This window comes from Brevibacillus schisleri (assembly GCF_055685845.1).
This window is the reverse complement of record NZ_JBVNDM010000001.1, coordinates 620001-677671: the sequence shown is the minus strand read 5'-3', so window position 1 is coordinate 677671 and position 57671 is coordinate 620001. Positions and strand designations below refer to the sequence as shown.

The window sequence follows — 57671 nt, the reverse complement described above, 5'->3', positions numbered from 1 at the left end:
TAGGATTTTTCAGCCTTGTGATCGACGTATCATATGCCTTAATAGCCACGATCATCTCATCATAAATATCCTTCACCGCCGCAATACTCGCCTGCTGCGCACTGTTCGACGCCTGCTCCTTGTCTACAAAGACGGTCGAAAAGTTAAAAAGTGCCACAAACACCAGCATGAACATAAACCAGTAAATCGTCAGGGTGAAGATCGTCATATTTCCACGTTCATTTTGCAAGTGACGCAGTATACGTACCATCTAGTTCATCACCCTGCTCTTCATTTCTCGATCAAAGGAGATATATCGGTCTTCCTTCTCGATATATAGCCAGTCAGGGAGAAACGCCAGTTCCATCTGTACGCCGACCTTGGCGGTAAAATATCCGCTACCATTCCCCGTGATATCACAATCATTAAAGGAAATGTAGCCTCCTGCCGCATTCACCACGTTTTTGGCAGCTTGCATGGCTTCTCCCGAATTACCCGTTATGGCGTACACCTTCGCCGCCTCATTTGCCGCCGACTGAGAGATAATTACACCGTAGACGCCCACAAGAAACTGCCAGCAAATCAGCATGATCAGAAAGACGAACGGCAGTATGGCGATAAACTCTATGGTGACCGAGCCCTTTTCATTGGAAACGATCCTCTTTAGGCGCATTCTTCGCTCATCTCCTCTCGAACTTATTTGCAAGCTACCTTTCATCGAGCAGCAATCCCGCTGCTACAGCTGCTTCCGCTCTTGCCGCCTCGTCCTTCCATTTATTGACGTACATCATGAACATGACCGCAAAAAACGGAAGAACAATCACATTGAGCAACAACTCAATAAACATAACCGCCCCGAAGGTCGCCGTAATCGACGTGACGAGGAACAAGCCCGCCATACTGATTAGCCATTCCACCACGCTCACCAGTAGCAACAGGCCAAAGATTTGGAAGAAATGCTTTTTACCCATTTCCATGGCTGCTCGCCAAGAGCGCCAAGCCGATTGTTTTTTCAGCACCACAAAAAACGGCGTCAAATAGAACAAGACCATCAGAATCAACCCAGGTATCATGAACAGCATCATTCCTATAGAGACAAGAAAACTAAACACGATCCCAAATACGAATACGGAAAAGCTGTGTTCAAAAAAAGTCCGAAATGCCTTACGAATCGGACGCTCATCGCCGTCCAGATCACTTTGAACATACTGGGCAAAAGGGATCTGGAGGATCAGCAAAAACAGAAGCAGTAAAAACAGATTGAAAAAACTTGCGACGAATTTGGCGCCCGTGATCGCCGCAATCAAATTCAGGTAGTTCAGCGTAAAATTGTGGATGATAAAAAATGGAACCACGAGCACGGCGGACAAGAGCAGCAAAGATTCGATGTTCCGTGCATAAAAACGAATGCTTTCTTTGAAGGGGTGCATATGGGTTTCTCTCACCTTTCCTGTTATGGGTTTCGCAGTTTATCCATCAGCCCGTTTTCCAGGATGGTCATATTAAGCTTCTCGTGGGCCTCCCGCAACTGTTCAACCGAATGGAAAGACTCATGTTTCCCTGTCGTATGCGTCTCAAAGCCTTTCACGGATTCATCGGCAATATTTCGTAGTGTTTTGTCTTTGTAAACGGAGAGCAAGTCGCTCAGCTTTTTTCGTTTCTGCTCCTGTACCCGATCCAGTTCTATTCGATTGGACTGGAAAAGCTGGTAAAGCCGATCCACCGAGTCTTTGATCAGCACCTGCTTGCGAATGCGATCATACAAAATGTAGTCGGATTCAAACAAAACATCCCGCAATGCGGTTTCTTCTCCCGCGATGACGTAGTTGCGCGCGAAAAATTGATTGAGCAGATCCATCCCTCGAGTATAAATGGCACGCAGCTGGTCCCGGCTTTCCATCATGGTTTTGCAAACGTCGATCAGCTTCTCTGCATCTTGCCGAAGCACCGTGTCCATCTTATCCTGGTAGCTGGGCAAAAGCGCCCTCAGATACTCGTATTTTTGCTCATACATCTCGATCGGCTTCTCTTTATCCATGGCCAGATTGTTCTTAATCTTGCGTCCCGCATGTGCATGCACCAAAAACAGCTTCACGACAGGCTCAGCTTCATGGCGGCGAACTACTTCACCATCCGGTCGCAGCACCAGGTACCCGACAGCGTCTTTTTTCCCCCATTTCCAGTACGCTACATGGTAGTAATATTGTCCGTTTACGTAGGCCGGGTAGTTATACAGCTCTGTCCTCTCTAAAAAACGCTTATTCCGCTCGATTTGAGCCTGAACCTGTGGTGTATTCACGACTTTCATAAGCAAGGACCTCCGTTACGCAAATAAGGATTTCACCCAGCCAACAGCTTTGCCGACCCCATCCCGGATTCCACGTGTAATCGCTCCTCCGGCTAGCTTGTCAGCGTACTTCACGAGTTTGCTCAATCCCCACAAAACCGCACCGGTGACAACAAGCACTCCACCTACGGCCTGCCCACCTGGTATGACGGAAGCAATGACACCTGCATCCATCAGCACACTGCCGAAATTACCGACGCCATCCACAAATTTCTCATTTTGCGTGGTTTCATTCTGGCTCGGATCAAACGCCATGCCAAAGGTGCCGACCGTATCCATGATGTCAAACGGAAGGCTGATCGCTGCTACACCCACATTTAAACCTTTCACGATTCCCGGCATTCTGACGCCGGACGGATTTGCCGAATTCGTCAGCTGACCACCTTGGAAAATATCGCGAAAACTGTTATTCGGCAATTGTGCCAACACAAATTGATAGTTGCCCCATGCGCTCATCCCGTCGAGTGAATCGACACCCAAGCCAGTTACCGTGTTTACATAGGGCGTATTCTTGAAGGCAAGATCAAGGCCTTTTATCGCCAGATCTCCCAAGAACATGCCTTTGCCACGAAGTCCCGCTGCCATGTCTACTTCGCCATTCATAAGCAAATCGGCGCTATACGCCAGCGTACCGCCCATGACGTCCTTGAACGTCCATTTGACTGCACCGTATTCAAGCGTCTCCGTCATCGGTTTCGAACCGTCAGAGTTTGCGCTGGGTGGCTGCATTTCTATATTCGTTGTCGGGGCGTTTGCGTTTGGCGCTTGCGGGTTCGGTTGATTGACATTTGGCGCTTGCAGGTCCGGTTGATTGACGTTTGGAGCCTGAAGATTTGGCTGCTGCCAGTTCGGCGCCTGCATGTTCGGTGCCTGCAGATTCGGCTGCTCCCAGTTTGGTGCCTGCACATTCGGCTGTTCCCAGTTTGGCGCCTGCATGTTCGGTTGCTGCCAATTTGGCGCATTGTAATTCGGCGCTTGCAGGTTAACAGATGATGCCAGAGCCGCAAGCGGAAGCAAATTCATCAAAAGAATCAGAAAAGCAAAGGTAGCCGCTGCAATTGGGCCTCTAATCCATTTCCTCACTTCACAAACCTCCTTTTGGAGATTTCGACTTTAGTTCGTTTTCGTATTCTGAGCAAACTTCTTGTTTATCGCATTCACGGTTTCCTTAAAGGACTTATCGTTCAAGGAATCCAGAAAGTCCTCCAATTCGTCCGCCTTTTTCTTGGCTATATCCTTCTGTTCGTCCTTCATGGTTCGGAGACGATTGGCAAGTTCATCCGGAATCATGTCATCCGCACCCATGGTCGTAATGGCAGAATTCATATTGTAGCTTTCATCGCCAGCAATGATTCTCCAGTCTGCTGCAAACGAACTGATGTCTGTCTTACGTGATATGCGCGTGTCAAAAGCCTGATAGGACGCATCTGCTTTCCACTTTTTCCATTTGTCTGCAATCTCTTTCCCACGATTGAATTCTTCCTGTAATTCTTTTTGATCCTGAATCAGTACGTAGCGTCCTCCTGCTGCCTTGGCCACTTCTTTTAGCTGTTGCTGCCCTGGGCCGTCCACGCCAAAACCAATTACGTTAATAATCGGAGTAATCGCTGATTGGGAAAGTTGTTTTGCTACTTCGGCGGGGTCTCCGCCGCATGTTTCGATTCCGTCGCTAACCAGGTAAATCATATTGGTGTTTTTGTCCCCTGAAAATTTGCTCAAATCCTTCATGGCTTCCTGCAAGGAGTAGGCAATCGGGGTATATCCCGCAGGCTGAAACTGATTCAAGGAGCTCTGTAGTTTTTCTTTGTTGTAAGACTGCATTCCGTATACCAACTCACTGCTGCCGCAGGAGAGCGCTTTATCCGACTCTTTCCCGCTGCCCTTATGTCCGTATACGCGCAGAGCCACATTGGCCTGTGGCGGCAATGATTCAGCAAAGGCTTTGATGGCATCTTTGGCAGCCTCCATCCTCGTCTTGCCGTTCGCCATTGCACCCATGCTGCCACTTGCGTCAAGAATAATCTCCACATTGTAGTTTTCCTTGTACTGGTAGCGAGGATCTTCGATTTCCGGACTTCCGAAATAATCTATCTTCATATCATCAATAATTTGTTGCGGATCGGGATAGCTCTCCGCGAACAAACCTAAGAGGGCAAGGTAATACAGATTCGTGATTTCTTCGTCTGGATTTTCAATATAAGGGAATTTCTTCAGTTCCGTTTCTATCTCTTCCTTGTTGTCGTCATACGACTTCCCCGCAAAAAGCCCAGGAGGAGTGTTCAAAAAATCCTCTGTTGTTTCCCGTTTTAGCACGAGGCCAGCCTTTACCATTGCCTCCAACGCTTTTATTTTTTCTTCTCTGCTCAACTCAGTGTTCGTTTCACCAGTCTTGTCTGGAGGCTGTTGTGTTTCTGTGCCTGATGGAACAGAGGGTGGCCGCCCATCCGTGGTCTGTGGAGTTTCCGGTTGATTTCCTGCCTCTTGTGAACATGCCGTTAGCAGGCTAAATAGGAGGATGGCCGCAATAATTCCCTTCACAAATCTCATCGACTGCTACCTCCTGTTTCCTACAGATTTACTATGTATGTGTGGCGGTGAAGGAAAGCCCTTCACCGCCAACTTTTCCAACGTTTGTAATCAAACAACATTCACTCAGATTACTTCCCATCCAAGTCTCCGATGATATTGCCAAGCGTTTCACCAATTGATTTTCCCACACCATCAGGATTACCTTTGAAGTAAGTGATTACTGCTCCAAATACGGCTATCACCACACCTGCCAGCGCGATCCATTCAATGGCTTGAGCACCTTTCTGATTTTGCAGAGCCCCTTGGACTTTTACATACAGTTTTTGCATCATGGTTTTCATAAAAAATCTTCTCCCCTCATGGTTAAAATGAATTTGATAAGACATATTGTTTACATTACTCATCCCATCTTTGTGACGGGCATCACCTCCCATAAAGTCAAAACATACATTATGGCATGATGCCAGAGAACAAATCGAGGTTCTCTAAAATATTCAATACCATCAAACCGCCAATCAGAATAATCGCTGTAGGAGTCACGACAAACGTGGTGATCAAGGTTACTTTTGGCGACGCCTTTGCCGCCTTTTCCTTGATCAGCTCTTTACGGATTCTTCGCATGTTTTCGGCCTGTGCCTTGAACGTGACGGCAATCGGTACTCCCAGGCGCATCCCCTGAATGAGCGCTTTGATCAGCATTTGAAACTCCGGATTATCGTTGCGTCGAAGCAGTTGTTCATACGCTTTTTCCCTCTGTACACCCAGATCCAGCTCTTGATTGAAACGGGAAAACTCTTCCCGAATCGGTCCGTCAAAAAACTTGATGACTTCGCGCAATGCCTGATCGAGACTTACCCCCGCTTGCAGGGTGACGCTTACGGTGTCGAGAAATTCCGGCAGGTCATAACGAAGCTGATTTTGACGATCCCGGGCTTTGTTCTTCAGCAAAAGGATGGGCAGAAAGTATCCAATCAACGGCCATGCGATCAGGCCCAGATGCGACAAGGGAAAGCCAAGAATGAAAAACAGCACGCCGGCAATGATGCCGAGCAAAGCCATGAATATTTTGACTCCTTGAAATTGGGCAACTGTCAAATCTAGCGGGCGTCCAGCCTTCAGGAGCCAGTCCTCAACCTCATGTGACTCACTAAAAAAGTTGATGCGCTGACCCATGACCGCATAGTCGTCTCCATACCGAAGCATGCGTTTGACCAGACGTTCGGATGAGGTTTCCTTCTTGCGCACTCCGTAGTTTTTGTGTCCGGTCACCTCATGGACATGTGTGAGCAGTTTTTGCTTCTCGATGGAGTAGCGATACCACTCCTTCAGACAGATGGCGAACAGCAAGAGAAACAAGAACACGCATGTAATTATGAGAGCATCCATGTTTTCACACCTTTATGTTGGTCACTTTCTTTACGAGGATATAGGACAAAAGAGTTCCGATTACGAACAACCCCAGAAGAAAAAGACCAAATCCGGAAAACAACGGATCAATAAAGCCTTCGTTCATCATGTTCATCATCAGTACCAGGGCAATAGGCATAATCGGCACCAAGATGGAGACGTATCGCTGCTCGGCGGTCATCGTCTTAATCTCCTGATTCACAATGCGGCGATCCTCCAATGTCTCTGCCATTTCCTGCAGCACTTGGCTCAAATTCCCCCCTGCGCGCCGTTGAATCAACAGCGTAGCAGTAAAGATACGGAAATCCCGCGTCGGTATCCGTTTTTCCATGTCAGAGAGCGCGCGGTCAAAGCTAACGCCAAGCTGCAGCTCGCGCGCCATACGGCTGAACTCTTCGCCAGCAGGGTAATTCATCTCTTTCGCAACAAGCGTGATCCCCTGCGAGAGCGTAAGGCCTGCCCGCAATGAGTTTGCCAAAAGGCGGCACACCTCGGACAGCTGTTCATTCAACCGCTCCTGGTACTTATTTCGTCTGACGAAGAACAACACGTTCTGTATGAGATACATCACCGCTGCACCAATAATGAGGTTGTAAGGAAAGGGAATATTCACCACGTTACTGAGTAAGAAAGCGAGTCCCATAGTCCCTACAATCAAAATTCCGTAAAATTCCGAGGGCGCAAGCGGGAAGTTCGCTTTGATCAGCTTTTTTTGGATTTCCTTGGCATAGGGCGTTTGGTCAAATTTATCTCCCCAAACGATGACGACGCTTTTTCGTTTTCCCTTTACCTCGAACCATTCTTCCGCTTTCTTTTTCCATTCGGTCTTCTTGGCCCGATAACCGAGATACTCGTACATGCCCCAGATGCCAAACAACACCGCGAAACTAAACAGAATAGGCATGGTCACGCTGCTTCCCTCCTTCCGCCCTGAACATGGATTCATCCAGATTGATTCCAAAAACTTGAAGCCTCTCCAAGCACCGTGGAATTACCCCCGTTGCCGTAAAGTAACCAAGCACTTCCCCTTTTGCGCCGATTCCCTTTCGCTGGAAACGAAAAATCTCGTTGACCTCTACTCGTTTGTCTTCCGTTTTCGCTACTTCCGAAATCGAAACGATTTTACGTGTTCCGTCTGACAGGCGTGTGACCTGGACGATGATATCCAGCGCACTGACGATATATTCGCGGACAATCGAGGAGGGCAAATCCATCCCAGCCATAACGACCATCCCTTCCAAACGGTTAAAGGCATCCTGTGGTGAGTTGGCGTGAACAGTTGTAAGTGATCCTTCATGCCCGGTATTCATGGCCTGCAGCATGTCGAATGCCTCTGGACCCCGTACCTCCCCGACGATGATTCGGTCTGGCCTCATCCGCAGGGAGTTTCGCACGAGCTGACGGATGGTAACTTCCCCTGTTCCCTCCATATTGGGCGGGCGTGCCTCCATCCCAATACAGTTGGGGTGAGTCAGCTTCAACTCGGCCGAATCCTCAATAGTTATGACACGTTCGTAGTGCGGAATCGCTTTTGCTGTCGCATTCAGTAGCGTTGTCTTACCACTACCGGTCCCGCCAGAGATCAGCACGTTCATTTTGGCTTCCACCACGGCTTGAATGAACTGAGACATCGCTTCACTGAAAGAACCAAATTGCATCAGATCATCCATCAAGAAAGGCTCTTTGCGAAATTTACGGATCGAAACGAGTGTGCCATTGAGACTGATCGGAGGGATGACGGCATTCACACGGCTTCCATCCTTCAGACGGGCGTCGACCATCGGCGAGCTTTCATCGATTCGACGGCCAAGCGGTGCCACAATCCGGTCCACGATATGCCGCAAGTGTTCCTCGTCTCGAAATTTTAAATCGGTTAATTCCAGCCTTCCCCGTTTCTCGACGTATACCAGGTTATGTCCGTTAATCGAGATCTCCGTGATTTCTGGATCGGCAAGCAGCGGTTCAAGTGGGCCAAGCCCCACCGATTCATTGATCAAACGAGTAAGCAGAATGTCCTTTTCATTTCGTGGAATGACTACTTTCTCTTCCGACATGTATTGGGAGACGAGACGCTCGATTGCGAGACGCATCTCATCTGAACGTAGACTAGTCAACCTCTCCAGGTTGGTTTCACGCAAGAGTCGGGTCTTGTAATGCTCAGCCAGCTCGTCAATATACGGATTGAAGGAAGGAGCTGCTAGTGTGGCAGCGAGTGTAGTCTGCTTTGCCTCATCCCCTGGCTCTGTCTGCTCTTGCTTGCGTCGGAATAAAGCCATCTAACTCCCACCTTTATGACAGTTTCTTGAGTACCCATTTTCTGATGTCTTTCGCAGCCGGAGAGAGCTTCTTCTCATTCGGTTCTTTTTGCAATGGTCGGCCTTGATTAACGGCAGCTTGAACTCCTTGATGATCCCTGCTGATTTCAGCAGTAATCGGAGCGTTGAATAATCCTTTCAAATCCGATACGTTCAGTTCGTTATCCCGTCCCACCTGGTTGACGATCACTTCGAGCCTGCCTGCCGTATCAATCCGAAGCCGTTTGAACAGGTCTTCCACGAGTCGGTAAATTTGTACGGACGGTGTATCCAGATTCATCACGTAGTAAATCATGTCCGACTCTGACAAAGCGGCAAAGGTTAGCTCGTTCATATGCGTTGGCAGGTCGAGAATGACAAAGTCATAACTGCGGCGACTGGCACGGATCAGCCTGGTGACGAAGGCTTCGGACATATTCTCGGCTGTCTCGGCATCCCGCGGGCTGACCAGCACCTCCAGCTTGGAATAGTTCTCCCTCTGCGCCACGTTGCGAATATGAAATTCGTTGATTTCATCCATAACCGGCATCAGATCGCCCAATGTACGGTTGTTTTCAAACGACAAGAAGGTTTCTACACCACCGTATTGGAGATTGAGGTCGATGAGCAGCACACTTGCCGTAGATTCCAGCTTCAATGCTTGCGCAAAGCCAGTTGCCAGCTGCGTTCGCCCGCTTCCCCCTTTTCCGCTGTAAAAGGAGTACACCTTCCCCCGTCCTCTCACAAAAGCCTTGCCGGATACATCCGCGCCCTTTTTTCTCTGTTTGATTAGGGATAGATCGGATATTTTGTCGAGACGATCAGACAAAAGGTTGAGCTCATCAGGCATGACAATGTATTCAACCGCACCCGCACGGACGACATCTCGCAGCAAGACAAAATCCTGTCTTTCCGTCAGATAAATGACAATGCCCTCCGGCAGCTCCCCTTGTATATACTGCACCAGTTCTACTCCTGCTCCGTCTTCCGGCTGCACGAGCAAAACGACATCGGGTCCAATGCGGTCAATTTCTTTTTTCACTTCGCTGGAAGTCGTGTATCGTACTTGCTCGTAAACGGACAGAATTTCCCTCAGCATGTCTTTTACAGAGTCGTAATCCGCAACGACGAGAATTTTCATATCTTTGTTCATGACTTATCCTCCGGTTTTCGGTGGTTGATTAGTTGGCTGCGGTGGTACCGAAGTTGGTTTGCTTTGTGGCTGAACCGGAGCCGTTGGTGGTGTCTGGACGGCGGGCTGTCCGGCAGGCTGTGCCGCAGGTGGCGTTACTGCTGGTGTCCCAGGTTTGGCGTCGGCTGGTTTGCCAGGCGGTTTCGTCTGTTCCGGGGTAGGCTCCACAAACGGATCAGGAATGCCCAAATCTCCTTTGCCCACATTCGCTTTCAAAATGCGAACCATCTGGGCGTAATGCTGCTGGTGAATGAATTTCGGTGCTTCCTCAAACGGCAGTTCCAAAGCCACGCCCTTGAAGCTGTTCTCCGATTTTGCTACCATGGCGACCGGTACGTCTTTCATGAACACTTCCGTTACGGGCTTTCCACTCACCTCATGCGAGATAATGATGTCGACCCGGTCTAGCGCTTCCAGCTCTTGGTCGAAGACGATATTATTCGATGAAAATACCGTCACGAGCCTGTTGTTCTCGTCCCGAACAACATTTGCTGGCTTCATGATGTTTTTCGTAATGATATCCCCCTTCGACAAAGGGACAATCGTGACTTGATTTTTCAAACTGGCTTTATCGATCACATACGAATCATCCGCGTACTTTTTGGGGATTTCCCTTACGGTCAATTGGTCGGGTTGAATCAGTGCCCGAGATGGAATGTCTGCATTCGCCTCGTAAATTTCCACCATCTCGCCAAGCTGCGCGTTCAAATCCTTGATTTTTTGCAAAAACAGAAAGCCCGCCAGAGCAGCAAGTAGGAACGATAATACAAGGAAGATGATTGCTCTACGTTTTGATTCCAACATCTGAAGATTCCCTCTCTTTTTTGAAAAATCCATTCAAGTGTCATGTTTTGTCGTTTTATTACCAAGATTCCGAATCAGCAACCTTATGAGAAAAAGACTAGTAATACGTAACCATGACCAGCATTAGACTGGTTCCTCCAGCGATAAATGGCGCCAGTGGTATCTCTCGGTTAAACTTCATTCTGCCCGTCATCTTGGATATGACCCATATGGGAAGTACACTGACTCCCGCGAGCAAATACGTAAGCATGAGTACGACCAATCCCGCTTGCCATCCAACCGCCGCTCCCACCAAAGCCAGCAGCTTGATATCGCCTCCGCCCATCTGCCCTTTACTGATCACCGCCATGAGCAGTGAGATTCCGCCCAGCACGATAGCGCCCATCGCATAGGTTAGCCATTTTTCCGGATGAAGGTACGCATGCACGAGGAGAAAATAAACGATTCCCGGAAGCGTCAGCCAGTCGTAAATGAGACGACTGCGTAGGTCGGTATACATAGCGACTACCATTACGAAAAGAATGGGAATGATGACATACATGGATAACAACATATGTCCTCCTTCCTGCTATTTAGGAAAAATTCACCATTACAGACGGAGGATTTTAGAAGATTGTTGCAAAAATACCCAATTTTTTTGGGTATTTTACTGGAAATTGCTTTCATTCTCTTTTTTCCTGAGATTGGGCGGGACGTTTTTCCTTTTCAATCTGTCGAATCGTAGGGTAAGCTGATGATAATGTGTGAGGACAACGAAACAAGAGGTGGAGAACTGTGCAGGAATATGTAGAACTGACTGAACTGTTTACAGACATCGAGGGCCATCCCCTCAGCCTGCTGTTCATTAAAACGGCAAACTGCGGTGTTTGCGATGTCACCTACGCAAGAACGGTAGAACTGCTGAAACAATACCCACAAGTGAAAAGTATGGTTGCATCCATGGAAAAAATGCCTAATCTTTCCGGTGAGTTTCTCGTATTTACAGCTCCGGCGATCCTTCTGTTTATGGACGGAAAAGAAGTGTTCCGACAAGCCCGGTTTGTCTCGTTTGATAAGTTGGAGCATGTTCTGAAGTTGACAGTGGATGCGACCTAGGCGAAGAATACCCTAAATCGCTAAAAAATTCACATTTCCCTCCACCGTAAAGATTTGGATAACCCCTCTTTTGATGATAGAGTAGAAAGTATGAACAAATCAGATTCGTAAGACAATCTGTTGCATTTTATCGTTTTTTGAAGGAGAGACAGTGGATGAGAGCCTTATTGGTAGACGACGAGCAGCTACCCTTGATGCATCTGCAACGATTGCTAGAAAAAGATGTTGGCGGCGTTAAGGTAGTCGGAGCCTACACCAATCCTCTCGAAGCGATCGACCAAGCAATATCTCTTCAACCAGATGTCGTATTTTTAGATATTAATATGCCGCGCATCAGTGGACTGGAGATCGGAGAACGTCTGCAAGGAATCGATAACTCCCCGGAGATCGTATTTGTCACAGGGTACGATAAGTACGCCGTTGATGCTTTTGAGCTATGCGCGCTGGATTACATCATGAAGCCCGTACAGCTTCAACGCTTGCAAAAGACAATGGACCGTCTTCGTGAGAGAATCAAGTCCGCGAAAGAAGCCGCGCCTGTTAAAGAAGAGTCAGTCGTCTCCATCCAATGCTTCAATAGTATTTTGTTTCACCAGCCAAATCAGGAGCCGCAAGAGATCAAGTGGCGCACGAATAAAGCCCGCGAGCTGTTTGCGTATTTGTTGCATCACCGCAACAAAATGATCGACAAAGATTCGCTTATCGAGCTTTTGTGGCCGGACTATGATGGTAGCAAAGGCGTAACCCAGCTATATACGACGATTTACCTCATCCGGCAAACCTTGAAACGCTATGGTCTCCAAACGATATCGATCAACAAAGGCAATTTAGAAGGCGGCTATAAGCTGACGATTGATTCGGCTACGATCGATGTGGAGGAATGGGAGAATCGTCTCAAACAAATCCCTCCCCTCTCTCTTGCCAATATGAAGGAGTATGAGCAATTGCTCGCAGCGTATACAGGCGATTATTTCGGAGACTACGACTATTTGTGGGCAGAGTACGAGCGGGAAAGACTCCGCAGAATGTGGCTTTCGCTCGCCAAAACAATGAGCAGCTTTTATTTGGGACACGGCAGAATACGAGAGGCGATCAACGTCAACCAACGCATTCAGAATTTGCACCCGCTTGAAGAAGACAGCTACATGATCTTGATGCAGCTATACGCTTCCTTGGACGATCATGCGGCTGTAGAAGAACAGTATCAACTCTTGACCTCTCGATGGGAGAATGAACTCGGCTCAGCAGCAAACGAACATATCACCAAGTGGTATCACATATGGAAACAAGAGACAGAACAAAAGTAATGCTACTCTCTCACTAAATCTAGGGGGCACTCATGAAGCTCAGAAGTGTTCTATACAGCGTACTTCTCGCTGCTTTTTGCATTCTACCTTCCTCTGCCGCCGCCTCCAGTTATGGAACGGCGACCTATTCACCAAAACAAACCCAAGACGTGCTCCGAAACCCGTATATGGGACTGGTTCCCGACTCACGGACGAGCAATCTTGAGCAAGAACACACGCTTGTCTATGCCAATCTTACCTGGAGGATGCTCGAGCCTACTAAAGGGGATTATGCATTTGATGAGGTCGAAGATGCGATCCGGTTTGATGAATGGACAGAAAAAGATGTCAAGTTCATCCTCCGTATCGTAATGGATATTCCTCACACCAAATCGGACATGGAGATACCGGATTGGCTATACAACGAGATCGGTGGGGACAATGACAACTTTGAAGACGGCGAGTGGTATCGAAACGACTATGGCAAAGGCTATAGTCCTAACTACAGCAACCCATTGATCATCAAATACCACAAACAGTTGATTGACGCCCTGGGAGAACGTTACAAGGACGATCCCCGCATTGCTTTCATTCAACTGGGAAGCGTCGGTCACTGGGGAGAATGGCACACCGATACGTCTATTCCTTTCCCTGCGACAGAAGTCACGGATCAGTACGTCCAACCGTACCTGGATAACTTCCCTGATTCCATGCTACTGATGCGAAGACCACATCCAGTCGCCAAAGAGTACAAGCTGGGCCTGTTTAACGACATGTTCGGCAACAAAGAAGATACAGACAGCTACCTGTCCTGGATACAGAAGGGCTATGTATCCTGGCTGACCAAAGAGACAATGCCTGCCATGCCTGACTTTTGGAAGTACGCACCAAGCGGCGGAGAGTTCTCCCCATCGGACTCGTTAAACAGCTACTTTGATCGCTCCTCCATTAACCAGGTAATCTATCAAGCCAAAGCTTCGCATATTAGCTGGCTTGGCCCCAATACACCTGCACAGATCGAAAAAGATAGCGAACAACAACAATACTTGGACCGCTTTTTAAACACGATTGGCTACCGCTTCTCCATCACCAAAGAGACACATGCCAAAGCAGTCCGGCCCGGAGAAAGCCTCGCTGTAACGATGGATTGGCAAAACCGCGGTGTCGCTCCTTTTTATTTCCCGTGGATTCTCGAGCTGTCACTCACGGATGAAAATGGCGAGATCGTAACCAAGACCAAAACGGACGAGGACATCCGCAAATGGCTTCCTGGCACGAAAACCGTCAAGCAAAGCTTGAAAATCCCAGATGATTTACCAGAAGGAACATACACCCTCTGTGTGGCTATCCTCGATCCGCATACGGAAGAACCGGGCATTCAATTTGCCATGGAAGGAAAAAGAGCGGACGGAAGATACACACTTGGCAAGGTTCAAGTACGAGACTGATCATCAAAGGAAAAAGCCCTTCCTGACAACCTGTAAAGGAGTCGTCAGAAAGGGATTTTTTTGTAGAACATTTATGGTGCATAATCGCCATCGTAGCTGACCAACGATACGTTTTTCACACCTTCTACCTCTGAAATATCTTGTACAAATGCCGTATTATCTCCTTTAATTTTTACTTCTACAATCAATTCCACCATCTCTTTGTTGACTGTCTTTGATTTCAGCGTGTACTTTAGCTTGTTCAGCTGGTATTTGACTCCGTCATTGGCTTGATCCTGATAGGTAATAATGAGCAGATAAGCAACATCGCTCATTTGCCGCTTGGATAATACGACAATGACACCCGCCACTACCAGAGATCCTAGAACGGAAACCGGGTACACACCTGCTCCCGTCGCAATACCTACCGAGATCGACCAAAACATGAAGACAATATCCAACGGGTCTTTGATGGCGGTACGGAACCGCACAATGCTCAACGCGCCGACCATCCCGAGAGAGAGCACGATATTCGTGCTAATCGTCATGATAATCAGGCAAGTAAGCATGGCCATGGCCACCAGCGTGATGTTAAAGGTGTGCGTATAGACGACACCGCGAAACGTTTTCCTGTAAATATAGTAGATGAACAACCCAAGCACTCCCGACAGCACAAGACCTATGACGGTATCGATGATCGAGATGCTGGCGAATTGATCCATTTTTAAGACGCTTTTTTTGATGATATCTTGAAAAGTAATCGTATTGGTCGTGTCCATAATTTCTCGACTTCTCCTCACACTAAAGATTATAGTACTTTTTGGTTTCCTCTCTGCAAATGACATATTTGGAGATAGCCGACCGCTGATTACTCAGGTTTTGTAGCAAAAGTCTCATATTGAATGGCAGGAATTGATCGTACTTCACTTCCATGATCATCATCGGCTGATGAATCGCTCTGACCATCATGATGTGTTCGTCAAAAATATCAAGCGAATTGACGTTTGCCTTCAAGTACTTATCAAATGTAATTCGGACATTCCCTTCTCTCACCAAATACGCCTCTCGAACATAATCCGTGATGACGCGAGGCCGAAACAGATGATTCTTGCACGACAAATAAAAATCACGCAGCACAGCACTTTCCGTCTCACGTAAAAACTCAACCTCGCCTGCCAAAATCTGTTCATACCCATCCCGCGTAATCGACGCTGATTCTTTGCAAATGTATCCGCCAAACTTGCTCTTTCGCTCCATCTTGATGACCGCATCACTTTTGTTGTAAATGCGAATGCGATACTTTTTTCTTTGAAAAACCCCGTAGTTTTTTTCATAGAGAGCTGTATCGTGATAGTCATCAAAATACAGGCTGCGAATATGATACCCTTCCTCACTTACAGAATGAGGGTCAGGAGTCGCGATCAGACGTAATTTCTGCCGGAGCGGCTCATAATGACTCAGCCGAAGATAATACTTCAACTCATGCCGCAATCGCTTGTTTCCGAGCTGGATGCCCGTGCTCTGGATTCCCTTCATTTCAACACGAACTCCTTCACCCCATGATAAATCGCATCCTCCGGCTCTACTCTGTCAAATGCCGTCTGTACGTTCCCTTTGCTATCCCGTACAATCACCCGCCAGAAAAAGCGACCTTTTCCCGGATCGTTTATCATGTATTGGACTCCTGTCAGCCCCTTTGCCTGCGCGTGTATCTTCGTAAACGCAGGATCGTAACTAACAGCAAAATCGTAGGTCAGATCGTCTCCTTGGAGATCATAGGAATGGTCCCAAGCGAAAATGAGCTTATCTCCTTCTTTTCTTGGCTCTCCCATAAAAAAGGGCATCGGATTCTCTTGGCGTTCATAGTACCTCTTTTTGTTGCGTTCTGGTTCACCAGAGAGAAGTGCTTGCTCCTTGTGAAAATAGGAGACATCTAACGGCAAATTATATAAATCAGGTAGTTGTAGCACGTATTTGCTCACAATCGGATAATAGCTCTGCAAGTATTTTTCCGTCTGCTCTTTCGTAATGATCTTGCTGACTTCCTCAACCTTTTCGTTTAGCTCCTTGATGTTTTCCGGGTCTTTGAAGACGCGGCGATGCAGGTTCGACACCCAGTATTCGGAGAGGCCAAACTGCCATGGACCGAGTCCTTTTTCTGGACTGCGCTTGAGCTCTTCTTCGAAAAATCCCCATGTTGAGTCATAGTCCCACGGGAGGAAATACCATTTGTTCGAGTTGCTTGGGCTGTATAAATAAAAATTGTGTACAGCCGTGTCGTGATTCCCCATCAACAGGTTGGATGCCATCCATGTATAGTAGTTCTCCCGATCAAAATGCTTGTCCAAAAAGTCCTGCGTATTCATTGCAGGATTATGGAGATCCTCCAGCATGGCAATGAGCTTTTCATGGTTTTCGCTGCCTTTGATCTCCAAAATTTTCTCAAATGCTTTCTTGTCGTAGGTAGGATCGGTCGCCAGCTTGATCTGATCCTCGTAGCGATGGAACTCGAAATCAATTGCCTTGTACAAGTTTCCGTTCCGGTCCAATCCGTGCGCCTGCAAAAATGTTTTGTTTGGCTGTTCAATTTGAGTGAACAAACCATAATCAACAAAGTCCCGGTCCGGATTTTTTTTGGTCAAATCCTTGATTTTTACTTGAACGAACTGCGTCCGCAAGCTGGTCATATTCGGCATCTGCTCGAAATAATCAAAGCTAAGCTTTTGTCGAACACGCGTCATATCAGACTTGTGCTTGCTTAAGTTGATGTTGCGCTGATCCCGCCAGTATCCGGCACTTTCGAACAAACGGATTTTGTACGATTTTTGTTCCGCTCTCCTGCTCGATTCCCCTCGCAGCTCAATCGTTCCGTTCGCTCTCGTCTCGCCAAAACCAAAGTGGCCTTGAGTAGGCCCCTCCGCCGTCCCTTCCTGCATAATGACTTTGGCCTGGAGATCTTCTCCCTTTTCATTCCGTCCACTAGGAGCTAGATTGAGTTCCGTAAAGGTAGTCGTCTTCAGTTTTGAATTTTCTTCGTTGACTACCGTCACATATAAATGGACGATGCTCCCATCCACATCCTGATCGTATACGCTTCTATTCTCAATCAGCCCCTCGTTCAGCTGCTGAGTTGGTGCCACCTGGCTCGTTGCTGACGGGTTGTCTGACACCGGTTGTTCAGGTACATCCTGTGTACAGCCAGTCGTTACAACTCCGAATGCTACGAGCAGGCTCAGTATGAATCGTTTTTTCTTCAACCTAAGTCCTCCCCAATCCATCAGTCCCCATCTATTCCATTCGCTTTCCTTTGACAAAGAGCGGTTGTAGGCAATAGGTGTAATAATCAATATTTTTCAGGTAATAGATCAGCCTGCCAAGACCGGCTACCAGTGCAAGAAACGAAGCAATAAAAAATGAAAAGCCGTAGTTATGAAGGGGCAGCATCGCTATGGTGATGACAACCGTACTGATGAAAAATAAGGTCGTCACCGCAAGCGCTCCCTTTCGATCGTCAAAATAGAGCAGCATTAGTACGACCACAAACATCACAGCGTACAAGTATCCCGCTATCACCAGGATGTTGTATCGCTCGATCTGCTCGGACGTAAACCCGATGTGCGGAAGCAATGTAATTCCCAGAGCCAATGCAACGAAGGAAAAGAACAGCTGCACTTCCATCATGAAGCTGAGCTCTTGCATCAATGTTTGGACCATATCTGTTTTTGCCCGCTTGATATCCTGCACCGAGCCTGTGCCCAATATTGTTCCGTAATACGCTCGATACTTCTCGTAAAAAGCGGTCTCTACAGATACAACAAACATGACCATCGTGGGCAATATGCTCAAGGAGGCGTAGAAAGCAGGCACGTCATAAAAAGGCGCAATCACGTAAGTATCCGCCACAACTTCTTGAAGCGGACTCCCCAGCCAGTAAATAAAATGGTGCACATAAAAGCCGAGAGAGCAAAAGAGACCCACGCCCAGCAGACTTGGGTATTTCTTCACGTACTTCACGAAATCGAAGTAGTTCCTCTCCCGCTTCGGGAAATAGCTCTCCAGATGAACCATAGACAGAACGATCATGATAAAAAAGCCAAGATCCAAAGAAATCAGCATGGCGATTCCTTTTTCCAATTCAGTCAAATAAGACAGTAAAAACGCAGCCAGAAGCGTCACGGCAACAGCCGCCAAATACCCGCGAATAATGCGCATATAATCCTTTAATGCGGACAAATAGGCGGATTGAAGCCATACGACGATCAGTTCCACAAAAAGAAGGTAAGCGACAAGCTTAAAGCCAAACGGCAAAGGAGCGAGCCAGTAAAAAGCACCGCCGAGAATACCCCCCAAGCCCAGGCAAACAGCGATAACTCCATACAAAGAAGCAATGATGTCGTTATACTCGCGTAAGTAAATTTTGTCTGCTATATAGCGGGAAATGACCATGGAAAAACCACAGGTAACCAATAGTGAAAACACGAACGCATAAACAACAGCTGCTAAAAAAGACATCCTCTCCAAATAACTGACATTCAATTGAAGAAGAATTTGCTGTAGCACCGTGATCATGACCATACAAATCAGCATCGGTCCGACTGTGACCAGCGAAGAAAATGCATACGCCTTCACACTGGACAAATACCCTTTATTCCGAAACATTTTCTTCAGTTCAAAGCCAATCCCCGCCATGTTTCTTACACCTCATATTTCCGGTACATTTTGCGGTATCCCGCCAAGAAGTTCTCATGTGTGTAAATTTCCGATACTCTTTGGAAACCGCATTTGCCCATCCGCCGTCTCAATGGCTCGTTTTGGCACAATGTAATGATCGCTTGGGCAATTTGAGTAAAATGCATGACGGGGACCGTTATCCCTGCGTTGCCATAGTTGTCACCATTGCCGTACAACAATTCCCGACAGCTTCCCACGTCCGTTGTGACGAAAGGCTTTCTGCATGCCATTCCTTCCAAAATAACAAGCGGTTGGCCTTCGCTGATGCTGGTTAAAACAAGCATGTCCATTTTTCCGAGATACTCTTTCACATTAACCGCACCCGTAAACGTAACATCCTCAAGCTGAAGGCTGTCGACCAATTGCAAGCATTCTGTATAGTACTCCTCATCTTCATCCGTCGGGCCCATGATAACAAAGCGTGCGTGTGGAACTTGTTCTTTAACGAGTCCAAAGCTATGAAGCATTGTTTTAATATCTTTGATAGGTACCACGCGGACAACAGCACCAATGGTGATTGTGTCGTCCTTTTTTTCCTCCACGATGTCAGCATAATGACTCACTTTTACACCGTTCGGGATCACGGACACTTTGGAGGGATCACAGCCTAGCTCGATCTGAATTTCCTTGTTCCGCTCAAACAACGTGATTACCTCATCCGCGTAGGAATAGGCACATGCAGAAAGATTATGAAAATAATCGATCCAAATATCCTTAAAGTGACCCTTGATCCAGCTTGCCTTGATAATTTCTTCTTCCCGCTCGCGGGTATAAATTCCATGCTCCGTCAGCAAAAATGGCTTTGCATGCAGATACTTCCCGAGACTCCCTGCTACACCGCCATATCCCGTACAAACACTGTGATACAAATCCGCTTGCGGCATGCCGTTTTGAATGATCTGACATAGCGGCAACACCATCGAGCGAATCATCCAGATCATTTCGGTAAAAGGAATTTGCGGATATTTTTGCTCGCAAAGACGTTGAATGACCTCGAAAAAGTCCTTGCTCGTAAGCAACTCGGCTACGGATGGCACCTTACTCCCCGACAACACAGAAAACAGAGCATGCCAGTCACCTTTGCTGCCATCGAGCAACGAAAGCAACGCCTGCTGCTCATCCTCAGTCAGACCCAATCGCTTGCCCGGTGCAGCCTCTTCTTTCAGATAGGCATCCAGAAATACCTCTTTGATTTCCACTACATTCGCGGAGAGCTGGTAGACGTACTTCCCCCTGTTTTTCTCCTCTGCACCAATTGCATAAATGATAAACTCATGCTCCGGCATGCTATCGATTAAGGAATGAATCCAGCTCGAGACTCCCCCTGTAATATACGGGTAAGATCCTTCGGCAATCAGACAAATTTTCATCGCTTACTCTTCCAGTCCTATTTCAAATTTTGCACCCGTTGCATGCACGAGATAGACGCCTTCTTCTATTTTTTCTACCGTGCAATTGACCAAGCTCGTCATTTTTTTGTTTGTCCGCAAGATGTAATACATGTCTTCGGAGAAATTGTTCATGTAGCCTGTCATTTTTTTATCCGTATGCGAGATATATACATCCGTCTGTAAATAGCTTTCAAGGCTTGTTGCAGCTTCGGAAGCAGTCTGGCTACGCAGCCATGGATACTGCTCGTAAAGCTCTTCCAGCATGAGTTGAAAGTCTTTCACCAATTCCGACCACGACTTGTTATTGCTTCGCTCCTTGTCCAACACATCGTCAGGATGAACAAAATGAGAAAAAACACCGATGGATGTGATCGCATTCGTTATGTACCAATCATGAATGTCTGTGCGACTGTATCCGGAGGTAATACGCGGCAGCTCTACAATGCCATCTTCGGCCACGGAAAACTCCTGGATGTATTCGTGTGTACTATCTGATTCCGCATACAAGGAGGCAATGATTCTCAGATCAGGAAAAGACTTTTTCAGTGCTCGACGCCCTTCCTCTCCCAACACGTTGGAAGGCGGGACATACGTCTGTATGTCATATGCCGAGAAGACCTTCTTGATATAATTGTCCAGATACGCAAGTGACTCGGCCATACTTGCTTCATCCGGCCAAGCCTTATACTCGTAAAGGCTCGCCGTCGCTTGATCGGTAACCAGTGATTGATGATTGTATCCGTGGATGCCCAATTCGCCACCCATTTTCAACAAATCCCTGCCGTACGTAATCAGATTGTTCGAATCCGTTCCTTCCTCATCAGTGAAGGGCGGAGCAACCCGGTTATTGTAGGTATTGATAATAGCTCCCGTGTAGGTCACATCGTAATCGGCAGCAAGCTTGATCATGTCCGGCCACCACACATCCCGAAAGAAGCTGGGAATATCTTTGCGGTACTCGCGGTAAATACTCGGCTCGATCCCCTGACGAAATGGGGCCGGAAAATCGTCAATATACATGACTTTCATATTGAAAATGGGGTACATGAAATCTGGATTCAGTAAACTGATGCCACCAGCAATCAGTCCTCTGTTCATGGCAGATTGCATATTCGTCCCGTTATAGACCATGAGCTTTCCCTGTCCATATCGGGTCTCCCATAGCAGTGGCATATTGTCGGCGGAAACAGCGTGAACCTTCGCTTGCCTATCCAGCTCTACGGGAATCGAGGAATTCACAATGGCATCTGAGCCGATTTTTGCATCTTCTCCTTTGATCAAGAGATTGGATGTCATCTGAATGCCGTTTGTCACGATAGGGAGATTGATCGAATTGATCCCTAGTTTTCGGTATATGCGGTACAAGCTGTCATTGTATTCAGGCGTACGTGAAAAGAACACATTTCCACCATTGTGCGCATATTCCATCATCGCATCCAGATTGGCTAGCATGTCCAGATTTTCTATGGTGACAATGACCGTCATGTATTGGGGGTCGGGCTTCGAGAACTGCTTAACGTCAGCAAGCTCGTACTCCTTTTTCATATACCGCAGCACTTGCTCCACATTCCTCGCAATTGCCATGCTGCTCTCATCCTTGGAATCATGCAGAATGAGGAATCTCTCCTTTACCAGCTTGGCGATTTCCTCCTGGCTGATCGCGTTTTGCTTCGGCTCGTCAGCCTCTTTTCCCGCGCCTCCTGACTTATTACTGCTCACCTGAAGGATGAACTGGGATCGGGTAGCTTCAATAGTGATCCCCAGAATCGCCACAAAGATCAGAATGATGTAGATGTTTTTTTTCACGGGAATATCGTTGGACCTCGACCTGCTCCATTCTCTGCCCTTTTCCCTGTCTCTTTTCCTTCTCCTGAACCTAGTCATTCTCATTTTGTATCGCTCATCTCTTTCAGTTTCGTACCTATTTCCTGTGCAACAGCGACTTCCGCCCAATTGCTGTCTTGCTCATCGTTCCAGTAGCGAATCATCATCAGCGTGGCGTGGGATATTTTAACCGACGAACTTTTTAACCGATTCATTTCAGCCACAAACCCTGCGTAGTCTCTGATCGTAAAGAAGCGCTTGAGCGACATGACATATGGCTGCTCGCTTTCCGGATGATACTTATGAAACAATTCACAGTACTGTTCCGCTTTTTCATAGGACTGGTTCACCAGCTCACAATTGATCTTGTCCACAAAATAGCTTTCTTCTTCCTGATAAATGTCCAATAATGACTCCAGAACAAACGAATACGTGTAGCTGTATTTCACATAAGTGCGTTGATCAAGGAGTGAACTGTCCAGATACTTCTTCAATACGTCTGCGTAGGCGCGTAGAACCGCAAGCTCCTGCTTGTTCTCCTCGTATTTCACAGATAAATCCTGCAGTTGGAGCTGAAGGTTTCGCCGCATTTCCGTTAAAGCGGCTGCCGCGTAGTGAACCGTTTCCGAATCCTCGTTTTGCAAGGCTGTCTCCAATGTACCGATCTGCCAAATAGTCTGCTCTTTCAAGACATCGATCAGCATCTTTCGGCGTGTGCTCGTGTCGTTCAAAAACAAAATATCCTCAACCGGGACGATGTTCATTTCCTTTTCCATGTCCGCTCTTCGGAAAATATTCGATCCCTCCGCTTGCTTCAGCAAATCGCTCTCTAGCATCAGTTCATTCACATTCTTTTTCGATGTTCGTTTGTACACATCGGTAATCCCCAATAACAGGAGGCCAAAAATGGGAAGGAAGCCAGTAACAAGCATTCGCATAATCAGTACCTGCTTGTTTTTGCCGCGGCTTTGCATCCAACTGTAACCAACAGACACCAAGACATGGAGGAGGACTAGATTAAACATAAGCGCCATCCTTCAAGGAGAAGCGATCCTGGTCTTTTTCCTGCACAATTCTCGATGCAATACCGAGTCTACCAAGCCTATCAATCACGATACGGGCTTCTTGCTCGTTGGAATTGGAGAGAATGATATAGACATCTCCGGCTTCGTCCATTCCCATATAATCTGCTTCGCGAAGAGAACTGGCGACATAGGTAGCAAGTGTATGATGATCCATTTGCGCAGAATCCACTGCCAAGAGGGTAAAGTCAGTGTTTAACTGTTGCTTGGCGTCCCTTTTGTTCTTCACCATTGCTGAAAAATAAGCAGGAATCAGGATAGGGGTATCGTCTAGGTAACGGTCCTTTTGTGTGGAGTTTAAGTATCGAAGAGAACGGGACAAAGCGGATGAGATCAATTGAACGGCAACCTGAAAAAGGTTTTGGGTGTACATCGTAAAGTTTTCAAACCCGAGTTGTTGCAATGTGACCACCGCAACCATTTTTCCCTTGTCAAAAATAGGAGCTGCTATAAGGGGCATGTCGTGACGTAGCTCTTTATTCACGATGATCTTTTTCATCGTCATTAATTCAGTAAGGTAAGCATGTTCACTCATTTTCAGCGAGCGTGGCAGATCAAAGCCCGCTTTATTCGATTTGGCCATCAATCGCAAGAAAGAGCCATTTTGATTCATCGTATAAATGGCGATCTCATCGGACTTCATGATTCTTTCCAGTACCTTGACTGATTTCTGCAATACGCGTTCAGGCTCCAGGCTGTCCAACTCTTTGGTGATGTTGTAGATTTTTCCAAAGCTGTCTTCTGAATTCACGATCTGCTGCTGCAATTCTTGCTTTACCATCAGAACATCGTTATAAATGTCTTTTAAAAAATCATACTTTTCTTCCAGCGCTTGCTTTTGCAGCTCCTTGGACAATACGTCCCTGTTGCGTTTGTCGATCGAATAGCCCACAGCAATCCCGATAATAAAATAGACAGCGATATGAAACAGAACATTCGCGTCATATAAGAGCGATACGACATCGCGGCCGTTATGCAGGCTTTCTCCGATGAAAAGTCCACAAGCCAGGATAACCGACAAGAGGGATTGCTTCGTTCCGTAAATGGCGCCAATCAACACGATGTAAATCAGCTTGAGATCAAAGACACCGCTATTAACCGTTCCAATTGTCGTAAAAACCACCAGAAGAAACGCAAGAATGTTCTCTATGTACGGCCTTGCATCCCATGAACGGAGCCAATGGATCGCTTTCTTCGCTTCGCTCTCCTGCTCTTGTTCTTTCTCTGCGACGGTCTCCTGATACCACTGCGCCGTTTTTTCCAGCCCCTCCGCCAATGAATACATCGGGATCCAATCTAGTCTTCGTTTTGCCCACGTATTGTCCAAAACCGACTTATCTACGTCTCCTGGGCGTTTTTCCCTTCGTGATATTCCTTGAAGAGGCTGGTTAGCCCTGAGAATATCAATCAGCTCATTAATGCTGCTTTCCTGGTTCGTAGACAAATTCATCACACCGGTATCATCCGTAGTAACGGAACGGAAAATGGCATCAGCTACATCCTCTACATAAATAAAGTCTCTCGTTTGGCTGCCATCCCCGTGCAGAACTATTTCTTTCCCATGGTTGATCTGGGTTAAAAAAGTAGAGATAACGCCGCCATCCCCTCCTGCACTTTGTCTGGGGCCATACACATTTGCCAAGCGAAAGGCTACCGTTTGCAAGCCGTACATTTCTGTCCATTTGCGGCAATACATTTCGCCGATGTGCTTGTTTATTCCATAAACAGATACCGGATCACATGCTGAATCTTCGAGTAAAGGTGTACATTCATTCATGCCGTAAACGGCGGCTGATGACGCAAAAATAAATTTGGACACGCCATATTTGCTCGATAGCTTTAGCATATTCACGAGTCCCAGAATGTTCGTATTCGTATCCAACAGGGGGTCTTCCATGGATGCAGCAACACTTACTTGGGCCGCTAAATGAATGACGACATCGAACTTGTTGCTCTTAAATACTTCATCACATTTTTTATCCGCTACATCCAGCTCGTATGCCTTATGCGGAAATGTGACGTTCCTCTGATTGCCTGAGCTGAGATTGTCGAGGATGAAAACCTTATACCCTTCCTTATAAAATCTCTCCGCGACAAAAGAACCAATGAATCCATAACCACCTGTGATCAAGACTTTCATGCTAACACCTCAGCTATTTGTTTCTCCTGTCGATCCCCACGACGATCATCTACTCCTGTTCCCAGCAATTTTTGGACAGCCCATTCGATTCGCTCCAGCTGCAGTGGCTTCGCAATGAAATCCCGCGCACCTGCCTGAATCGCCTTGAAGACGGTATCGTTCCTAGACACTGCTGAGCAAATAATGATCTTGGCATCCTTGTCCAACTCCATGATTTTGCGTGAAGCAGTCAAACCGTTCATGCCGGGCATGGTAATGTCCATCGTAACGAGTGATGGTTTGTACAAGCAGTAATTTCTAACAGCCTCCTCTCCCGAAGCAGCTTCCGCAACCACATGCAGCCCTAACGTCTCAAATATGTTACGCAGCACACGTCTCGTAAACGCCGTATCATCAACAATCAGAATGCTATTCATCCAAAACGCTGTCTCCCATCCTATCCATCTATATCTTTTGGGCTATTTTATTATAGTAATATATTCCTGATGGCAATACCAACCAAAACTAACGCCTCTTATACTTTCATTTTCATAGGCATAAAGCCCCTCTACTTCGTGGCTTTACCCATTCTACTAGGATCATCTCAACAATTTCTGAACAAGAGACAAAAAGAAGAGATGACTCCGCCACCACAGCTATTTTGTTTCACCTAGAATCTGTTTCCAACAAATGCTGAACAGCCCATTCAATCCTCTCGAACTGTAAGGGCTTTGCTATAAAATCACGCGCACCAGCCTGAATCGCTTTGATGACCGTATCGCGTCGTGCAACTGCGGAGCAAATAATGATCTTCGCATTCTTATCCAGCTCTATAATTTTTCGGGAAGCAACCAAACCGTTCATGCCCGGCATCGTAATATTACCTAATTTCTCAAACATGTTACGCAGCACGAGTCTCGTAAACGCTGTATCATCAACAATTAAAATGGTATTCATTCAAATTGTTTTCTCCCATCTTTTATACCGCGATTTTCGAACTATCATAAAGAGGTTTACTATATGCTAAAGCGACATAATTTAATCATTTTCTACATTCTACTAAGAACATCTAGACAACTTCTGAACAGGAGAACATCTTGTCCTCCATTCCATTACGGGGAAATAAAAAAACCGAAGCATCCGCTTCGGCTCAACTCACTCTATTATTCGGTTCTCTTTTGCCAAAAAGATCTTTCGCCAGTGTGAGATACCACGCAACTATTTCCATAAAAGCAAGGATAACAAACAAAGCCCATAGATCCCCTTGGGTAAGGTGGTACAACAGGTTATCAATTTCTGTACCAGAGCCGCGCACCAGAGACTGCAAAAAAAATACAATTGGACCGACAATAGAAAAAAATATAGTTATCATCGAAAAAAGGGTACGCCGTTTCCGAATTAGATACACAATACCACTAATTATTGTTATGAGGATACATATATAATAGACACTCCACACCCATGGAGGTAAAGTTTCCATGGTAGCCCTCCTTTCCTTCAGTCCAATCCCAGGATTTTTTCCTTACCAAGCAGCAATGCTGCTGTCTGCGCGCATATCAGTACCACCGCTCAGCACACCATTTTCATCACGCCAAATGATTTGACCTCGTCCGAAGTAATTGCCGAGCTGCGCCCACTTGATCGTATGACCCCTGCGTTCCAAAGCTAGTGCCAAATGCTCCGGGAAATGACGCTCCAGTTCCACCGTTTTGCCTTCCATCCACTGCCAGCGCGGCGCATCGAGCGAAGCTTGCGGATTAAGGTGGAAGTCGATGGTGTTCATGACCACCTGCACATGTCCTTGTGGCTGCATGAAGCCGCCCATTACGCCGAATGGCCCCACTGCTTTTCCATCCTTCGTCAAGAAGCCCGGGATAATGGTGTGGAACGTTCTTTTGCCTGGCTCCAAGCAATTGTCATGAGCAGAGTCCAGCGAGAAGGTATGACCCCGGTTTTGCATGGCGATCCCTGTCCCCGGCACAACTACTCCGGAACCAAAGCCCATGTAGTTGCTTTGGATAAAGGAAACCATGTTGCCCTCACCGTCAGCAGTCGCTAAATAGACCGTACCGCTCGTTTTCGGCTGACCCGGCTCTGGCGTCAAGGCTTCATCACCAATCAGTGCACGGCGAGTAGCACCGTATTCCTCTGACAACAATGCCTCCTTGGAAACTTTCATTTTGCTCTCTTCTGTGATGTATTTCAATCCGTCCACAAATGCCAGCTTCATCGCTTCGATTTGCTTGTGATACGTTTCTGTTGTGTCCTTTGCGTCAAAATCAAAGCCTTTCAGAATGTTCAGAGCCATTAGGCCGATCATCCCTTGCCCATTCGGCGGGATCTCCCACACATCATAGCCGCGGTAGTTGACTCCGATCGGCTTCACCCATTCCGGCTCATAGGCAGCCAGGTCTTCTTTGCGCAAATAACCGTCGCACTCACGCGAGAACGCGTCGATCTTGTCTGCCAGCTCTCCGCGGTAGAAACTCTCCGCATTTGTTTCCGCGATTTGACGTAGCGTCTTCGCATGACCCGGTGACTTCCAGATGTCGCCAGCTTTTGGTACTTTGCCATCTGGCGTAAAGGTGGAGAACCAATGCGCGAACACTTCCCCTTTGCATTGCTGAGAAAGCTTTCTATGCGCTACATCCCAATTATGCGCCAATGTGGGCGATACGGGATAGCCATTCTCCGCATAGTCAATCGCTGGCTGCAAAACCTCTGTAAGCGGAAGACGTCCAAAACGCTTGGACAAGGCTGCCCACGCAGCAGGTGCGCCTGGGACCGTGACAGGGGTCCAGCCGTAGGTCGGCATTTCTTTCAGACCTTTTGCTTTTAATGCCTCGATGGAGATTCCTTGTGGAGCCGGACCGCTTGCATTCAGTCCGTGCAGCTCGTCTTTGATCCACACGAGGGCAAATGCGTCTCCCCCGATGCCGTTCGAGGTCGGTTCTACTACAGTCAGGCACGCAGCCGTTGCAATCGCCGCATCCACCGCATTTCCGCCCTTTTTCAAAATATCGAGACCTGCTTGTGCCGCTAGTGGCTGCGAGGTCGCTACCATACCGTTCTTGGCAAAAGTCGTCACACGCTTCGATGCGTATGGGTATTCCATTGCGTCATAATCAACCATGGTTTTTGCCTCCTAAATCGTTCGTTTAGCCGATAAGAAAGACCGTTAGATAAGCACGAAAGGTCCATCTGGTCTGAGTCAACATAGTGGAGGGGAAGAAAAAGCACAGTTCTCTTCGACTCTGACACGCCAGCAGGGGGATTCACTGTTCGTCTCCACTTCCAAAAGGGAACCGTCGAGCCAAAGCCACCCTACGGGCGGAAGTTTCTCAGGGAAGACGTGTTCGACAAGCGGGTCCCCTTTTAGAAGTTCCGACTGGGTAGGCGTTGTCAAGGTCTACGAGCCCTGTGCTTTTTCTTCTTACCAGCTTACGTAAATCTTCCTACCCAATGAAAACAAACCCGTACGCCATCGCTCCCAAGATGACAAAAGCGGGATGGACCTTCCATGTTTCGAGCAGAAGGTAGGATGCCACTGTCAAAATCCCTGTTTGCATCCAGCCGATTCCCTCGACTGCGCCCATTAGGAATTGATACGTCATCGTTCCGAGCAAGACAGTAACGACTGGCCGTACCGATTGGGTCATCGCTTTTACCTGTGGTGCACTGCGGAATAGGTTAATAAAACCCATCAATAAGACCATCGCGATCGCTGTCGGCGCGACCGTTGCAAATAAAGCGACGACTGCGCCCGGTACACCTGCTACCTGATAGCCAATGTATCCAGCGAGCTTGGTCGCAATTGGGCTGGGCAGGGCATTTCCTACTGCCAGCACTTCTCCGAATTCCTGCACACTCATCCACTGGTAATGGTCAACCACTTCATTTTGGATCAAAGGGATGCTCGGTGGCCCTCCCCCGTACCCCAAAATGTTGGAGATGAAAAAGGCCCAAAATAATTGCAGGTAGATCATGCTACACCCTCCTTGCCGTCCTTGTCCTTGCGCTTGCGGACAGACCAAGTAGAGTAAGCAAATGAAACGGCCAGCGCAATCCCTACGACGATGCCCGGATGCCAATCAAGGAAGAGTAACGCTACGAGTGAGAGGGCGAGGGAAAGGCTCACACCTGCTTTGCTGGACGCTCCCTTCCACCCCTTTGAAAGGAATTCCCAGGTAAGGACGCCTGTCATAACTGCGATTACCGGACCTATTGCCTGGATCATGCCGTATACACCCGGCGCATCCTTCCATTGATATATGACTTGCAGCAAACCGATCATCACAAGCACGATTGGCATCACTACTGCGATGTTTGCCACCAATGCCCCCTTCCAGCCTTTTACCCGATAGCCAATAAATGCAGCCAGTTTGGTTCCAATGGGCCCTGGAAGAGCGTTGCCGAGCGCCAGATTGTCGGAAAAATCCTCATCTGTCACCCATTTATACTTTTTCACGCATTCGGTGTAAAAGAGGGGAACCATCGTAGGCCCTCCCCCAAATCCGAAGATTCCGATGCGGAAAAAGGCGAGAAATAATTGCCAGTAAATCATAGCTGTACCTCCGTCCTTGCCTAACTAGCGGATAAAGTTGTACTTGGACTTCAATATTTTCAATTCGTTAATCACATTCGTTTTGGAGATGCCAGGAATCTTGTGCAGCTTCTTTAGTAAAAATTGCGATAATTCTTCATTACTTGTTACGAGCACCTGTGTGAAAAGCTGATATTCCCCAGAAGTGAGTACGATGAGCCTAATCTCTACGGTTTCCATCAACGCAGCAACCACATCATCCAGCTTTTCCGCATCCACAGCCACTTGAATCATCGCTTGTACATGAAACCCTGCCTTGACTGGATTGACAATACCGACCAGACTCAGGGCTCCTTCGTCCTGCAATTGCTGGACGCGCATGCGGATCGTCTTTTCTGTAACCCCGAGGTCCTTCGCAATCTGAGTAAACGGCAAGCGCGCATTTCTTTGCAAGGCTCGAATGATCCCATAGTCGATGTCATCTAAATCAGGATAAAGTGATCTTCGGAAAGTTTCCTCCATACAAACACACCTTTATTCGTCTTTTTTAAACAATATTCAACCTCATCACAGCTTAATTTCATAAAATTCGGTCGAATTACATAATGATTGTTGCTACTATAATACGATCTTCAACACAGCGCAATACTTCGTCTGAAAATTTCATTTCGAAAGCATTTCAATAAAACGAAAAAAGAGCCTTCCCCGCTAGGAGAGGCTCTCTATTAATATTCGATACGGTCCAGAGATTGAGACCATGCTTCAAATGGACTCCGTTTGTTCGCAAGATCTATTCTCCGAAACGGAATGCTTCGCTCTTCATGAGGGAGAACAATCTGCTCATAAATAAACTGATCATCAAAACCGACATGCGCCGCGTCTTCTTTCGTACAAGCATAATAGACATTTCGCGGTCTGGCCCAATAGATGGCTCCTAGACACATCGGACACGGCTCACAGCTCGTATACAGGTCACAATCGTTTAACTGAAAGGTTTCGAGATGACGACACGCTTCCCGAATGGCTTGAATTTCGGCATGTGCCGTCGGGTCATTGCTCGTCGTCACTTCATTGCGTCCTCGTCCAACTACTTGCCCATCCTTCACGACAAGGGCTCCAAACGGGCCGCCGATTTTATCACGTACATTTTCAAACGCAATCTGTACAGCTTGCCCCATCCACGTCTCTCGTTCCATCCGCTTGCCCCCTCGCATCCCCTTCTCCTTTTATCCTATGTCCCTGCTCATCTGGACATGCTGGAAAAGTTCACTAGCGATTCATGGATTGCTTTAAATGGAACAAGTAACGGTTTCGAATGATCCAGAAATACACACCTTGAACAACGACGAAGCTGCATAACACAATCGCAGTCGGCTTGAACACAGACGCGACAAGGATGAGCTTCAACAAGCTTTGCAGGGACACGAACGCCACCATACTGTGAATAATAGCCACCACAATCGGCACGAAGAACAACAGGGCAATCTGGGTCGTAACGATCCGCGTCAACTCCGCATCCGTGAGTCCAATCTTGGAAAGCGACCCATAATGCCTCTTATCGTATTCCAGGTCCGTATACAAACGGAAATAGAGAAAGCTTGCTGCAGCTACAAAGAACAACACGCCTACAAATAACCCGATAAAGAGTGCCATGTTCGCCATTTGTTTCATGCTGTGGTAGTAGGGTGCACGAGCTGAAAACGAATAATTTTCGTCGTAATGACTAATCTCATCCTGAAGCTTTAGACTAATATCCTGGGTTTCCTTCCATCTTGGCACCTCGTATACAAAGCGCTGTTCTTCCTTCGCTTTTGGAAGCTGGTCGTACACCTGATTCGGCACGACAGCCAAACGCCCAAATTCGAGCCCCTTGATCAACGGAGTCATATTCGTGTCTGTTTTGACTGCCAGCTGTGCATTTCCCACCTGAAGAGTCTTGCTCGCTACCGAATCGCCAATCCAGTTGAGCATGACGAATACCTCGTCATTCGTCATTTGCAGCTCAGGCGAGTGGGAAGCTACCGCCAGCCTGTTATAGTCGGATAGCTTGACTACTCCAATCTTTTCCTCATTAATCGGTTCAGGCAAAACCCGCATAGCTACTTGATATTTTTCAAAGGAAAAGCCACTCTGCTGCAAGCTCGTTTCAATTAACGACAGATGCTTCGCCCTCTCCACATCACTTTGTTTGGACTGGTATTCAAATGCGAACGGATTGATTTTCATCACCGTAATCTGAATCGACCCAGCCAACGCTGCCAGCGTGCCAATCGCACAAAAAGCAACGGTAGAGACGATGCTGACCAAAAAGAACATCCGGGCATTATCCTTCATTCGATAGGCCAGATCAGAGAGCGTCAGGAGATTCGTACGTTTCCAATAGAAAGTTCGACGCTTCTTCAGAAAATCGATGAAGATGACACTCAGCTGAGTAAACAACAGGTACGTTCCTACAGTCGTCAGCGCAATGACCGGAAGCATCAGCACGAGCACATTCACTCCGTCAGCAGTGAGGGCTAAGGCATAGCTCATTCCTAACAAAGCTACCGCGACCAGAGACAGCACTAGCGATGCCCTCGGCTCGCGCTTAGGACGACCGCTTCCTTGCAACAGATCCAACAGACTGCGGCTACGCAGTACGAGGACCGTAAATAGCGAAATGGCTGCATACAAGATAAGAAACGCCACCACTGTCAAACCGATCGCTTTCCACGGGAAGTAAAAACCGAGTGCTTTTACAGCAAGCAAAAATCCGGCGAATTGGAAAAACAGCTTGGCGAGAACCAGCCCGACCCCAATCCCGATGGCAATCGAAACAATGCCAATCAGCATGTTTTCCATAAAAATCAGCATGTTCCGCTGTAACGGTGTCATCCCTTGGATAAAAAGGATGCCGAACTCCTTCTCCCTCTTTTTCAGAAAAGCACCGACACAATAAAAGAGAAAAAAGAAGGAGAACAGAAAAATGACGTACTCAGCCGCCATCATCCCAGTGGCTACGGATTCATGAATCTCCTGCCCGATAATTTCCGGATGAAAAATGAACATCGCATAGACGAAAAAAATGAGGACAGAAAAAACGCTACTCATGAAAAACGCAGCGTACATACGTTTATTTCGTAGAACGTTATTACACGCGAATTGTCGAAAGGTCATAGGTGTTCCCTCCCAAAAACGACAATGAGTCAATAATTTTCTGGAAGAATACCTGTCGACTCTCACCCCGATACATCTCGTTATGGAGTTGACCGTCTTTAATAAAAATCACCCGATGGCAATAGCTGGCCGCCAAAGCATCATGCGTCACCATCATCATGGTGGTATTATCTCTCTTATTGATCGCTTCCAGTGTCTCCATCACATTGCGCGAAGACTTGGAATCAAGATTTCCTGTTGGCTCGTCAGCGAGCAAAAGCGACGGGGAATGAATGATCGCCCTGGCAATTGCCGTCCGTTGACGTTGCCCCCCAGATACCTCGAAGGTCCGCTTTTCCAATATGTCCTGAATCCCTAGCTTCTCCGCAACACTTTGCAGCTTTTCTTCCATGACCGCTACTTTCTCATTGTCCAGCGTCAGCGGCAACACGATATTTTCCCCAATCGTCAACGTGTCCAAGAGATTAAAATCTTGAAATACAAAGCCGAGCTCTCGGCGACGAAACAGAGCCAGTTTATCTTTTTTTAAATGATGCGGATTCGTACCGTTCAAAAGAACCGCACCAGAGGTTGGTGTATCAATGGTGGAGATCATGTTTAATAGCGTAGTCTTGCCACTGCCTGAGGGGCCCATTATACCGACGAATTCGCCCTTGCGAATCGAAAAATCGATATCGGTCAGCGCGCGGTAGGTTACCTTGCCCCCGTATATTTTACTTAAGCTATTTACAGCAAGCATTTCCATGCGCCATTCCCCTTTCTTGCACTTCCAAATTCAACTATACGGAAGTGCGCATAGTCCAGCTATCGAATTAACTTTCAGCTATCTTACTTTCTTGTAAGGTTGGGACGATGGCAGACAAGACAATACGTACGGTAGTCCCCTCGCCCACTTCTGATTCCATCTCCACCCCATGATGGAGCCGACCGCAAATTTCTTTCACCAGGTACAGTCCCATCCCGGTGGACTCAGGGTATTTACGCCCGTTTTCTCCCGTAAAATACGGCTTGAACACGCGGTGAATATCTTCGGCCGGGATCCCGATTCCATAATCCTGCACTTCCAGTATGGCATGTGCTCCGCGTTCATACGCACGAATGGTGACCTTGTTGCTTTTCCCTGCTGAATAACGAACGGCATTCGTCAACAATTGGTTGAGGACAAATGCAAGCCACTTATCGTCCGATTCTACTCGCCAATTTTCATCCACTTTTACCTCGGGATACACTTGGTTGCGAATAAACAGCCGCTTGTTTTCAGCCAACACATTTTGCACCAAGGAACGCAGTGTTACGGGCTCAATCAGGAAGTCCTGTTCAAATCGGTCGAGGCGAGCTATGTACAGTACTGTTTCTAGTCCACGCTTGATCCGGTCCACTTCTTCACGAACGCTCTCAGCTGTTGGATCGTCTTCATTTTGCAGCAACAGATGAATAACCGAAATCGGCGTCTTCATCTGATGAACCCATTGCTGAATAAACGTCGTATGGTCCCGTTGCTTGTTTTCATAGGCATGAAGCTGTTCTTTGTAGAGCCGGTACTGCTCCTGACTGATGTCATCCATCGCGCGGCACAACGGTGAATTCCCGTATGTCTGGGTCAGCTCCTCTAATGACTCTACCGGCTTGCTCAGTCGCTGATAGATTGTGCGGTTAGACAAATAACGGATGGCGAGAAAAGCCCCTGCGAAAAAAACAGATAAAAACATGACGTAGATCATCAATGATTCATTCCAGTACCCATCCAGCGCAAAAATCATAATTAATAAGATCAATTGGACGAGAAAAAACGCTGCGAATGGCCATTGATCACGAAGGAACAGCTTCATTGCCCTTCCTCCCAAGTCGCCCGCAAGCGATAACCAGAACCGCGAACAGTCTCGACAGCTCCCTCTAAGCCTAGGTCTTTCAGCTTGCCGCGCACGCGTGTGATGTAGACATTCAGCGTGTTTTCATCGACAAACTGTTCATCCCACAGCTTTTCTAGCAAACGCTCACGGCTGACGACACGTGGATGTTGATTCATCAAGGCTTCGAGCAGTAACGCTTCCTTTTTGCTCAGCTCGATTTTGGTCTCGTACATGGACAGCTCCATTCGCTCCAAAAACAGTTTGAGCCCCGCTACTTCAACTGTACGCTCCCCTTCTTGCGGAGCATATTGTCCGTAAGCCCGACGTAGCTGACTGCGGATTTTGGCCAAAACCACATCGTAGTCAAATGGCTTTGTGATATAGTCATCAGCCCCATTTTCCAAGGCCATCACCTGGTCCATTTTACTTTCTCGTGCAGAGATGAACAGGATCGGGCAGTTGGACTCCTGGCGCATTTGCCGGCACCAATAAAATCCGTCAAATTTCGGTAGATTCACATCCAACAGAACCAAATCAGGACGCGATTGGGTAAATACCTCCATGACTCTATCGAAATGTTCAACATTGACTGTCTGGAATCCGTATTTTTCCAGTTGCTCTTGTAGCAGCTGGTTGATTTTCGGGTCGTCTTCTACAATCATAATTGTGGACATCACTCATACTCCTCTCGTCTTGAGTCTCCTCCATTTCATTCTTTACTATACCATTAGAAAACTAGACTACGCCAAGCCTTTAGCGTTTCTCGTACTTAGAAGTCGAATGAAAAAAAGACTTGTATGTTGCTGTAGTGGTGAGGAGGAAACAGGAGAAAACGCTCAGATTCTAGGGCCACCCTCTGAGGGATTGACTGCACGACTCCATGCAAAAAGCGAAACCGCGTCCAAAGTAGTCCATTCAGGATGTATTTCAGAGGTGGACGCTTAAGGGCGTGTTTCGCTTTTTGCATTGCGTCTCGGTCGGTGTCCCTAAGATCTTCACTTATTTCTCCTGTTTCCTCTACGAGCTTTCCGTATTGATCGGTTTTTAAATACCTTAAAAGAATGTAAGATTGCCCTCAGTAACGACAGAGAAGAATATTTCCAGGCGTAGCGACTTGTGGAGTCCTACAGAGCGGAGAAGGGATTCGCGGGCAAAAGAAACGCAACCGTGCCCATACGGCGTAGCGGCTACCACTTTTGCGTTTCCCCGCGAATCCCTTCGGAGCGGACAGTCTAACCCCCAGCAGGACGAAACCTGGAGCCTAGCATGGAAATATTCTTCTCTCCACTACAGTCTGCCAATAGTAAAAAAGGGCAGGACTGTTGTCCCCCCCTTATGCTTGTTGTGTCATCAATTGCTGCAGCTTCTTAATCCCACGGAAGTGCAGGATTTTCACCGAAGCCTCTGTCTTGCCCAAGATTTCCGCGATCTCATTCATTCGCAAATCTCCGAGATAGCGCAGAGCGATCACATTGCGCTGATCCTTTGTCAGCGTGTGCACCTTATCCCACAAGCCCTCGGTTGTCTCCTGATTCAGAAGATGCTCCTCTGGCAGCTTATCTGTTGCGATCATATTGCTAAATGTGTCCTGATCGACCGGACTCTCCCGCTTCTTGCGCATGTAGTCAATCAAAGCATTGTGCGCAATTCGGAAAATCCAGGCGCCAAATGGATGGCGGCCATCGTACTGCTCAAGCTTGGAGTACACCTTGATAAACACAGTCGTTGTCAGGTCTTCCACATCCCAGACGTTTTTTACCCGGTAGCGGAAATAGCGATATATTTTAGCAGAGTAATCTTCGTAAATTTGTTGGTGACTTAATTTTGGATACATGATTGCTGTCGTCATAATCGATCTCCCGTTTCGTGATCCGTATGAATTGATTTCATTGTACGGTCGAAACGAAGCAGGAACCATCGAGTTATATTTCAGGAAGCTTACACTTTTGTAAGGTACTTATGGGCTCGTTGTAAGCTCGCACAAGTAGGTACGAAAGGGGTATCATTTCGGTTACAACTTTCAAAAGAAATCTTTAAAAATTTCTTAAGGAATTTTTTAAGTTGTCTTTAAAACCGTTTTTGCGTGTCATTTAAAAGCAGTCTTCATACTACATGATGTTACTGCTTAGTAGTAATTTCACACGCTTGAATTATTTTCAGGCTTTTCACAAAAGGAAGCGCAGGAATGAATGGCGGGGGTTTTCAGCTTTTATTACATACAAAAACGCATTTGCGTTTTCTGGTTTGAAGCGCTCCCGCCATTTATTCCGAAGCGGACAGTCATTCCCACAGCGGGGCGTAGGCCGAAGCGTAGACTGGAATTGCGCTTCTCCCCCACTCCAGCTCCTTTCCAAAGAAAAACGCCCCCGAAAAATTCGAGGGCATTTGCATTTAAATCAATCCAAGACGTTGGAAAATCGTATCCACATGCTTCAGATGGTAACGGTAGTCAAAGCACTCATCCAGCTCTTCCTTGGATAGTGTAGAGCTGACAGTCGCATCCTCATCGACGATCGCACGGAAGGAGCGTTGCTCTTCCCACGCCTGCATCGCACGAGGCTGTACCGTGTCATAGGCTTGCTCGCGGCTCATGCCTTTTTCGATCAGCTTGAGCATCACTTGCTGCGAGTAGATCAATCCAAAGGTACGGTCCATATTGCGCTTCATGTTCTCAGGGAACACCGTCAAGTTTTTCACGATGTTCATGAAACGGCGCAGCATGTAGTTCAATGCTTGCGTTGCATCTGGCAAAATCACGCGCTCCGCAGAGGAGTGGGAAATATCCCGCTCATGCCAGAGGGAAACATTTTCATAGGAAGTGAGCATGTGACCGCGGATGACACGAGCCAGTCCGCAAATATTTTCGCTTCCGATTGGGTTGCGCTTGTGTGGCATTGCAGAAGAACCTTTTTGGCCTTTGGCAAATGCTTCTTCCACCTCGCGCATTTCGCTCTTTTGCAGACCGCGAATTTCTGTTGCGAATTTCTCCAAAGAAGTTGCGATCAGTGCCAATGTCGCCATGTACTCGGCGTGGCGATCCCGCTGCAAGGTTTGAGTAGAAATTGGCGCTGCAGACAGTCCCAGCTTCTCGCACACGTACGCTTCCACGAACGGATCGATGTTTGCGTATGTGCCAACTGCGCCAGAGATTTTGCCGTACGCCACTTCTTTTTTCGCAGCCTGAAAACGAGCCAGGTTGCGCTTCATTTCTTCATACCACAGGGCCAGCTTCAAGCCAAAAGTCGTAGGCTCCGCATGTACGCCATGCGTTCTGCCCATGCAAACCGTATCCTTGTGCTCACGAGCTTTGTCTGCCAAAATCTCGATGAAGTCTTCGATATCCTTCTCCAAAATCTCGTTCGCCTGACGCAGCAGGTAAGACAGAGCAGTATCCACCACATCGGTAGAAGTCAGTCCGTAATGCACCCACTTCTTTTCTTCGCCCAAGGTTTCCGATACCGCACGGGTAAACGCCACCACATCATGGCGTGTCTCTTCTTCGATCTCATAGATTCTGTTGATGTCAAAAGTAGCTTTATCCCACAGCTTTTTCACGTCTTCCTCAGGAATGACGCCCAGCTTGGACCATGCTTCACACGCGAGAATTTCTACTTCCAGCCACGCTTTGAATTTGTTTTCTTCCGTCCAAATGGCGCGCATTTCCGGTCGGGAATAACGTTCGATCATGATAATACCTCCGATGTATTCGTCCAGATTTTCAGCTCATCAATCAGGGTGAGCGCTTCTTCTACAGTAGGGGCGAGCACATTGATATGCCCCATTTTCCGCTTGGCCTTGCTCTCTGCTTTTCCGTACAAATGGAGCTTGGCTGTGCGCGGCAGCTTGTCGATCTGATCGATGACAGGCTGTAGATGCTCTCCCAAAATATTAACCATCACGACGCTCGAGAGCAACTCTGTAGATCCCAAAGGCAGATTGCAAACCGCCCGAACATGCTGCTCAAACTGCGAGGTCACACAAGCATCCATGGTAAAATGCCCGGAGTTGTGCGGTCGAGGCGCCAATTCATTGACATACAGCTGACCATCTTCAGTCAAAAACAGCTCAACTGCAATGAGTCCGATCACATCCAGCTTTTCTACAATCGTGCGAGCAATTTCTTCCGCCCGGGCGGCTACTTCAGCCGAAATACGAGCGGGTACGATGCTCAAGTGCAGGATGTTTTCCTGATGAATATTTTCTGACACAGGAAAAACGGCCAGTTCTCCCGCAGGATTGCGTGCAGCAACGACAGACAGCTCCATTTGGAAGGGTACAAATTGTTCCACGATCAGCTCTGTACCTGCTTTGGACAACGTTTCGTACGCCTCCGCCAGCTCAGCCTCGCTTCTCAATACCCATTGTCCTTTGCCGTCATAGCCACCGGTTGCGGTCTTCATAACAGCAGGCAGCCCCAGTTCACGCACGGCGTCCTGCAAATCCTCCAAGCTGTTCACGACACAAAACGGAGCAACCGGGATGCCGATCTCGCGAATAGCGGTCTTTTCTCGAATCCGATTTTGGGTGATACGCAAAAGGCGGCTTCCCTGCGGTACATAAGCGCGGCTCTCCAATACTTCAGCCACCTTTGCATCGACATTTTCAAATTCATAGGAGATGACATCACTGACCGAGGCAAGCTGCATCGCTGCTTCTACATCATCGTAGCTGGCGACAATTTGCCGATCAGCCGTTTGGCCGCATGGTGCGTCTGCTGTTGGGTCCATTGTGACAAAGCGGTAGCCCATAGCTCGTCCCGCAAGAGCAATCATCCGTCCAAGCTGTCCTCCGCCAAGTATTCCTAGGGTCGATCCTGGTTTGATTTGCTTATGGTCTTTGGTTGTCATTCGAGTTCACTAGCCTCCAGCACCTTATTGCGTACATCGTCACGTCTTTGCACGAACCGCTCTTGTACTTCTGGATATTTGATCCCCAAAATTTGCGCAGCCAATAACCCTGCATTGATAGCTCCAGCTTTTCCGATTGCAACCGTCGCCACAGGCACGCCCCCTGGCATTTGCACAATCGACAAAAGCGAGTCGAGACCATTCAAGTTGGATGATTTCACCGGTACACCAATGACAGGCAACTCTGTCTTAGCAGCCACCATTCCTGGCAAATGAGCTGCCCCGCCCGCGCCCGCAATAATGACCTCCAAGCCGCGGCTTTTAGCGGTCTCGGCATACGTAAACATCAAGTCTGGCGTTCTGTGTGCAGACACGACCTTCTTTTCGTACGGCACCTGCAATTCGTCCAAAATTGCGCAAGCTTCCTTCATTGTTTCCCAGTCTGACGTACTGCCCATAATGACTCCTACCAAAGGCTGTAGCATAAACCATTCGCCCCCTACGTTTTGTAACATCAGAAGAAAACCCAACCGACTAACGGCTTTTCGTGCCGCTCTCATCGCCTGGGCTATTCGAACTCGTTTTCTCTCAACGTATTCAGTGTAGCAGGGAGAAAGTTTGCCTGTCAACCTCGTTTCCGAACATTTAAAAATGGTAAATCAAAAATCATTCGTGTTTGCCTTTTCCTACCCAGTTGTTGGCCGCTTCGGCTTTCTCTAGCTCGACCTGAAGCCAATAATCTAAGTAGGGACTGGCATCCGCCCCGGCAGCTGTAGTCAATAGCGCTTTGATTTGCTCCCCGTTCGCCTGCTTGTATTGATGATCTCGTACATATTGACGCAACACCTGATGCAGTCGTTCGACTCCCCATTCTTCTTTCAAGTTCCACCACATGGCACCCGCTCGCCCGTAGACGAGGTCATTGTAACTCCTCCAGTCTGGAAAAGCCTTCACAGACGACTTTGCAGTGACTCCTTGGTTCGCATATCCTTCCGCTGCACGTGCTTGCCCTAGCCGCATCTGAATATACGCTTGTGAACGCGTAGGAGACTTTTGCTGCAAAAATACCATCGTCGCATAATCTGTCAGTCCCTCATCCAGCCACGCCTCTCGCACCTCGTCGTTTCCGACCAGCCCGTAAAACCACTGATGTGCCGTTTCATGCGCTACGATCGCTTCCCCCATGGCATCGCTGCGGTCAAAATACTCCTGGGCAATAAAAACGAGGCCCGGGTATTCCATACCTCCAAAGAAGCCACCTGTTTTGACAACATCGTATTCCTTATACGGATACACTCCGAACTGTTTTCCGTAATAGTCGAGAGACTCCCTGGCAGTCTCATGGATTCGTTCTACGTTTTGCGGGTCATCACTTTTCTGCACCCACGTACGTACGATGGTTTCTCCGACCTTGCCAGATATAGGCTGGTACGTATCGTCCATGACGACAAGGGCAAAATCCCGAACGTTCCATGCGTCCACCTCATAGATTTTTAACCGTTGCGGTCTCGTCTCGGTGATGACAGCCACGCTCTCCAACCCACTCGTAGCAAGCTGGTACCCCTCTGATAACTGCACACGTAAATGATAATTCGCCACATCCGAGTAAAAAGGATCGCCTATCGCGGAATAAGGATCGAGCCGCCAGCCTCCTGCATCCTTGACCGCCAGGATCGGCAGCCAATTGCCCAGCCACATCGCATGATCATGGTAAGACATTCGCCCATTGTTAAAAGGAACCTCGAGCTGAAAATTCATCTCCACCACTGTCTCAGCTTTCGAAGTTCTTGCAGGAAGGGGCACTTGTAAAAGCGTATTGGTCTTTCCCGCATACTGTACGCCGACACTTTTTCCGTTTACCCGTACTTCGCTTATCCTGATACCCCCGGAATCACGCTGGTTGCCTAGTACAACCTCCCAGTTCTCTCCACTAGGAGCAGCATTCGCAGAAAAAGCATTGGGATATAAATGAAAAAAAACTTGGTCATCTTGAGGGACAAAACGAGCCGTCAGTATTCCTTTCACCACGTGCCTGTTCATATCGATTTGTACGTCGGCCTTGTAAGTGACTGCAGCCTGCTTGTGACCAATCGGCACAATCTCCTGAGCATCTACGCCAGCCTGCCCTGTCCAAGGCCGGATGTTCAAGAATACAGTCAAAACGACTCCTACTGCGACGATGACCACCCAATGCTTCCGCCACATCGTGATCCCCTGCCTTCGATTACTTCTTTTGATGCTTGAGACGTTGGTGCTCCAGCCAAGCAGCTGCCTGTTCCTGCTGGGACATGTCTACCTTCAACCAATAGTCCAAGAAAGCGCCCGCATCTTCTCCGGCCATCTCAGATAGAAAGGCTCCCCATTCCTTTCCGGTCACCACCTGATAACGGTACTTCTCGACATACTGCTTTAAAACGTCATGTACCCTTTCTTCCCCCCACGCCCCCTGCAATAGCCACAGCATCGAGGACGGACGGGAATAAACGAGATCGCTATAGCTTTGATTATTAGGAAATGAAGACAGCGCTTGCCAAGGACGTTGTCCCTCTGCCACGTAATACTGAACAGAGGTGCCCTGCCCCAGCCGTCTGCGTACCCGTTCTGCTCCCAGTAGCGGGTCTTGCTGAGATAAGTATGAGAGCGTCACGTACTCTGTGAATCCCTCATCCAGCCATGCTTCCTTTACCTGATTATTTCCGAGTAATCCGTAAAACCACTGATGTGCCGTCTCATGGACAACCGTGACAATACCTGTTTCTTCCCCTGAAAAGAAATGACGCCCGTCGAGAAAGACCAATGCTGGGTACTCCATTCCATTTATCGCGCCACCGGTTCTTACCACATCGTATTCGGTATAGGGGTAGGCGCCCAATTGATGATGAAAATAGGCGAGTGACTTCGCTGCTGCTTCATGAATCTGCTCAGCAGTTTCCGGATCATCTGTTTTCCGCCACCATGTTCGGACGACTGTTTGGCCCACCTTCGTTTCCTTTCGCTGATAGGAGGCATCCATAACGACGAGGGCAAAATCCCTCACATTTTCTGCACCGAGCTGTATCGTCTTTTCTCCCTCACGAGTAGAAACCTGTTTCGCAGCCATGTCAGGCGCTGTGCTCGCCAGCTGATACTCTTTTGGCAGCGTCACGTTCACCTCATAATCGGCGTTCTCACTATAAAATGGATCACCGACAGGCTCGTACGGATCGAGATGCCAGCCTTCCTTGTCGTACACCGCAAGAACCGGGAGCCAGTTCCCCAGCCAGAGTGAATGGTCATCGTACGACATCCTGCCGTCGTTTCGCGGAAGAGTCATCTCGAACTCCATCTCGATCGTTCGTGGGCCCGTCTGTCCTTCTAGAGGCACTTCGAATATGTTCAGGTCTTTCGTCTGTTTACTTGCAACCGCGACGCCATCGACAAGTAGCTTTTTATTAGTGTATGTGCCAAGCGTTGGGCCATTGCCTAAAAGTTCCTCCCATAGCATGCCTTGATGCTCTTCTGTAAATACGTTCGGGTAAAGATGGAGATAGGCACGAGTAGGGTCTTTTGGCCAAAAGGTAATCGTTACGGTTCCTGCTACTTCTTTCTTGATTGGATCAATTCGCACATCAGCCTGATAGAGGGGTTTACGCATAAGCGCAGTACCCTCCTCAGCATTTACAGGCAACATCCACGTCAAAAACAATAAGCTACAACCGACCAGTGAGACCCATGTCTTCACGCCATCTCCCCCTTTTCTCTACTGTACAAAAGATGGAAGAAAAAGACTATCTTTCCTCTTTACCCTGATAGCTTGTCGGACAGCCACTTTTCAACCAACTCCAAAGGAACTGGCTGTTCCGTTCCCTCTCGCATATCTCGTACGACGACCTGCCCGCTGTTCACTTCGTTTTCCCCATAGATCAAGGCAAAAGCAAAGCCTTCTTTATTTGCATAATCGAGTGCTTTTTTCAGTCGTCTCCCTGTCAGCTCCAGCTCGACTCTGATACCGCTCTCGCGCAATCGGTTGGCCAGGCCAAGACTAGATGCTTCTGTCCCGAGGGGAATGACGAGTACATCGGCAGCTTTCTGCTCCTCCGTGTTACGATTTGCCAACGCTGCTAGAATGACATCCAATCCAAACGAAATCCCTACAGCAGGATACTCTCTTCCATCATCCAAAAGCCGACCGATAATCTGGTCGTAACGTCCCCCACTACCGATACTGGACGTCATGCTTCCATCCTGCAAAAAGATCTCATACACAATCCCTGTGTAGATCCCTAAGCCTCTTGCCAAAAATGGCGAGAAACGAAGCTCCCCAGCCACACCCGCTCCTGTTACATAAGCAATCATTTCACGCAGCTCCCGAATCCCTTTCTGAACTAACGGGGATGTAAAGCGCTCTGTCAACAGATCCAGGGTAATCACACCTTCTTGCAGGAAAGACGTAATCGCCAAAACGAGTGACTCCTCGACGTTTCGCTCCCGCAAGTCATCACGCACTCCGTCCACGCCGATTTTCTCGAGCTTATCCAGCGACAGCATGACATCCCCGGCCCGCTCTACGGGAACTCCCAGCTCCTGAAGCACCCCAGATAACAGCTTGCGGTTGTTGACCTCAATGTACACGTCGAGTCCCAGCCGCTTGAATGCCTCAAACGCCATACTGAGCAATTCTGCTTCAGCCAGCACCGATGTCGTTCCCACGATATCGACATCGCATTGAATAAATTCGCGCAAACGTCCGGTTTTTACTGGACCGTCCCGAAATACTTTTCCGATCTCATACCGCTTGAACGGCATCCGGATCTCAGGATTCATGCCCACTACCTTTGTTAACGGTACAGTCAAATCATAGCGCAGGCCGAGCTCTCTATCTCCTTGGTCGTTCAAACGATACACTTCTTTCAAGATTTCATCCCCGCCGCCGTACTTGGATGCCAGCAATTCGTAGTGCTGCAACATAGGCGTCTCCAATGGCTTGCAGCCGTATGTCTCAAATACAGCCTCGAGCGTCCGTCGTATCCAGTTTCGTTGCATTTGCTCCTGCGGCATGAAATCTTTTGTGCCTTTTACCGTTTTTAATACTTCGTTTTCCATGAATAACACCCTTTCTTTTATCAGATAGAGAAAACCAAAAAAGCCATGCAAGGCAACTTCTTGCCCGCATGGCTTCCTAAATACACCACCGCAGGCACGAAGCACAAGAAGCGCTTGCACCTGCGGAAAAATTTCCGAAGATACAAACGCTCTACGTGTGGTGATGCTGTTGAAGGAACATGTTTAGACCTGTCATGGGAATCGGTCCATCCTTCCGTGAAAAAAGATTTTTCCTATCATAGCGCAAAAAAAGCTCCCCGTCCAGTAGACGAAGAGCCTCATTCCCAAATAATCCTATTCGCGCAACCAGATGAAGTACGCCAGGAAGACAAAGAACAGCACATACATCGCCGGATGCACTTCGCGAGCCTTGCCCTTCATTACCTTCATCACCGGATAAACGATGAAGCCTGTCGCAATACCTGTTGCAATACTGTAAGTCAATGGCATCAACAAAATCGTCAGGAACGCAGGGAACGCTTCATCCAGGTCATCCCAAGCCACTTTTGCAATGTGAGAAGCCATCAGAACACCGACGATAATGAGCGCTGGTGCCGTAACCGCAGGTGTGACAATCGCAAGAAGCGGTGAGAAGAACAACGCCAGCAGGAACATAATCCCTGTGACAACTGCGGTAAATCCGGAGCGCCCGCCTGCCGCTACCCCTGCTGTCGACTCAACGTAAGCTGTAGTGGTAGATGTACCGAGTACCGCACCTGCCATACCTGCAATTGCATCGGAAGCGAGTGCTTTTCCTGGACGTGGCAAGTTACCGTCTTCGCGGAGCAATCCCGCTTGGCTCGCTACACCCAAGAGCGTACCTGTGGCATCAAAAAAGTCTACAAACAAGAATGTCAACACAACAATCAGCATGTTCACGGTGAACAAAGCGGATGGATCACCGAGATATTGGAACGCAGCACCGAAAGTAGGAGCAAGGCTCGGTGGTGCAGAAACGACTTGCTCAGGCAGATTCACCAGTCCGAAAAACATCCCGGTAATCGCCGTAATCAACATCCCGATAAAGATACCTGCATTGACTTTGCGAGACAGCAGAATGACCGTCACGATCAGACCAAACACAGCAAGCAATGCATTTTTCGCTGCCAAAATTGCTTCCGGCTTCATGCCCTCGTGATAGAAGGTCAGATGTCCCAGTGCTACAAAGGTGGCTTCATTGGCTACGATGATACCTGCGTTTTTCAAACCGATAAACGCGATAAAAAGTCCAATCCCTGCCGAAACTGCGTACTTCAAGCTTTGTGGAATCGCTTTGATGATCGCTTCACGAACCCCTGTCAGGGACAGAATCAAAAAGATCGTACAAGAAAGGAATACGCCAGCCAAAGCCTGTTGCCAAGGAATTTGCATCGTCAGAACGACGGTATAAGTAAAAAATGCGTTCAATCCCATTCCCGGGGCTTGACCGATCGGCAAACGTCCAAAAATACCCATTAACAGTGTACCGAGAGCAGCAGCCAACGCCGTTGCAGTAAAGACAGACCCAAATGCAGGATAGTTTGCTTTCAAATCTGGCGGCAGATCCGCACCACTGAGAATGAATGGATTAACAGCCAAAATATATGCCATTGCCAAAAAAGTAGTGATACCCGCGATGATTTCACGACGGTAATTGGTGCCTAGCTTGTCAAACTCGAAATACTTCCGCACCTATAAGTCCCCCCATACTAATCTTGTTGCAAAAAATAGTCTAACTGTTTTTTGCCGACCGTAAACGAAAAACGTCGAGACGTTTTTCACACAAAAAAGGCCCGGACGCTCTTATCATGCGCCTGGCCGTCAAACAAAACACTTCGGGAATAATTCCAAATATAATAACAAAATCAGATCCCGATGACATTTTGTTCGTAGCAAGGTCGTTAACGGCGACCATGTAGAAACTCTTGAGCCATATTCTCAAGAATATACGAACCTTCCTATATTACCTGCTCACATTGAGAAGTGTATCAGGTGGCATAGGGAATGTCAACGAAAATACGAACATTCATTTTTAAATGGAGTTTAATATCCGGATATTTTCCTAGAAGGCCTGTGTTATACTTCATAACTAGATGGAGGAGATCCAAAATGAGCTATATGGATGCTTGGGAGCAAATAATAGCGGAGCAGGAACGAGAACGTGATCGGCTTCGCATCAATCGAATCTCCGTACGGGTCGACGATAAGAAAAAGAGCAAGCACAACGTTCATCAAAAGGAAAAGGTCATCGAATATGGCTTTGTGGAACGTGATTTGTATGATGAGAATTTAATTGGGAGGTTTGAACTCTATTTCGCTGATCGTGACACTCTTCTCCAGCAAGATCGGTTTGGAGATGAATTTGCTTTTGGTGAGCTTACAGATGAACATGCAGTTGCAACGGCAATCTTCTCCTATTTAGCGGAGCACTATTCTCAGTTTTTGGAGGAAACTCCCTTCGCTATTAGCTACAACCCTATTGCAGAAGCTTGGATTATTGAAGGAACGCTTCCTCCGGGATGGCTAGGCGGGGTCATTTATATTGCTCTTGCAAAAGAAAATGGAAAACTTCTCATGATGTACGGAACGAAATAATTCTTGATCATAAAAAAACTCTCTTTTATTCGCAAATCACGCAAATAAAAGAGAGTCATTTTTTGCTTCTATTCCCACTCAATCGTTGCTGGTGGTTTGGACGTTACATCATACACAATGCGGTTTACATTGTCTACTTCATTCACGATACGCACAGAGATTTTCTCCAATACATCCCACGGAATACGTGCCCAGTCAGCAGTCATACCATCAATGGACGTTACCGCACGAATCCCTACGGTGTAAGAATACGTACGAACATCTCCCATTACACCTACGGTCGTCATGTTTGGCAAAGCCGTGAAGTACTGCCAGATTTCCCGATCAAGACCTGCCTTGGCAATCTCCTCACGCAAGATCGCATCGGATTCACGAACGATCTTCAGTTTTTCTTCCGTCACTTCACCCAAAACACGAATGCCGAGGCCTGGTCCTGGGAATGGCTGACGCCAAACAATCTCATCTGGCAAGCCCAACTCGTTACCCAGTTTGCGTACTTCGTCTTTGAACAATGTTTTCAATGGTTCAATCAACGTGAACTTCATGTCTTCTGGCAAACCGCCTACGTTGTGGTGCGATTTGATCGTTTGTGCAGTAGCTGTTCCGCTCTCTACGATATCGGTGTACAGCGTACCTTGTGCCAAGAAGTCCATATCTGTCAGCTTCGCTGCTTCCTCATCGAATACATAAATGAACTCGTTACCGATGATTTTGCGCTTTTGCTCTGGGTCAGATACACCTTTGAGCTTGCTCATAAAACGCTCGCGAGCATCGATCTTGATCACTTTCATGGAGAATTTCTCACCGAATGTCTCCATTACCCCTTCTGCTTCCCCTTGGCGCAGAAGACCGTGGTCAACGAACATGCATGTCAATTGATCGCCAATCGCTTTGTGAATCAGCGCTGCTACTACGGAAGAATCCACACCGCCGCTCAACGCACACAGTACTTGCTTGTTGCCGACTGTTTCACGAATGCGAACCAGCTCGTCCTCGATGAACGTCGTCATGCTCCAATTCGCTTCACATCCACAAATGTTGAACAGGAAGTTTCCGATGAACTCTGTACCTTTTTGGGTATGAACTACTTCTGGATGGAACTGTACGCCGTACAGCTGGCGCTCAATGTTGCTGATTGCAGCTACCGGGCAGCTGTCACTTACTGCATCAATGACAAATCCGGTTGGGAGCTCCACTACTTTGTCAGAGTGGCTCATCCACACGATTTCGCTTGTATCCCATTTGTCGTACAAGCCATGTTTTTGCTGCATACGCAGTTCAGCTTTTCCGTACTCGCGTTTACCCGCGCGTTCTACTTTTCCGCCCGTCAAATGGCTCATCAACTGCATTCCGTAGCAAATACCCAATACAGGCAAGCCCAGATCAAAAATTGCAGGGTCTACAGTTGGTGCTCCCTCTTCGTACACGCTAGCAGGTCCGCCAGAGAAAATAATCCCTTTTGGATTCATCTCTTTAATCTTTTCAACAGGTGTATTGAACGGAATCAGTTCACTATATACACCCAGATCGCGTACACGGCGCGCGATCAACTGATTGTACTGGCCTCCGAAATCGAGTACGACGACCATTTCCATTGACTTGTCCATCATATCCCCCTTCTCCTGTAACATACAGGACGTGCAAGTGTCGGCATGCCATGCGAAGTTGTCGCATATTTGCAAAAAAGCCGGGACTGCTATCTCCGATAAACAATACGGAGGCAACGTCCCAGCTTGTGTACACATGTGCGGTTTGCATGTACAAAAATCCGATGTGCTCTCCTCGTAGTCGCCAAATTTACGGTCTAGCGGTAGAAACTTTCAGGCCCTATTCCTGATCATTATACGAGTCTCATTGATCGTCATTCTAGCAGATGGAACGGCATTGTTCAAGGCTTCAATTGACGGATTAACCGTTCGAGTATTTGCTCTGCTATTGTTCTCGCATTTTGTTCCATTTGTTTATAGCCATACACGGTACGTTCGTACAGCTCCGTCAAATAGCGCAGGTCTTGTCGCTTGTCTGCCGGCAGGGTCATCCTGCCCACGTACTCCCGCAACGTTTCTCCTGGCTGTCTGCGCGTGTAGACTCGCTCCATCATTCGCATTAGCAAATGGTACCGATCCGGGAACTCACTGCTTCTCTCTTGATTCAGTTGCCTACGCATCCACCATAGCTGGATGTCTTGTTTGCGGCGCCATACGATAATTCCTGCCGCGACAACGACTACAGCCAATCCTGCGTTTACTTGCCAAGGAATTTTAATCCCACTACCTGCTGGGCTGTCGCCCTCTTCCAACTCATTGAAACGTCCATTCCCACGATCGCTGTCCGTTTGATTCGCCATGTTTGGCAACGGAACAGGGATCTCCGGCTTTGAGGTGACCAGATCATAATTAAAACGAACAGGTGACATGAATGTACTCGTCGCTTCAAACGGAACCCAACCAATCCCCGGGAAGTATACCTCTACCCACGAGTGAGCATCTTTGTTGCGCACTTCTACAGTCTCGTAGTTAAACGCATCCGTTCCCACTCGTTCACCAGGTGCAAAGCCCTTGACCCAACGTGTCGGGATATCCAGAGTACGAAGCATAATCGCCATCGAAGTAGAAAAATGGTCACAGTACCCTCGAAGGCTGTCAAACAAGAAGTGATCGACAAAATCCTGACCTTCTGGAGCGACAGGAACGTCCTTCGTTTCATACTTATATTTTCCACTTGAGCGCAAGTAATTCTCGATCGCTCTCACTTTGTCATAAGGAGTCTTCGCATCCTTGGTAATCGTTGCAGCGAGCTCTCTTACTCGCGGAGGAACCGAAGCTGGCACTTGCAAGTAGCGCTCTTTGATATCATCCGGATAATTCGTCCCCGCATTCGTCACGGCCTTTTCACTGACAATCGGTACTTCTGTCTCGACCTTGTATTGATTCAGTTTGAGCAAAAGCGGATTGGGGCCGTACTCTGGCCGACCGTTTTTCTCGCTCAGCTGAACCAAGTTGATTTTTCCCGCCCGTACTTCGAGCTGCTGATTCATTTTGTCATAAACAACGGTTGCCTCTGGTGGTGCATAATTGCTCACCTTTTTCAGCTGACCTTGATAAAAGACAGTCGGGAATTGCTGCGGGCCTTTAAATTCTAATGTAGCTTGAACCTTCTTCGTTTCAAGCCCTTGGAACAGCGTATTCTCCCATGTATAGGTTTGCGGGTCCAGGATTGACTCATACTCTCTATCGCCTTTTTCCCAGCCAACTCCCGTATACACGTCCTTCGAGTCACCGCGCCAATAGCTGTGCTCGTTCGTCTTTGCAATAAACACTAATGTGTTATCTTGCAGGAAAGGACCGCCCAACCGTTCATCGTTGTTGTCGTATCCTACTTTTTTCATCACACCAACAGGGGTATCGTTCCCTTTCCCTGTTAAAAAGGCGATCGGATCTGGCCATGCCGGTCCTGACTTCGGTGCAGCATAACCGATGCTAATGCAAGCCATAATGACCAACACCGAAGCCAGAAGGGAGTTGAGCATGATTCGGCTTCTCTTCCCTGCCAGTGTTGCCATGTTCATCATCTTCATCAGGTGGCTAATGGCCAGCATCAGGAAACCAATAATCAGCGTCCGTACAACCCCTGCACTGGCATCATACGGGAGAAAGGTATCCAACACAGCCAAATACAGTTCCGTCAAAAAGACAAACCATAAGCCTTGCCGTTGTTCCAGCACGAGGTACGTTAACATCGTCGCTAACAGCACCAGGACGAGATCAAACATTGTATTCCGCGACAAGACCGACATGCTGGCCCAGTCCTGTTGAAACGCTAACGGAAGATCGTGAATCATCTGCCCGTACAATTGACCAATCCATTGCGAGTCAAAAAACGGTTTGTCAAATAAAGTAACATGCAAAAGCACCATTAACCCCAGTGCCTTGATCGGCAGGGTTAACCACCGATAAGGAATCAACAGGTCAATGATAATGACTCCACCCACAATTGCATAAAACGGCCACAGAATGCCAGTATCGGTTAATGTCTGTAGAGGAATCAGCCACTCTCGTAACATCAGGAACAGAAAAAGGGCCAAGACCCATTCCCAAATCGTTGGACGCCTCCAAACGCTCATGAGTCTATGCACCTCCAATCCGTTTCCACTCTTGATCATCCATGTGAATAGACGTACATGTTACTTTGTTTGCGCCAAGCAGCTGCAACACTTGTTTTTGTTCATGCGAAATGGTTGACTCGTTCTGCATGAGAAACAACTGCACCCGTCTGCCTTTTTGGGCGAGTGTGACCAAACGACTGATCAACGTTTTTTCTACATGCGGTGTAATAATAATCAAAGTGACACCTTGAGGTTGCTCCAATGCTTCTCTTCCCACAATTCTTGCAAATAACTCTTGTCCTTCTGGCGCGACACGAGCTAATTGATCAAAAACTCTGAGGAAATGGGCATGGGATAGACCTGGTGGTATCGATATGCGATCTGTTTGTTTGTACACGAGTCCATAATGGTATTGATTCCGATTGGCATAAGCGATCAGACTGGCGGCCAGCTTCACCGCTGTTTCGAACAAGTGCACAGGCTTCCCATGGTAGCTCGCCTTCTCCACATCAAGGAAAAAGACAGCTTGATTCATTGCCTGATGCTCAAATTCCTTCGTCTTCAGACCCGTCCCCCGTGCAGAAGCTCGCCAATGAATTTGGCTCAACCGATCGCCCCGATGATAGTCTCTTACGCCCCGTACTGCTGCAACGTCATCAGAGCGCCGATGGGAAACATGCACCGTCCCACTGAAGCTCCCATCACCCAGGGCCCAATGGGTCAATTCTTTGTATTTTGGATAAACGAGAAACTCCTGAGAAATCGAATAAACTTTGCGGCGCTCAAAAAAACCAAAGAAATCCCCGCCGCTCACTACACATTCATCGAGACGATAATATCCCCTCGGTACATTAGGTATGACATAACGAAACTCGACTTCCCTTTTGAACCACGGGAATATCAGTTGTCGATGCGGCTCATACACGCCAGCCAGCCTCGCCGGCAAAGGCTCCATAATCATATTCCAGCCCAGCGGAAACCAAATCCTCCGGCGCAAACGAATCGTTACAATGACATCTTCCCCATCCTGCAGACGATTGCGATCTAGTTCACGCTCGACTTCTAGCTTCGTGAACATGAGTACATAAGCGACAATTTCATACAGGAGAAACACCAAACTACTATAGAAAAGAAACCAGCTTGAGAAGCCACCTTGAAATTTTGCGAATACATAAGTGACCAGAACTAATGCAATCGCCTTGAGCTTACCCCACCTTTGCTGTCTCATCTGCAATCACCGCCTTAGCTTACCGGGACACGGGTCTCAGACAAGATCATAGCCAACACCCGATCTACGGTTGCTCCTTCCAGTCTTGCTTCTGGTTTCACAATCATACGGTGTGCAAACACTACTGGAACGAGTTCCTTCACGTCATCTGGAATGACATAATCACGTCCACGGACGAATGCCAATGCCTGAACAGCCCGGAAAAGAGCAAGAGAACCGCGCGGGCTCACGCCTAGATAAATATGATGATGCTCACGCGTACGATGACATAGACGCACGATGTATTCTTTTATTCCTTCCGATACCTTGATCGCTGATACCTGGCGTTGAAGTTCCGCAAGCTCGGCGGTGGTCATAACCGGCTGAAGCTCTTCCAATGGATTCGCTGCCGAGAATCTAGACAGCATCCGCATTTCTTCCTCTACCGTTGGATATCCCAAGCTTACTTGCATAATAAATCGGTCCAATTGAGCTTCAGGTAATGGGAAGGTCCCTTCATACTCTAATGGGTTTTGCGTAGCCATCACAAAAAACGGCTCTGCCAATCGATACGTAGCACCATCAATTGTTACCGAGCGCTCTTCCATGGCTTCTAAGAGTGCGGATTGTGTTTTCGGCGAAGTCCGATTAATTTCGTCTGCAAGAATGACATTTGCAAAAATCGGCCCTTGACGGAACTCAAACTCCAAACTTTTTTGGTTAAAGATAGCAACCCCTGTCACATCCGTTGGCAACAAATCAGGGGTAAATTGAATACGTTTAAACTCACCGCTGATTGATTTGGACAATGCCCGTACCATCATGGTCTTCCCAACGCCTGGTACATCTTCGAGCAAAACGTGACCATTCGCTAGAACAGCCGCTACCACCAGCTCAATCGCAGAGCGTTTACCAATCAGTACTTTTTCTATATTATCGATTAAACTAGCTATTGCAGGATTTACTTGTTCCAATTTGATAGGGTTCATCTTGATACAACTCCTGTTCCATGATATTCTGCCGCAGGTTTGTAACAGCTGTTCCTCCATGCTTTCAGTGTAATTCTAAAGTAATGGATGCAAATAGGAGATACAAGGAAAAAATGCTTAAAATTTGAAAAAATACACAAGTTATTACAAAAAAAAGAGTAGGATCTATTCCTACTCTTCGGTTTCATATGAAATATGGCGTGCCCTGAGAGATTCGAACTCCCGACCTTTTGATTCGTAGTCAAACGCTCTATCCAGCTGAGCTAAGGGCACAAATAAATGGAGCGGACGAAGGGTCTCGAACCCTCGACCTTCGCCTTGGCAAGGCGACGCTCTACCAATTGAGCTACGTCCGCATGTTACATCTTATGAGGTTTGTACTAAGAGCAAAGCTTTCTGTCATAGTATGGTGCGGGTGAAGGGACTTGAACCCCCACGGTTGCCCGCCAGAACCTAAATCTGGTGCGTCTGCCATTCCGCCACACCCGCATTTTACTTAGAACAGAAAAGGCATTGCTATTACTATCACACAGCTTTGCTTGTTCAGCTAAAAAAACTGGTGAGCCATGAAGGACTCGAACCTTCGACCCTCTGATTAAAAGTCAGATGCTCTACCAACTGAGCTAATGGCTCGAAAATGGCTGGGGTACTAGGATTTGAACCTAGGAATGACGGAGTCAAAGTCCGTTGCCTTACCGCTTGGCTATACCCCAAAGGTGGTGCCGGCAATAGGACTTGAACCCACAACCCCCTGATTACAAGTCAGGTGCTCTACCAATTGAGCTATACCGGCGCTGTTAAATTTAACTAGTGGTGGCTCGGGACGGAATCGAACCGCCGACACGAGGATTTTCAGTCCTCTGCTCTACCGACTGAGCTACCGAGCCATTTATGATTGATCTTCGCCATTCTTTAAGAAAAATGGCGGAGCTGACGGGACTCGAACCCGCGACCTCCGGTGTGACAGACCGGCGTGAACTCCAACTTCACCACAGCTCCATATTTGGTTGCGGGAGCAGGATTTGAACCTGCGACCTTCGGGTTATGAGCCCGACGAGCTACCGAGCTGCTCCATCCCGCGATAGTCAGGACGACTGAGTGTCAGTGTTGCCACAGGACGTGGCGCTTTTAGCTGACCTTCCTTGTCCTTTGATATAAGTGGTGGAGGCTGACGGGATCGAACCGCCGACCCTCTGCTTGTAAGGCAGATGCTCTCCCAGCTGAGCTAAGCCTCCAAATCACCTACAAGATGTAGGGATTTTTCTAAGTGACCCGTAGGGGATTCGAACCCCTGTATGACAGCGTGAAAGGCTGCTGTGTTAAACCGCTTCACCAACGGGCCAAGATTATGAAGTATGGTGCGGTCGGCGAGACTCGAACTCGCACGGGTCGCCCCGCCACCCCCTCAAGATGGTGTGTCTGCCAATTCCACCACGACCGCAGCTAATATGGTAGCGGCGGAGGGAATCGAACCCCCGACCTTTCGGGTATGAACCGAACGCTCTAACCAGCTGAGCTACACCGCCATAAAGCTATGAGATTAAAACATATGGCGGAGAGTGAGGGATTCGAACCCTCGCTACGCTTGCGCATACTAACGGTTTAGCAAACCGTCCCCTTCGGCCTCTTGGGTAACTCTCCGTATATATGGCTCCTCGGGACGGACTCGAACCGCCGACCGATCGGTTAACAGCCGATTGCTCTACCAACTGAGCTACCGAGGAACGTTGAAGGATTTATTCCTTCAAAACTGAATACGCATGATTGCTAAGAGTGTGTGGATAAGTCCTCGACCGATTAGTATTCGTCAGCTCCACGCGTTACCGCGCTTCCACACCGAACCTATCAACCTCATCGTCTATGAGGGGTCTTACCAGCTTGCGCTGTGGGAAGTCTCATCTTGGAGGGGGCTTCACGCTTAGATGCTTTCAGCGCTTATCCCGTCCGCACATAGCTACCCAGCTGTGCCACTGGCGTGACAACTGGTGCACCAGCGGTGCGTCCATCCCGGTCCTCTCGTACTAAGGACAGCTCTCCTCAAACTTCCTACGCCCGCGACAGATAGGGACCGAACTGTCTCACGACGTTCTGAACCCAGCTCGCGTACCGCTTTAATGGGCGAACAGCCCAACCCTTGGGACCTACTTCAGCCCCAGGATGCGATGAGCCGACATCGAGGTGCCAAACCTCCCCGTCGATGTGGACTCTTGGGGGAGATAAGCCTGTTATCCCCAGGGTAGCTTTTATCCGTTGAGCGATGGCCCTTCCATGCGGAACCACCGGATCACTAAGCCCGACTTTCGTCCCTGCTCGACTTGTAGGTCTCGCAGTCAAGCTCCCTTCTGCCTTTACACTCTACGAATGATTTCCGACCATTCTGAGGGAACCTTTGGGCGCCTCCGTTACCTTTTAGGAGGCGACCGCCCCAGTCAAACTGCCCACCTGGCATGGTCCTCTCGCCCGATAAGGGCGACGAGTTAGAAACTCCGTACATCAAGGGTGGTATCCCACCGACAGCTCCACAGAGGCTGGCGCCCCTGCTTCTCAGCTTCCCACCTATCCTGTACATGATGCACAAAGTTCCAATACCAGGCTACAGTAAAGCTCCATGGGGTCTTTCCGTCTTGTCGCGGGTAACCTGCATCTTCACAGGTATTATGATTTCACCGGGTCTCTTGCCGAGACAGCGCCCAAGTCGTTACGCCTTTCGTGCGGGTCGGAACTTACCCGACAAGGAATTTCGCTACCTTAGGACCGTTATAGTTACGGCCGCCGTTTACTGGGGCTTCGGTTCAAAGCTTCGCTTGCGCTAACTCATCCCCTTAACCTTCCAGCACCGGGCAGGCGTCAGCCCCTATACTTCGCCTTGCGGCTTCGCAGAGACCTGTGTTTTTGCTAAACAGTCGCTTGGGCCTTTTCACTGCGGCCCCCTCGGGCTATTAACCCTACCGAGGCGCCCCTTCTCCCGAAGTTACGGGGCCATTTTGCCGAGTTCCTTAGCAAGAGTTATCCCGCGCACCTTAGGATTCTCTCCTCGCCTACCTGTGTCGGTTTGCGGTACGGGCACCTTGTTCCTCGCTAGACGCTTTTCTTGGCAGTGTGAAATCAGGGACTTCGGTACTAAAATTTCCCTCGCCATCACAGCTCATGCTTCACGGTGTGCGGATTTGCCTACACACCACACTCACTGCTTGGACGGCCATCCAGTAGGCCGCTCACCCTATCCTCCTGCGTCACGCCATTGCTCAAGCGGAACAGAGGTGGTACAGGAATATCAACCTGTTGTCCATCGCCTACGCCTTTCGGCCTCAGCTTAGGTCCCGACTAACCCTGGGAGGACGAGCCTTCCCCAGGAAACCTTAGGCTTTCGGTGGACAAGATTCTCACTTGTCTTTTCGCTACTTACACCGGCATTCTCACTTCCAAGCGCTCCACCGCTCTTTCCAGTACGGCTTCACTGCTGCTTGGAACGCTCCCCTACCCAGTCCGTAAGGACTGCCATAGCTTCGGTGATACGTTTAGCCCCGTTACATTTTCCGCGCAGAGTCACTCGACCAGTGAGCTATTACGCACTCTTTAAATGGTGGCTGCTTCTAAGCCAACATCCTGGTTGTCTGGGCAACTCCACATCGTTTCCCACTTAACGTATACTTGGGGACCTTAGCTGATGGTCTGGGCTGTTTCCCTTTTGACGATGGATCTTAGCACTCACCGTCTGACTCCCGGACATAAGTCATTGGCATTCGGAGTTTGACTGAGTTCGGTAACCCGATGAGGGCCCCTAGCCCAATCAGTGCTCTACCTCCAAGAC

Annotated in this window: 49 protein-coding genes, 15 tRNA genes, 1 rRNA gene and 2 riboswitches (2 of these 67 cut by a window edge); of the genes, 4 read left to right on the top strand and 61 right to left on the bottom strand. The window is 48.1% G+C overall.

What is annotated here, in order from left to right; all coding sequences use genetic code 11:
- The 13 genes from ACUUHJ_RS03565 to ACUUHJ_RS03505 all read right to left on the bottom strand — a co-directional run.
- On the bottom strand, positions 1–250 hold the 5' portion of the coding sequence (locus ACUUHJ_RS03565; protein ID WP_289676025.1) for a Tad domain-containing protein. 419 nt of this gene lie to the left of the window's left edge; only the first 250 of its 669 coding nucleotides appear in the window; the start codon lies at positions 248–250; its stop codon lies off the left edge, out of view.
- Positions 251–652, bottom strand: coding sequence for a TadE/TadG family type IV pilus assembly protein (locus ACUUHJ_RS03560; protein ID WP_472298253.1), 402 nt, complete (start codon positions 650–652; stop codon positions 251–253). It abuts the gene before it with no gap.
- 34 nt (positions 653–686) lie between these two features.
- Complete coding sequence (locus tag ACUUHJ_RS03555; protein ID WP_472298252.1) at positions 687–1409, bottom strand: hypothetical protein; 723 nt, start codon at positions 1407–1409, stop codon at positions 687–689.
- A 23-nt stretch (positions 1410–1432) separates the two neighbouring features.
- The gene (locus tag ACUUHJ_RS03550; RefSeq protein ID WP_087342087.1) at positions 1433–2287 is read right to left on the bottom strand and encodes a hypothetical protein; all 855 of its coding nucleotides are present in this window, start codon (positions 2285–2287) and stop codon (positions 1433–1435) included.
- A 15-nt stretch (positions 2288–2302) separates the two neighbouring features.
- A complete protein-coding gene (locus ACUUHJ_RS03545; protein ID WP_289676021.1) occupies positions 2303–3409 on the bottom strand; it encodes a hypothetical protein in 1107 nt (368 codons plus the stop codon).
- Positions 3410–3439: 30 nt separating this feature from the next.
- A complete protein-coding gene (locus ACUUHJ_RS03540) occupies positions 3440–4873 on the bottom strand; it encodes a vWA domain-containing protein (RefSeq protein ID WP_472298251.1) in 1434 nt (477 codons plus the stop codon).
- A 110-nt stretch (positions 4874–4983) separates the two neighbouring features.
- Positions 4984–5196 carry a hypothetical protein gene (locus ACUUHJ_RS03535; RefSeq protein WP_016740291.1) on the bottom strand — a complete coding sequence of 71 codons (213 nt, stop codon included), beginning with the start codon at positions 5194–5196 and terminating at the stop codon, positions 4984–4986.
- A gap of 109 nt (positions 5197–5305) precedes the next feature.
- Positions 5306–6241 (bottom strand): type II secretion system F family protein, encoded by a 936-nt coding sequence (locus ACUUHJ_RS03530; protein WP_472298250.1) that lies wholly within the window; start codon positions 6239–6241, stop codon positions 5306–5308.
- A gap of 4 nt (positions 6242–6245) precedes the next feature.
- The gene (locus ACUUHJ_RS03525; RefSeq protein ID WP_289676018.1) at positions 6246–7172 is read right to left on the bottom strand and encodes a type II secretion system F family protein; all 927 of its coding nucleotides are present in this window, start codon (positions 7170–7172) and stop codon (positions 6246–6248) included.
- The gene (locus ACUUHJ_RS03520) at positions 7150–8538 is read right to left on the bottom strand and encodes a CpaF family protein (RefSeq protein WP_289676017.1); all 1389 of its coding nucleotides are present in this window, start codon (positions 8536–8538) and stop codon (positions 7150–7152) included. The genes ACUUHJ_RS03525 and ACUUHJ_RS03520 overlap by 23 nt, the downstream gene beginning before the upstream one ends.
- A gap of 13 nt (positions 8539–8551) precedes the next feature.
- Complete coding sequence (locus ACUUHJ_RS03515) at positions 8552–9709, bottom strand: CpaE/TadZ family protein (RefSeq protein ID WP_289676016.1); 1158 nt, start codon at positions 9707–9709, stop codon at positions 8552–8554.
- Between the two features lie 3 nt (positions 9710–9712).
- On the bottom strand, positions 9713–10552 hold the full coding sequence (locus ACUUHJ_RS03510) for a CpaB family protein (protein ID WP_289676015.1): 840 nt from the start codon (positions 10550–10552) through the stop codon (positions 9713–9715).
- 97 nt (positions 10553–10649) lie between these two features.
- Positions 10650–11105 (bottom strand): prepilin peptidase, encoded by a 456-nt coding sequence (locus tag ACUUHJ_RS03505; RefSeq protein WP_289676013.1) that lies wholly within the window; start codon positions 11103–11105, stop codon positions 10650–10652.
- A gap of 221 nt (positions 11106–11326) precedes the next feature.
- On the opposite strand from ACUUHJ_RS03505, the gene ACUUHJ_RS03500 reads away from it, so the two are divergent.
- The 3 genes from ACUUHJ_RS03500 (at position 11327) to ACUUHJ_RS03490 (ending at position 14381) form a co-directional block, all read left to right on the top strand.
- The gene (locus ACUUHJ_RS03500; protein WP_289676012.1) at positions 11327–11647 is read left to right on the top strand and encodes a thioredoxin family protein; all 321 of its coding nucleotides are present in this window, start codon (positions 11327–11329) and stop codon (positions 11645–11647) included.
- Positions 11648–11802: 155 nt separating this feature from the next.
- On the top strand, positions 11803–12954 hold the full coding sequence (locus tag ACUUHJ_RS03495) for a response regulator (RefSeq protein WP_472298249.1): 1152 nt from the start codon (positions 11803–11805) through the stop codon (positions 12952–12954).
- A gap of 32 nt (positions 12955–12986) precedes the next feature.
- Positions 12987–14381 (top strand): DUF4832 domain-containing protein, encoded by a 1395-nt coding sequence (locus ACUUHJ_RS03490; RefSeq protein ID WP_472298248.1) that lies wholly within the window; start codon positions 12987–12989, stop codon positions 14379–14381.
- A gap of 71 nt (positions 14382–14452) precedes the next feature.
- Here the strand turns inward: ACUUHJ_RS03490 and ACUUHJ_RS03485 are convergent, their stop codons facing one another.
- The 28 genes from ACUUHJ_RS03485 to ACUUHJ_RS03350 form a co-directional block, all read right to left on the bottom strand.
- Entirely contained in the window at positions 14453–15139 is a 687-nt protein-coding gene (locus ACUUHJ_RS03485) for a DUF4956 domain-containing protein (protein ID WP_472298247.1), read from the bottom strand.
- Positions 15140–15161: 22 nt separating this feature from the next.
- A complete protein-coding gene (locus ACUUHJ_RS03480; RefSeq protein ID WP_472298246.1) occupies positions 15162–15896 on the bottom strand; it encodes a polyphosphate polymerase domain-containing protein in 735 nt (244 codons plus the stop codon).
- A complete protein-coding gene (locus ACUUHJ_RS03475) occupies positions 15893–17617 on the bottom strand; it encodes a CotH kinase family protein (protein ID WP_472298245.1) in 1725 nt (574 codons plus the stop codon). Before ACUUHJ_RS03475 ends, ACUUHJ_RS03480 begins: the two co-directional genes overlap by 4 nt.
- A gap of 31 nt (positions 17618–17648) precedes the next feature.
- Complete coding sequence (gene pelG, locus ACUUHJ_RS03470; protein WP_472298244.1) at positions 17649–19049, bottom strand: exopolysaccharide Pel transporter PelG; 1401 nt, start codon at positions 19047–19049, stop codon at positions 17649–17651.
- Positions 19050–19054: 5 nt separating this feature from the next.
- A complete protein-coding gene (pelF, locus tag ACUUHJ_RS03465) occupies positions 19055–20461 on the bottom strand; it encodes a GT4 family glycosyltransferase PelF (protein WP_289676006.1) in 1407 nt (468 codons plus the stop codon).
- A 3-nt stretch (positions 20462–20464) separates the two neighbouring features.
- Complete coding sequence (locus ACUUHJ_RS03460; RefSeq protein ID WP_472298243.1) at positions 20465–22288, bottom strand: DUF2194 domain-containing protein; 1824 nt, start codon at positions 22286–22288, stop codon at positions 20465–20467.
- An 80-nt stretch (positions 22289–22368) separates the two neighbouring features.
- Complete coding sequence (locus ACUUHJ_RS03455) at positions 22369–23331, bottom strand: hypothetical protein (protein ID WP_472298242.1); 963 nt, start codon at positions 23329–23331, stop codon at positions 22369–22371.
- Positions 23324–25528 carry an NAD-dependent epimerase/dehydratase family protein gene (locus tag ACUUHJ_RS03450; RefSeq protein ID WP_472298241.1) on the bottom strand — a complete coding sequence of 735 codons (2205 nt, stop codon included), beginning with the start codon at positions 25526–25528 and terminating at the stop codon, positions 23324–23326. Before ACUUHJ_RS03450 ends, ACUUHJ_RS03455 begins: the two co-directional genes overlap by 8 nt.
- Positions 25525–25944, bottom strand: a complete 420-nt coding sequence (locus ACUUHJ_RS03445; RefSeq protein ID WP_289676002.1) for a response regulator — start codon at positions 25942–25944, stop codon at positions 25525–25527. Before ACUUHJ_RS03445 ends, ACUUHJ_RS03450 begins: the two co-directional genes overlap by 4 nt.
- A gap of 229 nt (positions 25945–26173) precedes the next feature.
- On the bottom strand, positions 26174–26464 hold the full coding sequence (locus tag ACUUHJ_RS03440; RefSeq protein WP_472298240.1) for a response regulator: 291 nt from the start codon (positions 26462–26464) through the stop codon (positions 26174–26176).
- 193 nt (positions 26465–26657) lie between these two features.
- A complete protein-coding gene (locus ACUUHJ_RS03435; protein WP_472298239.1) occupies positions 26658–26987 on the bottom strand; it encodes a hypothetical protein in 330 nt (109 codons plus the stop codon).
- 42 nt (positions 26988–27029) lie between these two features.
- Positions 27030–28640, bottom strand: coding sequence for a gamma-glutamyltransferase family protein (locus ACUUHJ_RS03430; RefSeq protein ID WP_289676000.1), 1611 nt, complete (start codon positions 28638–28640; stop codon positions 27030–27032).
- Between the two features lie 322 nt (positions 28641–28962).
- Positions 28963–29493 (bottom strand): chromate transporter, encoded by a 531-nt coding sequence (locus tag ACUUHJ_RS03425; RefSeq protein WP_064201820.1) that lies wholly within the window; start codon positions 29491–29493, stop codon positions 28963–28965.
- The gene (locus tag ACUUHJ_RS03420) at positions 29490–30071 is read right to left on the bottom strand and encodes a chromate transporter (RefSeq protein WP_173626824.1); all 582 of its coding nucleotides are present in this window, start codon (positions 30069–30071) and stop codon (positions 29490–29492) included. Before ACUUHJ_RS03420 ends, ACUUHJ_RS03425 begins: the two co-directional genes overlap by 4 nt.
- Positions 30072–30095: 24 nt before the next feature.
- Complete coding sequence (locus tag ACUUHJ_RS03415; RefSeq protein ID WP_289675998.1) at positions 30096–30572, bottom strand: Lrp/AsnC family transcriptional regulator; 477 nt, start codon at positions 30570–30572, stop codon at positions 30096–30098.
- A gap of 203 nt (positions 30573–30775) precedes the next feature.
- A complete protein-coding gene (locus tag ACUUHJ_RS03410) occupies positions 30776–31246 on the bottom strand; it encodes a nucleoside deaminase (RefSeq protein ID WP_172141887.1) in 471 nt (156 codons plus the stop codon).
- Between the two features lie 73 nt (positions 31247–31319).
- Complete coding sequence (locus ACUUHJ_RS03405; protein WP_289675997.1) at positions 31320–33206, bottom strand: ABC transporter permease; 1887 nt, start codon at positions 33204–33206, stop codon at positions 31320–31322.
- The gene (locus ACUUHJ_RS03400; RefSeq protein WP_012684288.1) at positions 33181–33951 is read right to left on the bottom strand and encodes an ABC transporter ATP-binding protein; all 771 of its coding nucleotides are present in this window, start codon (positions 33949–33951) and stop codon (positions 33181–33183) included. Before ACUUHJ_RS03400 ends, ACUUHJ_RS03405 begins: the two co-directional genes overlap by 26 nt.
- Before the next feature lie 67 nt (positions 33952–34018).
- On the bottom strand, positions 34019–35035 hold the full coding sequence (locus tag ACUUHJ_RS03395; RefSeq protein WP_289675996.1) for a sensor histidine kinase: 1017 nt from the start codon (positions 35033–35035) through the stop codon (positions 34019–34021).
- Entirely contained in the window at positions 35032–35730 is a 699-nt protein-coding gene (locus ACUUHJ_RS03390; RefSeq protein ID WP_016740262.1) for a response regulator transcription factor, read from the bottom strand. Before ACUUHJ_RS03390 ends, ACUUHJ_RS03395 begins: the two co-directional genes overlap by 4 nt.
- A 659-nt stretch (positions 35731–36389) precedes the next feature.
- Positions 36390–36905, bottom strand: a complete 516-nt coding sequence (locus ACUUHJ_RS03385; RefSeq protein WP_289675995.1) for an RNA polymerase sigma factor — start codon at positions 36903–36905, stop codon at positions 36390–36392.
- Between the two features lie 542 nt (positions 36906–37447).
- Positions 37448–38743: an adenylosuccinate lyase gene (gene purB, locus ACUUHJ_RS03380; protein ID WP_142498442.1), complete on the bottom strand. Its 1296-nt coding sequence runs from the start codon at positions 38741–38743 to the stop codon at positions 37448–37450.
- Complete coding sequence (gene purK, locus ACUUHJ_RS03375; RefSeq protein WP_289675993.1) at positions 38740–39903, bottom strand: 5-(carboxyamino)imidazole ribonucleotide synthase; 1164 nt, start codon at positions 39901–39903, stop codon at positions 38740–38742. The genes purB and purK overlap by 4 nt, the downstream gene beginning before the upstream one ends.
- Positions 39900–40388 carry a 5-(carboxyamino)imidazole ribonucleotide mutase gene (purE, locus tag ACUUHJ_RS03370; RefSeq protein ID WP_289675992.1) on the bottom strand — a complete coding sequence of 163 codons (489 nt, stop codon included), beginning with the start codon at positions 40386–40388 and terminating at the stop codon, positions 39900–39902. The genes purK and purE overlap by 4 nt, the downstream gene beginning before the upstream one ends.
- 181 nt (positions 40389–40569) lie before the next feature.
- Entirely contained in the window at positions 40570–42108 is a 1539-nt protein-coding gene (locus tag ACUUHJ_RS03365) for a M1 family metallopeptidase (protein ID WP_472298238.1), read from the bottom strand.
- 19 nt (positions 42109–42127) lie between these two features.
- Positions 42128–43624, bottom strand: a complete 1497-nt coding sequence (locus ACUUHJ_RS03360; protein ID WP_472298237.1) for a M1 family metallopeptidase — start codon at positions 43622–43624, stop codon at positions 42128–42130.
- 59 nt (positions 43625–43683) lie between these two features.
- Entirely contained in the window at positions 43684–44985 is a 1302-nt protein-coding gene (locus ACUUHJ_RS03355; RefSeq protein ID WP_472298236.1) for a histidine--tRNA ligase, read from the bottom strand.
- 294 nt (positions 44986–45279) lie between these two features.
- Entirely contained in the window at positions 45280–46656 is a 1377-nt protein-coding gene (locus ACUUHJ_RS03350) for an NCS2 family permease (RefSeq protein ID WP_289675987.1), read from the bottom strand.
- A gap of 178 nt (positions 46657–46834) precedes the next feature.
- Positions 46835–46936, bottom strand: a riboswitch (purine riboswitch).
- 137 nt (positions 46937–47073) lie between these two features.
- On the opposite strand from ACUUHJ_RS03350, the gene ACUUHJ_RS03345 reads away from it, so the two are divergent.
- Entirely contained in the window at positions 47074–47559 is a 486-nt protein-coding gene (locus ACUUHJ_RS03345) for an NTF2 fold immunity protein (protein WP_289675986.1), read from the top strand.
- Positions 47560–47627: 68 nt separating this feature from the next.
- Here ACUUHJ_RS03345 and guaA read toward each other — a convergent pair whose 3' ends face one another.
- The 20 genes from guaA to ACUUHJ_RS03245 form a co-directional block, all read right to left on the bottom strand.
- Positions 47628–49166 (bottom strand): glutamine-hydrolyzing GMP synthase, encoded by a 1539-nt coding sequence (gene guaA / locus ACUUHJ_RS03340; RefSeq protein WP_472301136.1) that lies wholly within the window; start codon positions 49164–49166, stop codon positions 47628–47630.
- A 158-nt stretch (positions 49167–49324) separates the two neighbouring features.
- Positions 49325–49427: riboswitch (purine riboswitch) on the bottom strand.
- Between the two features lie 20 nt (positions 49428–49447).
- On the bottom strand, positions 49448–51682 hold the full coding sequence (locus tag ACUUHJ_RS03335; RefSeq protein WP_472298235.1) for a transglutaminase TgpA family protein: 2235 nt from the start codon (positions 51680–51682) through the stop codon (positions 49448–49450).
- 4 nt (positions 51683–51686) lie between these two features.
- Complete coding sequence (locus ACUUHJ_RS03330) at positions 51687–52892, bottom strand: DUF58 domain-containing protein (RefSeq protein ID WP_472298234.1); 1206 nt, start codon at positions 52890–52892, stop codon at positions 51687–51689.
- A 14-nt stretch (positions 52893–52906) separates the two neighbouring features.
- Positions 52907–53860: an AAA family ATPase gene (locus ACUUHJ_RS03325; RefSeq protein ID WP_289675983.1), complete on the bottom strand. Its 954-nt coding sequence runs from the start codon at positions 53858–53860 to the stop codon at positions 52907–52909.
- Positions 53861–54056: 196 nt separating this feature from the next.
- A tRNA-Arg gene (locus ACUUHJ_RS03320) sits at positions 54057–54133 on the bottom strand.
- A 7-nt stretch (positions 54134–54140) separates the two neighbouring features.
- Positions 54141–54216: transfer RNA gene (locus ACUUHJ_RS03315), tRNA-Gly, on the bottom strand.
- A 51-nt stretch (positions 54217–54267) separates the two neighbouring features.
- Positions 54268–54349, bottom strand: a tRNA-Leu gene (locus tag ACUUHJ_RS03310).
- A gap of 68 nt (positions 54350–54417) precedes the next feature.
- Positions 54418–54493, bottom strand: a tRNA-Lys gene (locus tag ACUUHJ_RS03305).
- Between the two features lie 5 nt (positions 54494–54498).
- Positions 54499–54573: transfer RNA gene (locus ACUUHJ_RS03300), tRNA-Gln, on the bottom strand.
- A gap of 4 nt (positions 54574–54577) precedes the next feature.
- Positions 54578–54653 (bottom strand) — tRNA-Thr (locus ACUUHJ_RS03295).
- Positions 54654–54671: 18 nt separating this feature from the next.
- A tRNA-Phe gene (locus ACUUHJ_RS03290) sits at positions 54672–54747 on the bottom strand.
- Positions 54748–54782: 35 nt separating this feature from the next.
- Positions 54783–54859: transfer RNA gene (locus tag ACUUHJ_RS03285), tRNA-Asp, on the bottom strand.
- Positions 54860–54864: 5 nt separating this feature from the next.
- Positions 54865–54941 (bottom strand) — tRNA-Met (locus ACUUHJ_RS03280).
- A gap of 78 nt (positions 54942–55019) precedes the next feature.
- Positions 55020–55095, bottom strand: a tRNA-Val gene (locus tag ACUUHJ_RS03275).
- A gap of 33 nt (positions 55096–55128) precedes the next feature.
- A tRNA-Glu gene (locus ACUUHJ_RS03270) sits at positions 55129–55202 on the bottom strand.
- A 14-nt stretch (positions 55203–55216) separates the two neighbouring features.
- Positions 55217–55301, bottom strand: a tRNA-Leu gene (locus ACUUHJ_RS03265).
- Between the two features lie 8 nt (positions 55302–55309).
- Positions 55310–55386: transfer RNA gene (locus tag ACUUHJ_RS03260), tRNA-Met, on the bottom strand.
- Between the two features lie 24 nt (positions 55387–55410).
- Positions 55411–55501, bottom strand: a tRNA-Ser gene (locus tag ACUUHJ_RS03255).
- A gap of 7 nt (positions 55502–55508) precedes the next feature.
- A tRNA-Asn gene (locus ACUUHJ_RS03250) sits at positions 55509–55584 on the bottom strand.
- Positions 55585–55637: 53 nt separating this feature from the next.
- Positions 55638–57671, bottom strand: a 23S ribosomal RNA gene (locus tag ACUUHJ_RS03245); it runs 895 nt beyond the window's last position.

What these genes read in the sequence shown, in the direction of transcription:
- ACUUHJ_RS03410 (WP_172141887.1), bottom strand. Translation starts at nt 31,246, where the DNA reads ATGGAACGAGAGACGTGGATGGGGCAAGCTGTACAGATTGCGTTTGAA.
- ACUUHJ_RS03445 (WP_289676002.1), bottom strand. Translation starts at nt 25,944, where the DNA reads ATGAATAGCATTCTGATTGTTGATGATACGGCGTTTACGAGACGTGTG.
- ACUUHJ_RS03430 (WP_289676000.1), bottom strand. Translation starts at nt 28,640, where the DNA reads ATGGTTGATTATGACGCAATGGAATACCCATACGCATCGAAGCGTGTG.
- ACUUHJ_RS03495 (WP_472298249.1), top strand. Translation starts at nt 11,803, where the DNA reads ATGAGAGCCTTATTGGTAGACGACGAGCAGCTACCCTTGATGCATCTG.
- ACUUHJ_RS03335 (WP_472298235.1), bottom strand. Translation starts at nt 51,682, where the DNA reads ATGAGCGTTTGGAGGCGTCCAACGATTTGGGAATGGGTCTTGGCCCTT.
- ACUUHJ_RS03480 (WP_472298246.1), bottom strand. Translation starts at nt 15,896, where the DNA reads ATGAAGGGAATCCAGAGCACGGGCATCCAGCTCGGAAACAAGCGATTG.
- ACUUHJ_RS03435 (WP_472298239.1), bottom strand. Translation starts at nt 26,987, where the DNA reads ATGGAAACTTTACCTCCATGGGTGTGGAGTGTCTATTATATATGTATC.
- ACUUHJ_RS03420 (WP_173626824.1), bottom strand. Translation starts at nt 30,071, where the DNA reads ATGATTTACTGGCAATTATTTCTCGCCTTTTTCCGCATCGGAATCTTC.
- ACUUHJ_RS03535 (WP_016740291.1), bottom strand. Translation starts at nt 5,196, where the DNA reads ATGAAAACCATGATGCAAAAACTGTATGTAAAAGTCCAAGGGGCTCTG.
- ACUUHJ_RS03530 (WP_472298250.1), bottom strand. Translation starts at nt 6,241, where the DNA reads ATGGATGCTCTCATAATTACATGCGTGTTCTTGTTTCTCTTGCTGTTC.
- ACUUHJ_RS03345 (WP_289675986.1), top strand. Translation starts at nt 47,074, where the DNA reads ATGAGCTATATGGATGCTTGGGAGCAAATAATAGCGGAGCAGGAACGA.
- ACUUHJ_RS03415 (WP_289675998.1), bottom strand. Translation starts at nt 30,572, where the DNA reads ATGGAGGAAACTTTCCGAAGATCACTTTATCCTGATTTAGATGACATC.
- ACUUHJ_RS03330 (WP_472298234.1), bottom strand. Translation starts at nt 52,892, where the DNA reads ATGAGACAGCAAAGGTGGGGTAAGCTCAAGGCGATTGCATTAGTTCTG.
- ACUUHJ_RS03490 (WP_472298248.1), top strand. Translation starts at nt 12,987, where the DNA reads ATGAAGCTCAGAAGTGTTCTATACAGCGTACTTCTCGCTGCTTTTTGC.
- ACUUHJ_RS03385 (WP_289675995.1), bottom strand. Translation starts at nt 36,905, where the DNA reads ATGACGACAGCAATCATGTATCCAAAATTAAGTCACCAACAAATTTAC.
- ACUUHJ_RS03540 (WP_472298251.1), bottom strand. Translation starts at nt 4,873, where the DNA reads ATGAGATTTGTGAAGGGAATTATTGCGGCCATCCTCCTATTTAGCCTG.
- ACUUHJ_RS03555 (WP_472298252.1), bottom strand. Translation starts at nt 1,409, where the DNA reads ATGCACCCCTTCAAAGAAAGCATTCGTTTTTATGCACGGAACATCGAA.
- ACUUHJ_RS03550 (WP_087342087.1), bottom strand. Translation starts at nt 2,287, where the DNA reads ATGAAAGTCGTGAATACACCACAGGTTCAGGCTCAAATCGAGCGGAAT.
- ACUUHJ_RS03455 (WP_472298242.1), bottom strand. Translation starts at nt 23,331, where the DNA reads ATGTTTAATCTAGTCCTCCTCCATGTCTTGGTGTCTGTTGGTTACAGT.
- purB (WP_142498442.1), bottom strand. Translation starts at nt 38,743, where the DNA reads ATGATCGAACGTTATTCCCGACCGGAAATGCGCGCCATTTGGACGGAA.
- ACUUHJ_RS03515 (WP_289676016.1), bottom strand. Translation starts at nt 9,709, where the DNA reads ATGAACAAAGATATGAAAATTCTCGTCGTTGCGGATTACGACTCTGTA.
- ACUUHJ_RS03425 (WP_064201820.1), bottom strand. Translation starts at nt 29,493, where the DNA reads ATGATCTACCTGCAATTATTTTGGGCCTTTTTCATCTCCAACATTTTG.
- ACUUHJ_RS03395 (WP_289675996.1), bottom strand. Translation starts at nt 35,035, where the DNA reads ATGAAGCTGTTCCTTCGTGATCAATGGCCATTCGCAGCGTTTTTTCTC.
- purK (WP_289675993.1), bottom strand. Translation starts at nt 39,903, where the DNA reads ATGACAACCAAAGACCATAAGCAAATCAAACCAGGATCGACCCTAGGA.
- ACUUHJ_RS03365 (WP_472298238.1), bottom strand. Translation starts at nt 42,108, where the DNA reads ATGTGGCGGAAGCATTGGGTGGTCATCGTCGCAGTAGGAGTCGTTTTG.
- ACUUHJ_RS03355 (WP_472298236.1), bottom strand. Translation starts at nt 44,985, where the DNA reads ATGGAAAACGAAGTATTAAAAACGGTAAAAGGCACAAAAGATTTCATG.
- pelG (WP_472298244.1), bottom strand. Translation starts at nt 19,049, where the DNA reads ATGGCGGGGATTGGCTTTGAACTGAAGAAAATGTTTCGGAATAAAGGG.
- ACUUHJ_RS03400 (WP_012684288.1), bottom strand. Translation starts at nt 33,951, where the DNA reads ATGGAAATGCTTGCTGTAAATAGCTTAAGTAAAATATACGGGGGCAAG.
- ACUUHJ_RS03450 (WP_472298241.1), bottom strand. Translation starts at nt 25,528, where the DNA reads ATGAAAGTCTTGATCACAGGTGGTTATGGATTCATTGGTTCTTTTGTC.
- ACUUHJ_RS03390 (WP_016740262.1), bottom strand. Translation starts at nt 35,730, where the DNA reads ATGTCCACAATTATGATTGTAGAAGACGACCCGAAAATCAACCAGCTG.
- ACUUHJ_RS03405 (WP_289675997.1), bottom strand. Translation starts at nt 33,206, where the DNA reads ATGACCTTTCGACAATTCGCGTGTAATAACGTTCTACGAAATAAACGT.
- ACUUHJ_RS03520 (WP_289676017.1), bottom strand. Translation starts at nt 8,538, where the DNA reads ATGGCTTTATTCCGACGCAAGCAAGAGCAGACAGAGCCAGGGGATGAG.
- ACUUHJ_RS03510 (WP_289676015.1), bottom strand. Translation starts at nt 10,552, where the DNA reads ATGTTGGAATCAAAACGTAGAGCAATCATCTTCCTTGTATTATCGTTC.
- purE (WP_289675992.1), bottom strand. Translation starts at nt 40,388, where the DNA reads ATGCTACAGCCTTTGGTAGGAGTCATTATGGGCAGTACGTCAGACTGG.
- pelF (WP_289676006.1), bottom strand. Translation starts at nt 20,461, where the DNA reads ATGAAAATTTGTCTGATTGCCGAAGGATCTTACCCGTATATTACAGGG.
- ACUUHJ_RS03440 (WP_472298240.1), bottom strand. Translation starts at nt 26,464, where the DNA reads ATGAATACCATTTTAATTGTTGATGATACAGCGTTTACGAGACTCGTG.
- ACUUHJ_RS03485 (WP_472298247.1), bottom strand. Translation starts at nt 15,139, where the DNA reads ATGGACACGACCAATACGATTACTTTTCAAGATATCATCAAAAAAAGC.
- ACUUHJ_RS03505 (WP_289676013.1), bottom strand. Translation starts at nt 11,105, where the DNA reads ATGTTGTTATCCATGTATGTCATCATTCCCATTCTTTTCGTAATGGTA.
- ACUUHJ_RS03325 (WP_289675983.1), bottom strand. Translation starts at nt 53,860, where the DNA reads ATGAACCCTATCAAATTGGAACAAGTAAATCCTGCAATAGCTAGTTTA.
- ACUUHJ_RS03560 (WP_472298253.1), bottom strand. Translation starts at nt 652, where the DNA reads ATGCGCCTAAAGAGGATCGTTTCCAATGAAAAGGGCTCGGTCACCATA.
- guaA (WP_472301136.1), bottom strand. Translation starts at nt 49,166, where the DNA reads ATGGACAAGTCAATGGAAATGGTCGTCGTACTCGATTTCGGAGGCCAG.